Annotated in this window: 42 protein-coding genes and 1 pseudogene; 25 read left to right on the forward strand and 18 right to left on the reverse strand. The window is 65.9% G+C overall.

Annotated features, from left to right (window positions below; translation table 11 throughout):
* Positions 1 to 18 precede the first annotated feature (18 nt).
* Positions 19 to 375, forward strand: coding sequence for a hypothetical protein (locus tag WAW17_RS09845; RefSeq protein WP_422332797.1), 357 nt, complete (start codon positions 19 to 21; stop codon positions 373 to 375).
* Between the two features lie 20 nt (positions 376 to 395).
* Here WAW17_RS09845 and WAW17_RS09850 read toward each other — a convergent pair whose 3' ends face one another.
* Positions 396 to 1,790, reverse strand: a complete 1,395-nt coding sequence (locus WAW17_RS09850; protein ID WP_422332798.1) for an acyl-CoA dehydrogenase family protein — start codon at positions 1,788 to 1,790, stop codon at positions 396 to 398.
* 92 nt (positions 1,791 to 1,882) lie between these two features.
* Between WAW17_RS09850 and WAW17_RS09855 the strand changes: the two genes are divergently transcribed.
* Positions 1,883 to 2,905, forward strand: coding sequence for an NAD-dependent epimerase/dehydratase family protein (locus WAW17_RS09855; protein WP_422332799.1), 1,023 nt, complete (start codon positions 1,883 to 1,885; stop codon positions 2,903 to 2,905).
* Positions 2,906 to 2,926: 21 nt separating this feature from the next.
* On the opposite strand, the gene WAW17_RS09860 is transcribed toward WAW17_RS09855, so the two are convergent.
* The 3 genes from WAW17_RS09860 to WAW17_RS09870 form a co-directional block, all read right to left on the reverse strand.
* On the reverse strand, positions 2,927 to 3,874 hold the full coding sequence (locus WAW17_RS09860) for an alpha/beta hydrolase (RefSeq protein WP_422332800.1): 948 nt from the start codon (positions 3,872 to 3,874) through the stop codon (positions 2,927 to 2,929).
* Complete coding sequence (locus tag WAW17_RS09865; RefSeq protein WP_422332801.1) at positions 3,874 to 4,677, reverse strand: oxygenase MpaB family protein; 804 nt, start codon at positions 4,675 to 4,677, stop codon at positions 3,874 to 3,876. Before WAW17_RS09865 ends, WAW17_RS09860 begins: the two co-directional genes overlap by 1 nt.
* Positions 4,678 to 4,855: 178 nt before the next feature.
* Entirely contained in the window at positions 4,856 to 6,553 is a 1,698-nt protein-coding gene (locus WAW17_RS09870) for a fumarate hydratase (RefSeq protein ID WP_422332802.1), read from the reverse strand.
* Positions 6,554 to 6,688: 135 nt separating this feature from the next.
* Here WAW17_RS09870 and WAW17_RS09875 point away from each other — a divergent pair, with 135 nt between their 5' ends.
* Both WAW17_RS09875 and WAW17_RS09880 read left to right on the forward strand, forming a co-directional pair.
* A complete protein-coding gene (locus tag WAW17_RS09875) occupies positions 6,689 to 8,089 on the forward strand; it encodes a WS/DGAT/MGAT family O-acyltransferase (protein WP_422332803.1) in 1,401 nt (466 codons plus the stop codon).
* A 138-nt stretch (positions 8,090 to 8,227) separates the two neighbouring features.
* Positions 8,228 to 8,995: a CPBP family intramembrane glutamic endopeptidase gene (locus WAW17_RS09880; protein WP_422332804.1), complete on the forward strand. Its 768-nt coding sequence runs from the start codon at positions 8,228 to 8,230 to the stop codon at positions 8,993 to 8,995.
* Position 8,996: 1 nt separating this feature from the next.
* On the opposite strand, the gene WAW17_RS09885 is transcribed toward WAW17_RS09880, so the two are convergent.
* The 3 genes from WAW17_RS09885 to WAW17_RS09895 all read right to left on the reverse strand — a co-directional run bounded on the left by WAW17_RS09885 (position 8,997) and on the right by WAW17_RS09895 (position 11,459).
* Complete coding sequence (locus tag WAW17_RS09885; protein WP_422332805.1) at positions 8,997 to 10,244, reverse strand: esterase/lipase family protein; 1,248 nt, start codon at positions 10,242 to 10,244, stop codon at positions 8,997 to 8,999.
* 247 nt (positions 10,245 to 10,491) lie between these two features.
* Entirely contained in the window at positions 10,492 to 10,617 is a 126-nt protein-coding gene (locus tag WAW17_RS09890) for a hypothetical protein (RefSeq protein WP_422332806.1), read from the reverse strand.
* 335 nt (positions 10,618 to 10,952) lie between these two features.
* Positions 10,953 to 11,459 carry a MarR family winged helix-turn-helix transcriptional regulator gene (locus tag WAW17_RS09895; protein WP_422332807.1) on the reverse strand — a complete coding sequence of 169 codons (507 nt, stop codon included), beginning with the start codon at positions 11,457 to 11,459 and terminating at the stop codon, positions 10,953 to 10,955.
* A 79-nt stretch (positions 11,460 to 11,538) separates the two neighbouring features.
* Here WAW17_RS09895 and WAW17_RS09900 point away from each other — a divergent pair, with 79 nt between their 5' ends.
* The gene (locus tag WAW17_RS09900) at positions 11,539 to 12,426 is read left to right on the forward strand and encodes an alpha/beta fold hydrolase (RefSeq protein ID WP_422332808.1); all 888 of its coding nucleotides are present in this window, start codon (positions 11,539 to 11,541) and stop codon (positions 12,424 to 12,426) included.
* 156 nt (positions 12,427 to 12,582) lie between these two features.
* The gene (locus WAW17_RS09905) at positions 12,583 to 13,104 is read left to right on the forward strand and encodes an OmpA family protein (RefSeq protein WP_422332809.1); all 522 of its coding nucleotides are present in this window, start codon (positions 12,583 to 12,585) and stop codon (positions 13,102 to 13,104) included.
* Between the two features lie 25 nt (positions 13,105 to 13,129).
* Here the strand turns inward: WAW17_RS09905 and WAW17_RS09910 are convergent, their stop codons facing one another.
* Complete coding sequence (locus WAW17_RS09910; RefSeq protein ID WP_422332810.1) at positions 13,130 to 14,260, reverse strand: NADH:flavin oxidoreductase; 1,131 nt, start codon at positions 14,258 to 14,260, stop codon at positions 13,130 to 13,132.
* Between the two features lie 142 nt (positions 14,261 to 14,402).
* Here WAW17_RS09910 and WAW17_RS09915 point away from each other — a divergent pair, with 142 nt between their 5' ends.
* The 4 genes from WAW17_RS09915 (at position 14,403) to WAW17_RS09930 (ending at position 19,519) form a co-directional block, all read left to right on the forward strand.
* Positions 14,403 to 16,034, forward strand: a complete 1,632-nt coding sequence (locus WAW17_RS09915; RefSeq protein WP_422332811.1) for an amidohydrolase — start codon at positions 14,403 to 14,405, stop codon at positions 16,032 to 16,034.
* 276 nt (positions 16,035 to 16,310) lie between these two features.
* Entirely contained in the window at positions 16,311 to 17,210 is a 900-nt protein-coding gene (locus WAW17_RS09920; RefSeq protein ID WP_422332812.1) for a restriction endonuclease, read from the forward strand.
* Between the two features lie 143 nt (positions 17,211 to 17,353).
* Positions 17,354 to 18,562 (forward strand): serine hydrolase domain-containing protein, encoded by a 1,209-nt coding sequence (locus WAW17_RS09925; protein WP_422332813.1) that lies wholly within the window; start codon positions 17,354 to 17,356, stop codon positions 18,560 to 18,562.
* A gap of 222 nt (positions 18,563 to 18,784) precedes the next feature.
* Positions 18,785 to 19,519, forward strand: coding sequence for a DUF1906 domain-containing protein (locus WAW17_RS09930; RefSeq protein ID WP_422332814.1), 735 nt, complete (start codon positions 18,785 to 18,787; stop codon positions 19,517 to 19,519).
* A gap of 9 nt (positions 19,520 to 19,528) precedes the next feature.
* On the opposite strand, the gene WAW17_RS09935 is transcribed toward WAW17_RS09930, so the two are convergent.
* From WAW17_RS09935 to WAW17_RS09955, 5 genes are all read right to left on the reverse strand, one after another.
* Complete coding sequence (locus tag WAW17_RS09935) at positions 19,529 to 20,020, reverse strand: nuclear transport factor 2 family protein (RefSeq protein WP_422332835.1); 492 nt, start codon at positions 20,018 to 20,020, stop codon at positions 19,529 to 19,531.
* A gap of 186 nt (positions 20,021 to 20,206) precedes the next feature.
* A complete protein-coding gene (locus WAW17_RS09940; protein WP_422332815.1) occupies positions 20,207 to 20,683 on the reverse strand; it encodes a hypothetical protein in 477 nt (158 codons plus the stop codon).
* A 56-nt stretch (positions 20,684 to 20,739) separates the two neighbouring features.
* Entirely contained in the window at positions 20,740 to 21,567 is an 828-nt protein-coding gene (locus WAW17_RS09945; RefSeq protein ID WP_422332816.1) for an SDR family oxidoreductase, read from the reverse strand.
* Positions 21,568 to 21,696: 129 nt separating this feature from the next.
* A complete protein-coding gene (locus WAW17_RS09950; protein WP_422332817.1) occupies positions 21,697 to 22,050 on the reverse strand; it encodes a hypothetical protein in 354 nt (117 codons plus the stop codon).
* Between the two features lie 108 nt (positions 22,051 to 22,158).
* Positions 22,159 to 22,920, reverse strand: a complete 762-nt coding sequence (locus tag WAW17_RS09955; RefSeq protein ID WP_422332818.1) for a hypothetical protein — start codon at positions 22,918 to 22,920, stop codon at positions 22,159 to 22,161.
* 351 nt (positions 22,921 to 23,271) lie between these two features.
* Between WAW17_RS09955 and WAW17_RS09960 the strand changes: the two genes are divergently transcribed.
* Entirely contained in the window at positions 23,272 to 24,594 is a 1,323-nt protein-coding gene (locus WAW17_RS09960; protein WP_422332836.1) for a mannosyltransferase, read from the forward strand.
* Here WAW17_RS09960 and WAW17_RS09965 read toward each other — a convergent pair.
* The gene (locus WAW17_RS09965; RefSeq protein WP_422332819.1) at positions 24,545 to 24,826 is read right to left on the reverse strand and encodes a 4a-hydroxytetrahydrobiopterin dehydratase; all 282 of its coding nucleotides are present in this window, start codon (positions 24,824 to 24,826) and stop codon (positions 24,545 to 24,547) included. The genes WAW17_RS09960 and WAW17_RS09965 overlap by 50 nt on opposite strands.
* 82 nt (positions 24,827 to 24,908) lie before the next feature.
* Here WAW17_RS09965 and WAW17_RS09970 point away from each other — a divergent pair, with 82 nt between their 5' ends.
* A complete protein-coding gene (locus WAW17_RS09970; protein WP_422332837.1) occupies positions 24,909 to 25,307 on the forward strand; it encodes a (deoxy)nucleoside triphosphate pyrophosphohydrolase in 399 nt (132 codons plus the stop codon).
* A gap of 9 nt (positions 25,308 to 25,316) precedes the next feature.
* Here the strand turns inward: WAW17_RS09970 and WAW17_RS09975 are convergent, their stop codons facing one another.
* Positions 25,317 to 25,493: a hypothetical protein gene (locus tag WAW17_RS09975; protein WP_422332820.1), complete on the reverse strand. Its 177-nt coding sequence runs from the start codon at positions 25,491 to 25,493 to the stop codon at positions 25,317 to 25,319.
* A gap of 336 nt (positions 25,494 to 25,829) precedes the next feature.
* Here WAW17_RS09975 and typA point away from each other — a divergent pair, with 336 nt between their 5' ends.
* The 7 genes from typA to WAW17_RS10010 all read left to right on the forward strand — a co-directional run bounded on the left by typA (position 25,830) and on the right by WAW17_RS10010 (position 33,641).
* Positions 25,830 to 27,737, forward strand: coding sequence for a translational GTPase TypA (typA, locus tag WAW17_RS09980; RefSeq protein ID WP_422332821.1), 1,908 nt, complete (start codon positions 25,830 to 25,832; stop codon positions 27,735 to 27,737).
* A gap of 157 nt (positions 27,738 to 27,894) precedes the next feature.
* Positions 27,895 to 29,664 (forward strand): ABC transporter family substrate-binding protein, encoded by a 1,770-nt coding sequence (locus tag WAW17_RS09985; protein WP_422332822.1) that lies wholly within the window; start codon positions 27,895 to 27,897, stop codon positions 29,662 to 29,664.
* On the forward strand, positions 29,661 to 30,539 hold the full coding sequence (mshB, locus tag WAW17_RS09990) for an N-acetyl-1-D-myo-inositol-2-amino-2-deoxy-alpha-D-glucopyranoside deacetylase (RefSeq protein ID WP_422332823.1): 879 nt from the start codon (positions 29,661 to 29,663) through the stop codon (positions 30,537 to 30,539). The genes WAW17_RS09985 and mshB overlap by 4 nt, the downstream gene beginning before the upstream one ends.
* 60 nt (positions 30,540 to 30,599) lie before the next feature.
* Positions 30,600 to 30,779 carry a hypothetical protein gene (locus WAW17_RS09995; RefSeq protein ID WP_422332838.1) on the forward strand — a complete coding sequence of 60 codons (180 nt, stop codon included), beginning with the start codon at positions 30,600 to 30,602 and terminating at the stop codon, positions 30,777 to 30,779.
* Between the two features lie 14 nt (positions 30,780 to 30,793).
* Positions 30,794 to 31,303, forward strand: coding sequence for a hypothetical protein (locus WAW17_RS10000; protein ID WP_422332824.1), 510 nt, complete (start codon positions 30,794 to 30,796; stop codon positions 31,301 to 31,303).
* Complete coding sequence (locus WAW17_RS10005) at positions 31,251 to 32,768, forward strand: catalase (protein WP_422332825.1); 1,518 nt, start codon at positions 31,251 to 31,253, stop codon at positions 32,766 to 32,768. The genes WAW17_RS10000 and WAW17_RS10005 overlap by 53 nt, the downstream gene beginning before the upstream one ends.
* A gap of 39 nt (positions 32,769 to 32,807) precedes the next feature.
* On the forward strand, positions 32,808 to 33,641 hold the full coding sequence (locus WAW17_RS10010) for a uroporphyrinogen-III synthase (protein WP_422332826.1): 834 nt from the start codon (positions 32,808 to 32,810) through the stop codon (positions 33,639 to 33,641).
* Between the two features lie 88 nt (positions 33,642 to 33,729).
* Here the strand turns inward: WAW17_RS10010 and WAW17_RS10015 are convergent, their stop codons facing one another.
* Genes WAW17_RS10015 through WAW17_RS10025 form a run of 3 tightly spaced genes read right to left on the reverse strand, consistent with a single transcriptional unit; the run spans position 33,730 to position 36,469 of the window.
* A complete protein-coding gene (locus WAW17_RS10015) occupies positions 33,730 to 34,443 on the reverse strand; it encodes a uracil-DNA glycosylase (protein ID WP_422332827.1) in 714 nt (237 codons plus the stop codon).
* On the reverse strand, positions 34,428 to 35,969 hold the full coding sequence (locus WAW17_RS10020) for a PH domain-containing protein (RefSeq protein ID WP_422332828.1): 1,542 nt from the start codon (positions 35,967 to 35,969) through the stop codon (positions 34,428 to 34,430). Before WAW17_RS10020 ends, WAW17_RS10015 begins: the two co-directional genes overlap by 16 nt.
* Positions 35,966 to 36,469, reverse strand: coding sequence for a PH domain-containing protein (locus WAW17_RS10025; RefSeq protein ID WP_422332829.1), 504 nt, complete (start codon positions 36,467 to 36,469; stop codon positions 35,966 to 35,968). The genes WAW17_RS10020 and WAW17_RS10025 overlap by 4 nt, the downstream gene beginning before the upstream one ends.
* Positions 36,470 to 36,551: 82 nt before the next feature.
* Here WAW17_RS10025 and WAW17_RS10030 point away from each other — a divergent pair, with 82 nt between their 5' ends.
* From WAW17_RS10030 to WAW17_RS10055, 6 genes and pseudogenes are all read left to right on the forward strand, one after another.
* Positions 36,552 to 36,758, forward strand: a complete 207-nt coding sequence (locus WAW17_RS10030) for a hypothetical protein (protein WP_422332830.1) — start codon at positions 36,552 to 36,554, stop codon at positions 36,756 to 36,758.
* 48 nt (positions 36,759 to 36,806) lie between these two features.
* Positions 36,807 to 39,434, forward strand: coding sequence for a bifunctional FO biosynthesis protein CofGH (locus WAW17_RS10035; protein WP_422332831.1), 2,628 nt, complete (start codon positions 36,807 to 36,809; stop codon positions 39,432 to 39,434).
* The gene (locus WAW17_RS10040; RefSeq protein ID WP_422332832.1) at positions 39,431 to 40,207 is read left to right on the forward strand and encodes a hypothetical protein; all 777 of its coding nucleotides are present in this window, start codon (positions 39,431 to 39,433) and stop codon (positions 40,205 to 40,207) included. The genes WAW17_RS10035 and WAW17_RS10040 overlap by 4 nt, the downstream gene beginning before the upstream one ends.
* A 105-nt stretch (positions 40,208 to 40,312) precedes the next feature.
* Positions 40,313 to 40,636: a ferredoxin gene (gene fdxA, locus WAW17_RS10045; protein WP_422332833.1), complete on the forward strand. Its 324-nt coding sequence runs from the start codon at positions 40,313 to 40,315 to the stop codon at positions 40,634 to 40,636.
* A gap of 2 nt (positions 40,637 to 40,638) precedes the next feature.
* Positions 40,639 to 41,739 (forward strand): succinyldiaminopimelate transaminase, encoded by a 1,101-nt coding sequence (gene dapC / locus WAW17_RS10050; RefSeq protein ID WP_422332834.1) that lies wholly within the window; start codon positions 40,639 to 40,641, stop codon positions 41,737 to 41,739.
* Positions 41,740 to 41,754: 15 nt separating this feature from the next.
* Positions 41,755 to 41,994 (forward strand): annotated as a pseudogene (locus WAW17_RS10055) (hypothetical protein); the annotation flags it as partial.

Here is a 41,994-nt window from a genome sequence, read left to right on the forward strand (position 1 = left end):
GGCTATACAGTGCAACTCATGTCTGTCGTGTATAACATCTTCGTCGTCATCCACATGCTCGGTCTGGCTGCCCTGGTGGGTGGTTACTTCGCGGTGCTGAAGGCGCCGAGCGTGACCGAATTGATCGTGTGGGGTGCTCGTATCCAGCTCCTCTCGGGCTTGATCATCGTCGGGATCGGTGAGGGCGCGCTCGACAAGGGCGACGACTACAACCACATCAAGATCGGTGTGAAGCTTCTGGTGTCCCTGGTCGTCGTCGCCTTGGCCGAGATCACGCGCGCCAAGCAGAAGAAGGGTGCAGGCAATCCCAACCTGGTGCACGCGATCGGTGGCCTGGCAATCCTCAACGTGCTGATCGCATCGCTCTGGAATTGAGTTTCCTCAGGCCGCGACCGTCACTTCTTCGGCGGGGCGAGGAATTTCATGGCAAGCCGCTGGGCCGACTCGGGTACCCGGTCCTTGGCGGACATCGCGAGCTGGCCTGCTCTCGTCCGGATCGGGGTGCCGCGGCCGAATCTCCGGTTGAAGATGGTGCCCTCGGCCGGCTGATCGAAGTGGAGCGGCGGGGCGCCGTCCGCGGCTCCGAGCGCCCGGCCGATCACCATCCGCTGAATTTCGCTGGTGCCTTCGAAGATGGTGTACAGCTTGGCGTCCCGATACCACTTCTCGATCGGGTGGTCGCTGATGTAACCCCATCCGCCCATCGTCTGCAGGGCTCGCTCGGTCGTCTTCACCGCGACTTCCGACGCGGCGAGCTTGGCCATGGATCCCTCGCCGTGCCGGAACGGGACACCGACGGCGGCCATCCAGGATGCCCGCCAGGTCAGTAGCCGGGCGGCGTCGATCTCCGTGGCGAGCTGGGCGAGCGGGAACGAGATGCCCTGGTTGTCGATGATGGGGCCACCGAAGGCCTCGCGGCGGTTGGCGTACTCGGTGGCGTATTCGAGGGCGGCACGGGCGATGCCGAGTGCCTGCGCGGCCACCATGGGACGCGTCTGCTCGAAGGTACCGAGCGTGGCGGACTTCCGTCGCGGCGCGCCCGCGGCCACCTCCTCCTGTACCTCACGAGCTTTCTGCATGCGGTTCTGCAGTTTGTGTTCTCCGCCGAGGAGGTGATCGGCAGGCACCCGTACCTGGTGGAATTTCAGTTCCGCAGTATGTGACGCCCGGCAGCCGAGCTTGTCGAGCTTACGGACCAGTTCGATTCCCGGTGACCTGCCGGGTACCACGAACAGGGCCTGCCCGCGATGGCCGAGGTCCGGGTCGACCGTGGCGTTGACGACGTGGACATCCGCGATGCCACCGTTCCCGATCCACATCTTGTGACCCTCGATCACCCAGTCGTTCCCGTCCCGCTTTGCGGTGGTGCGAAGATTGCGGACGTCGCTTCCGCCTTCGGGTTCGGAGATGCACAGTGCCGCCAGCTTGAGATTCCCCGGTTCACCGAAGCACTCCGGCGCCCACCGGAGCATCTGCTCGGGCGTCGCGGCCTGCCCGATCGAGGACAACGCGAGCGCCGGCATGACGATGGCCAGCCCTATCCCCGCACATCCCCAGAACAATTCCTCCATGAACAGGGGCAGGGAGAGACCCGTCGGATCACCGATCAGGTCGCGATAGAACAGCGGACTGTAGAAGCCCTCTTCCGCGGCCTTCTCGAGCACCTCCCAGGGAAACTCCTGTTCGTGGTCGTACTTTGCCGCGACCGGCCGGACGACGTCCTGTGCGAACGCGTGCGTCCGCTCGACGAGGTCCTTCTGTGCATGCGTGAGGTTGAGACTGAAGGTCATGGGCGCCCCTCGCTTACCGCGTGTGCCATCGACCCTCAACGTAACACCGGAATTCGGCCCCGCGAAGGGGTATCGGCGGCCACACTGGGTTGGTGACCACCGACGGAGGCGCCGCGGCCGTGAACGGCATCACGGTGGCCGTCACGGGTCCCACGGGGGAGATCGGCCTCGCCGCGGTGGCCGCCCTGGAGAAGGACCCCGCGGTGGAGCGGATTCTGGGCATGGCGCGGCGACCGTTCGATCCCAGCGACCGAGGATGGCTCAAGACGGAGTACCGGCAGGGCGACATCCTCGATCGCAATGCCGTCGAAGCCTTCGTCGGAGAAGCCGATGTGGTAGTCCACCTTGCGTTTCTGATCATGGGGTCGCGAGAGGAAAGCGGTCGGATCAACCTTGTCGGCACCCGGAACGTGTTCGAGGCAACTGTTGCGGCAGAGCGACCAGGTCGCCTGGTGTACACCTCGTCGGTCGCTGCGTACGGATACCACGCGGACAACCCGAGCCCCCTCACCGAAGACGTGCCCACCCGTGGATCGCCGGAACACTACTACTCCGAACAGAAGGCCGAACTCGAACGAGTTCTGAAGGAGGTCACCGCGGAGTCGTCGCTCGAGGTGTTCGTGCTCCGGCCCTGCATCGTGGCCGGGCCTCATGCGACGGCTCTCGCCGACGCCATGCCCTGGCGCCAGATCGCCGCTCGGCTTCCCGGCGCGGTCTCCACCGTTCTCGGCAGTGTGCCGGGATTGCGGCCGCCGTTTCCGGACCCTGGTGTTCCGTTACAGCTGGTTCACCACGACGATGTGGCGTCGGCGATCGCTCTGGCCGTAACCACGGACGCGCCGCCGGGGGCGTACAACATCGCCGGCGACGGCGTCGTCTCGCTGGCGGATGCAGCCTCGGCGCTCGGCGCGTACCCCGTCCGTATTCCCCTCGTCGTTGCCCGGGCCGCGTCGGCCGTGCTCGGGTGGTTGCCGAAAGTCCCCGCGGCGGCAGAGTGGCTACACACGGGCCGGGCTTCGGTGGTGATGGACACGTCGAAGGCGAAGCGGGAACTCGGCTGGCAGCCTGAGTACACCAGTGCGCAGACGCTGGCGGAGTTGACGAAAGTTCTGTGAATGTTGTGTGACCCCTGCGGATCAGCGACGAGTAGCCGCCTCGGCCAGCGTGCGCCGAACGAATTCACCGGCGTAGGTGGCTGCCGCGGCAGCCTCGGGGATGATCGGGTGGAACGCGTGGAAAACGTGTACCTGACCGGGCCACGCCTGAAGCTCACACGGAACCCCCACTTCGGCGAGGGCTTTCGCAAGGTGTTCGGCGTCCCCGCAAATCGCCTCGGTGTCGCCGCCCTGAATCAGAAACGGCGGCCAGTCCCGCTCGGGTTCGGCGTCGAGGAGTGCGAGCCGCGGATCGGCGAGATCCGCTCCCGGCGCATAGCTCTCGCGCGCACGCTCGGCGAACCGGACCGACAGGAAGGGGTCTCGTCGAATCGCCTCACGCGCGCCCGCGGTCTCGAGTCCGAGGTCGAGCCACGGGGACAGTAGCAGCACCCCTGCCGGTAGGTCGGCACCCCGACGCCGCAGTTCGGGCAGCAGTCCGGTGGCCAGATGACCGCCCGCAGAATCTCCGCCGACCATGACGTCCTTGGCCTCGTACCCCTGCTCGAGGAGCCACAGGTAGCTCTCGGTCGTGTCCTCGGCCGCGGCTGGGAACGGATGCTCGGGGGCCAGCCGATAGTCGGGCAGGAAGACCGGCACACCGGCGGCCGCCGACAGGCGGGACGCCAGCGCGCGATGCGAGCGCGACGACCCGAACACGAAACCGCCGCCGTGCAGGTAGTGAATCGCGTGCCTGGAATCCGCCGCGTTCTCCGCTCGAACCCACAGACCCGGGACCGGTGCGTCCCGCACCCGTTCGAACGTGGTGCCACGTGAGCAGAACAGGCCGCCTAGATCGATGCCGCGACGGATGACGGTGAGAGGGAACCCACGGGTGCGCACATTGTCGGCGACAATTCTCCCGGCGACCGAAAGGCCCAACCGCAGCGCAGTGCTGCGACGGCTGGCGACCTGATTCGCGGAGAACATCAGATCGCCACTCTCTTGTCGGTCGACGCCAGTCGCTTACGGGCGTCGCGTAGGACGAGCCGCTTGGGCAGGTGGCGGAGGGAGCGGGGCAGAATCCGGTAGATCGGTGCACCGATCCCGATCAGAATGTCGAAAGCCTTCTGGCTCCGGTCATTCCATTCGAACCCATAGGTGCGGCGAACCTCGGGCGGTAGCAGACCGACTGTGATCAGACGATTCAGTGGCATCCCCGCCCGGACGAACCACGGGGCACTGCCGCCGGACAGCAGTTGATGTGCAAACACGCGGACCTTCTCGTCGATGACCAGATTGTCGAGCGTGTTCCGCCAGTACTCGTCGAATGCGGCAAGGTCCGCGGGCCACAGCTCCGGCGGAACCTGCAGGGAGGTGCCGTACACGGCGAACTGCTGGTAGAGGTCCTCAGCGGCGTCCTCGTCGAGCGGACCGAGAAAGCGCTCATAGATGTCGCGTCCGCCCTGCCACATGACGGCCGCGATCCACAGCTGCAGCCGGGGATCGAACGCGTTGTAGGACTCCGAACGCACTGGGCCGTGCGCACGGTTCACGAACGAAATGATGCGACGTCGTTCCTCGTCCTCACCGAACGCGATCAGGAAGATGTACGCACTGGTGTTACGGAACCGGGTGATCGGATCCGCGAGGGCTTTGCTGTGATCGACCACGCCGTGCCCCACCGGGGACACCGCCACCTCCATGAGAAATCGTCGAGGCGAACTGAGGAGAAAGACCGCCTCGCCTATCACGTCTTGGAGATCGGGGGTTCGCGCACCGGTGGAAGTCACCGTCGAACTGTAAATCACAGGTCACAAGAAACGCCAGAGCGTTCACAAAATCCCTGCTGGGGAGGTCTGATCTGAGACGGGCATTGGCGAATCGGTACTAACTTATGAATCGGGTGGTGGATACGGAAGGGCCCCGGAGAGGCGTGCTCGCCGGGGCCCTTCGGTATGTCCGGTCAGCTCACAGACCGGGACGCTTGCCCACGGTCAAGGTGACCTCGCCGGTGTGCGCGAAGAAGTCGTTGCCCTTGTCGTCGACCACGATGAACGCGGGGAAGTCCTCGACCTCGATCCTCCACACGGCTTCCATGCCGAGTTCTTCGTACTCGATGACGTCGACCTTCTTGATGCAGTCGAGCGCCAGGCGCGCTGCAGGACCGCCGATGGAGCCCAGGTAGAAACCGCCATGGCTGTTGCAGGCGTCGGTGACCTGCTTGGAGCGGTTGCCCTTCGCGAGCATGACCATCGAACCGCCCGCGGCCTGGAACTGCTCCACGTAGGAGTCCATCCGGCCCGCGGTGGTGGGTCCGAAGGAACCGGACGCCATCCCGTCCGGGGTCTTCGCCGGACCGGCGTAGTACACCGGATGATCCTTCAGGTACCGCGGCATGTCCTCACCGGCGTCGAGCCGCTCCTTGATCTTGGCGTGCGCGATGTCGCGGGCGACGACGAGCGGGCCCGTGAGCGAGAGCCGGGTCTTGACCGGGTGCTTCGACAGCTCCGCGAGGATCTCGGGCATCGGCCGGGTGAGGTCGATCTTGACGGCGGCACCCTTGCCGGTCCCGGACACCCCGGACGTCTCGGCGTCGAGTCGAGCGTCGGTGATCTCGGGAAGGAACCGGCCAGGATTGAACTCGAGCTGCTCGAGGAAGACGCCCTCGGGGGTGATCTTCGCCTTGGCCTGGCGGTCCGCCGAGCACGAGACGGCGATCGCGACGGGCAGAGACGCACCGTGGCGGGGGAGACGGATGACCCGGACGTCGTGGCAGAAATACTTGCCGCCGAATTGCGCGCCGATGCCGATCTTCTGGGTGAGTTCGAAGACTCGCTTCTCGAGCTCGTGGTCACGGAAGCCGCGGCCGGTGACGGCGCCCTCGGTGGGCAGCTCGTCGAGGTAGTGCGCCGATGCGTACTTCGCCGTCTTGAGCGCGAACTCGGCCGACGTGCCGCCGACGACGATCGCGAGGTGATACGGCGGGCAGGCGGCGGTGCCCAGCGAGCGGATCTCGGCCTCGAGGAACTGCATCATCGAGTCCGGGTTCAGGATGGCCTTGGTCTCCTGGTACAGGTACGACTTGTTCGCCGACCCGCCACCCTTGGCCATGAACAGGAACTTGTAGGAGTTCTCGTGGCCCTTCGCGGTGTCCGCGTACAGCTCGATCTGCGCCGGCAGGTTGTTGCCCGTGTTCTTCTCGTCCCACATGGTGAGGGGAGCGTTCTGCGAGTAGCGCAGGTTCAACCTGGTGTACGCGTCGAACACGCCGCGGGCGATCGACTCCTCGTCGTCGCCGGGGGTGAGCACCTGTTGGCCGCGCTTGCCCATGACGATCGCGGTGCCGGTGTCCTGACACATCGGCAGGACACCCGCCGCGGCGATGTTCGCGTTCTTCAGCAGATCCAGGGCAACGAATTTGTCGTTGCCCGAGGCCTCCGGATCATCGAGGATGCTAGCGAGTTGCGTCAGGTGATCGCTGCGGAGGTAGTGCGAGATGTCGTGGAGCGCGGTTTCGGTCAACAGCCGAAGCGCCTCGGGCTCGACGGACAGGAAGGTGCGGCCGCCGGGTCCTTCGACAGTCGACACCCCCTCGGTGGTCAGCAACCGATATCGGGTGCGGTCCGCACCGATCGGCAGCAAGTCCTCGTAGAGGAAGTCGGCCATCATATCTCCTGAACAGAGGGGCAGGTGAAGTTCGCGTATCAGGCTATCGCTGCGCGCGCAATGCTTTGACGAGGGGGCATCGATCGGTATCTCGTCAGCCGGTCCGATCGTCCCTTCCGGGACTAGCATGGACAGATGGAGCGCTTGAGTGGTCTGGACGCAAGCTTCCTGTATCTGGAGACTTCGTCGGCACTGCTCAACGTGTGCGGCCTCATCCTGCTCGAGCGATCCGAGCACGATTTCGACAGTGTGCACTCCGCGCTGGAGCGGTGCGTCGCGGCCGTGCCGGACTTCCGTAAGAAGCTGCAGGACAGCATCCTGAACCTCGACCATCCGGCCTGGATCGAGGACCCCGAATTCGACGTCGAACGCCACATCCATCGGGTCGTGGTGCCCGCGCCCGGTGGTCCTCGAGAGCTGGCTGATCTCTGCGGGCTGATCGCGGGCGGACGGCTCGACCGATCACACCCGTTGTGGGAGATGTGGCTGATCGAGGGCCTGGCGGACGGCAGCAACGCCCTCATGGCCAAGATGCATCACGCCACGGTGGACGGGGTCACGGGCGCGAACATGATGACGCAGATGTTCAGTCTTTCGCCGGACGCACCCCCGCCGGGGACCTCGAGCGGCGTCGGCCCGGGAAATCGCCTGGCGCTGGTCGCAGGAAGCTGGCTCTCTGTTCTCGGCAGACCGGTGAAGCTGGCGAGGGTGATTCCGGAGACGGCAGGGATGCTGGCCGGATGGTTGGGGCGCGCTGTGCGAGGGGAGGCGATGCCGCCGCCCTTCGTCGCACCCCGGACGGGGTTCAATCGCAACATCACCGGTCACCGCAACATCGCCTTCGCGCAACTCGACCTCGCCGCGGTGATCGAGGTCAAGACGGCTTTCGGGCTCAAGATCAACGACGTGGTGCTCGCGATCTGCGCCGGAGCGCTGCGCCGGTACCTCGAGAATCGCCACGAACTGCCCGAGTCGCCGCTGATCTGCGTCGTTCCGATGTCCGTGCACGAGCGGAGCGACCGCCCGGGTACCAACCAGGTGTCGGCCATGTCCGCGTCGCTGGCTACCGACATCACCGATCCGGTCGAACGGTTGCATGTGATCGCGAAGAACTATGAGCGCGGCAAGGCTCACGGAAAGGCCATCAGCCCCACAATCCTGCACGACTGGGCGCAACTCGGCTCGCAATCGCTGCTCGGCGTCGGGGCGCGCGCGTACTCCGGACTCCACCTCGCCGAACACCATCCGGTGGTGCACAACCTGGTGATCTCCAACGTCGCCGGCCCGCCGGCGCCGCTCTACTTCCTCGGAGCCAGGATCATCGGCATGTTTCCCTTCGGGCCGATCATGCACGGCGCCGGGCTGAACATCACCGTCATCTCCGGTGACGGGCGGCTCGATATCGGTCTGATCGGCTGCCCCGAGTTGATACCCGAGCTGTGGTCGCTCGCCGAGGCGATGTCTCCGTCGCTGGACGAGTTACTCGGCGCCGCACGCACGATACATCCGGAGCCACCGTCCGAGGCGCGGGTGTGATGGGTGACAAGTTCATGGTCGGACGGGGTGGCCGATCCGTACACTCGGGCAGGTGCACGAGGTTTGGATGCATGGTCACAAGCTAGGTCGCCGCCGCCCTTTCGGAATCGTGCCGGCGGGATGGGTGTTGTTGCTCGTATGAGTATCGAAGTCGAGTGCGCCGCAGTTGCCGGCGAATCCCCCCACGTGCCTCATCGGTGGCGCATGGTGAATGCGTACGTGGACGTGGCCATCGTCGTGGTGGTGCTCGTGGGTACCAATCTGATCGCACACTTCACCACCGTGTGGGCGAGTATCGCGACGGTACCGCTCGCTGCGGTTGCCCTGCTGGCGCTGATGCGCCGCCGCGGACTCGGATGGGCGGAACTGGGGCTCTCTCCTCGGCACTGGCGAAGCGGCACGATCTACGCGGTGGCCGCCGCGGGACTTGTGATCGCGGTCGTCGCGGTCGGTGCGGCGCTACCGTTCACCCGCACGTTCTTCATGGCGGACCGATACGCCACCATCTCCGGGGCCCTCATCGCCTCGATGATCGTCATCCCATTGCAGACCGTCATTCCGGAGGAACTGGCGTTCCGCGGCGTACTGCACGGCACCCTCGAGCGTGTGTACGGCGTCCGCGGGGTCTTTGCGGCCGGATCGCTTCTGTTCGGGCTGTGGCACATCGCCTCTTCGCTCGGTCTCACCGCGGGCAACAAGGGACTGTCCGGGTTTCTCGGTGGGGGACCCGCCGGTCAGGTGCTCGGGGTGCTCGCTGCGGTCGTGGCCACTGCGGCCGCCGGTTTCGTGTTCACCTGGCTGCGGCGCCGCAGCGGGAGTCTGCTCGCACCGATCGCGCTGCACTGGTCGCTGAACGGGGCGGGAGCGCTCGCGGCAGCCGTCGTATGGCACGTCACGGTGGCGTGATTCAGACGTCCAGCACCTGCGGGGAAGACATCCATTCGAGAAGCCTTTCGTGAACCGCGTCGTGGTTGAGCAATGTGAAGTGGTGCGCCGGCGCAAGATGCATGCCATGCTCCTCCCGGAAACCGATCATCCTGGTCCTGTTCCGCCCGGACGCGCTCGGAACGAGCACCATGCCGTCACCGATGAACCGGCCCAAGGGATGCGTCGGACTGCGGCTGAGGGTCGCCGACACGAAGCAGTACGTCACCCAGTCGAGAAGGGGGACCTCGCTGCACGCTGCGGCGCGCAGGGCGTCCGGATCCCGGTCTCGCCAGTCTTCGTCGACCAGTGACCCCTGGTTGAGATCTCGAATGCCCGCACTGCGCCTGCGTAGCAGTCGCGCGAACGGCCGGGTCTCGGGCAGCCGCGACAATGCGGCACTCGCGTAGTGGACGGCCTGTTCCAGAGGGGCACCCAGATGCGGGGAGCCGAGGCTCACGACGTGGCGTACCCGGTGGACCCACGGGAGACCGTCCACCGAGGCGGTGTGGCAGGCACTGCGCGCGACGAGGCCACCCATGGAGTGGCCGATCAGGGCGATCGACTCGACTTCCACCGGCCAGTTCGCGACGACGGCGTCGACGAGTTCGGCGAGTGAGCGGCCGTTGTCGGAGATGTGACGGCCCGAGTTGTATCGGATCTGCAGTGAGGTGAGGTCGAGGTCGGTCTCGAGACGCGTGCCGTATGTGGGGCGACCCCCCAGGTTCCAGGCGCGCTCGGTCTCGACGAGGCCGTGGAGGAAGAACACGAGGCCTCCCCGAGCCTCGGGGAAGGCGGCGGCGAGGCTCCCGGCATCCGCCGGGACAGGAGCGCCGCCGACGCGAATCGACATCGGCTCCGCGAGCGGGGAGCCTTCGGCCTCGAGTTTGTCGCCGATCAGCCCCTGGATCACGGCGATCGTCTGTGCGCCGCGAGGGGTCCGGGAGGGTGGCGGGTCACCCGCGGGAAGGTCGAGGACGCGCCCGGCAAGTGAACCCACGACCCGGGCGGTGCCGGCGACGCCGGAATATACCGTTGCCGCGATCCCGTCGTGCAGCGCCTTCGTCGGGATGGCGGCAGGCCCGACTCCGAGTTGGATGCCTGTGAAGACTCTTTCGGAAATCGCGCGGTGAATGTGGGCGACCCCCTCCGCGGCACCTCCGACTTCGTCGAAGGCCAGTCGGGTGAGGGCTCGCACTTCGGATCGCCGCTGCACGCCTGGAGTATTCACGGAGCGTGAGTGTACGCGCGGTACCAGTATGTGTACAGAAATATATGGTCGAATCGGCGCCATTCTGCGCATATTGCGAGAGTTATTTTGACGGGCGCGGATAAGTTGATCTTGAAATTCAGTAACCGGTCGCTCGTCCAGTCACCCGATAATGTGAATCGAGAGGAAAGGCCGCAACACCGCGACGGAGGTCACACGTCGGTGGGCGAACTCCGCCGCAGGTGGAAGGCTCTGACCTGCTAACGGGTCAGCCGAGTGCGGCGGCTGCTTCTGTTGCGCCACCCAGGCTGTCAGCCGAACCCGTGAAGAAATCCAGGAACGAGAAGAGGTCGGAGAACGCGGTCATAGCTTCGGACAGGAATGCGAAATCCATATTGTGTACTCCCTGCTCGGTAGTCGGAGATGTTGGCGCTGAGCGGGCGCCTCGACCTTTTTACCGTTATCTAACCGAGATCGCAATTCGGGGCAGCGTGGCACAAAGGAAAAATGAGGCCCTTCGATTTCGAGCGGGCAATCCGAAATTCGAGGTCACTGCGCCTCTTCGACGTGCGGTTACCTTGTACGAAAACCGCGCATCGGTGCGCGACCTTCGGGCACGTCGGTCACCGCCACCGTGGCCCAACGCGTTCACGCCGTTCCTGGTGCACATTGCGGTTCTGTTCGAGAGCCGTCTCTGTCCGCACCGCGTCTTTGCAGGGTTGAGTGAGCTCAGGTATTCCTTCGAGACCAGCCATCGGTTGTGCGGGTCTGTCCCCTTCGGGTGGTCTCGACCGCGGCGATCATCGAGCTCAGAAAGGAATCGATCGTGTCGACCTGCTCCGGGGAGAAGTCTTGCGTAGCAACGACCGCGTGAGAGATCAATGGTCCGAAGAACGACCACCCGAGCTCCTTTGCCGTATCGGATACTTCCACGATGACACGTCGGCGATCCCGCGCATCTCTTCTGCGAGCGACGAGCTCGTTCCGCTCCATGCGATCGACCAGGGCCGTCACGGACGCCGAATTCAGGCCCAGCTGCTGACCGAGCCATCCCGGTGTCGCCCGGTGTCCTGCGCGTTCGGAGTCGAGCAGGCTGATCAGCGCTCGCACGTCGGTGGCATGAAGTCCATGCAGATGTGCAAATTCGGCCCCGAGCAGGTCCAACTGGACGACGAGCGCACGTAGGCGATGCACCAACTCGTGGCCGTGTGGATCGACGTCCTTCGGTTTCGGCATCTGGCCCTCCTTCGGCTCGACAAGGATACCTCGATTAGCTACTGTCTCGATAGTCGAGAGAATATTCGTGGAGGTAACCATGCCCCGACCGTCGATCGATCAGTTCATAGCCTCTGACGCTGGTGCGGCGTTCTATCGCGCGTACGATTCGGTCCTGGCCAAGTGGCCCAACGGAACAACCGCGCGTGAGCTCGACTCCCTTTATGGCACAACACATATCAACGAATGTGGTCCAGACGACGGGCCTGCCGTGCTGTTGCTCCCCGGCGCCGGTGCCACCTCGACGGTGTGGTTCAACACTGCGGCGGCCCTCGGTACGGGTAACAGGCTCTATGCCATCGACCTGATGGGCGACGCCGGGCGCAGCGTCGGTCACGGTCGACCGATCGCATCTGTCGACGACCTCCTCGGCTGGCTTCGAGGAGTCGTGGACGCGCTGGAGTTGGATTCGTTCAGTATCGTCGCTCATTCCTACGGGGCGATGATCGCCCTCGCCTACGCTCTGCGTGCCGAGAGTCGTGTGAAACGGCTGTTCCTGCTCGATCCGAACTCGTGTTTTGCGGGAATGCGTGCGGCTTACCTCGCTCGAGCCGTCCCAATTCTATTACGCCCCAACGAAAGGCGTGAGCGGTCGTTCATTCGGTGGGAAACCGATGGTCTCGCTCTCGACGAGGACTGGTTGTCTCTGCTGGCACAAGGCGCAGCTCATTTCCCGAAATCGAAGACGATCGTCCCCGAACGTCCATCCAAGAGCGCACTGGCAGGATTGGCGGCGGACACTACCGTGATTCTCGCCGGACGCAGCAAGGTTCACGACAGCAGAAAAGTGGAAGCAGCTGTTCGCTCGACCCTTCCCACCGCCCGAACCGTGATTCTCGACTCGGCGACGCACCATGCCTTGCCGATGACCCCGACCATCGAGTTGAATGCGGTACTTGTCGACGGGTTGACGCGAATGTCGGACTGAGGGCGAACCACGCATCGGCCCGACCGGTCTGCGGTTCACGCGCCTCGACAGGATCTTTCGCCGTGCGGGTTTGCGAATGCCGCCTGTGTCGCGGCATCGCGGGGCTATCCTCACCATTGGCAGGGCTTCCGGACAAGACAGACGTAAAGGGGATCCATGATTCGCAAGACGATCGTCAGCGGCGTCGCGATCGCGGCCATTGCGCTCGCCGGAGCGGCCGCATGTACCGACGACAGTTCGGACGAGGGTTCCGGCGCGACCACAACGACCTCGGCGTCCCACGGCGGGAGTGGTGTGATGAGCAGTATGAAGGCCACGGCGTCGTCTGCCCTGAACACTGCGCGTGAGGGCACCCAGAACGCCATCAACTCGGCGATCTCGGCGGTGCCGATCGGCTTCGAATCCGGCACCGCCGAACTCAACGCGATATCCGATGTCACCATCAAAGCCGTCGCAGCGGCGTTGAAAGCCGGTGACAGCTCCGTGGTGATCAAGGCCTACGCCAGCGACTCCGACGAGTCCGCGGCCGACCGGCTTGCCGAGCAGCGCGCGACTGCCGTCGCCAACGCCCTCGCGGACCAGGGTGTGGACAGGGGACGTCTCACGGTCGAGGGTGAGGCGAACCCGCCGGAGGGCGTCAACGTAGACCAGGCGGACATCACGGTCGAGGACAACTGACCGCTTCCAGCTGCCCGCGCAGGAGTCAGTGCAGAACCGTGCGGTGCTCGTCGATGTAAGGGATGAACTCGTCCGTTCTGCCGTCCCGCAACTTGAGTACCCACTCAGGGTCCGACAGGAGAGCGCGCCCCACCGCGACCATGTCGAACTCGCCGTTCTCGTACTGCTCGAGAAGTCGGTCGATACCGACGACGTTCGAGGTGCTGTCCGCGGAGAACGCTGTGGTGAACACCCTGTCGAGTCCCACCGAGCCCACCGTGATCGTCGGAAGGCCGGTCAGCCTCCGGGTCCATCCGGCCAAGCCGAGTTCACCGTCGATTCCGGCGAGCTCCGGGAACGCAGGTTCCCAGTGCCTGCGCGTGGACGGGTGCAGTACATCGACACCGGCCTCGACCAGCGGATCCAGGATCAGCGACAGTTCCGCAGGGGACTGCGCGAGGCGGGCGTCGTAATGGTTCGACTTCCACTGCGAGAAGCGATACACGAGCGCGAAATCGTCGCCGACCGCCTCGCGTATCGCGGCGACCACCTCGACCGGGAAGCGCGTACGGGCCTCCGCCGACCCGCCGTAGCCGTCCGATCGCAGGTTGGTTCGTTCCCAGAGGAACTGGTCGAGCAGGTAACCGTGCGCACCATGCAATTCGACGCCGTCGAATCCGACGTCCTTGGCGTTGACGGCAGCGGCCACCCACGCATCACGCAACGTGTCGAGATCGGCGGACGTGAGTTCCCGGCCGACCGGTGTGCCGTCCAGTGCCCGACCGGACGGACTGGCAGTGATCACCTCGGGGTTCAACCGTGGCGCCGATCCACGCTCCACTCCCAGGTGCCAGAGCTGCGGAATGATCTGTCCGCCCTCGTCGTGCACGGCGTCCACCACCGACTTCCAGCCCTCGAGGCTCTCGTCCCCATAGATGCGGGGTACACGCGTCTGCGGTCCCGCTGCGGGGTCCGGGATGTAGGTGCCCTCGGTGATGATCAATCCGACGCCACCCGCGGCGCGACGTCGGTAGTACGCCACCACGTCATCCCCGGGAATGCCATCGGGTGAGAAGGCTCTGGTCATCGGGGCCATCGCGAAGCGATTCCGGGCACGGATCGATTTGACGGCGAACGGCTCGAACAGGCCGTCTACGGGAAGCGGTGTCGAAGTCATGTCTGCGTGCAACGCATCGGGCGAAGGCGGTATTCCTTCGGTGACCGGCTGCGGAGTTGTAGTCTGAAGTAAGGGTCGACACTCGCTGCCGGCGCGCGGGATCTCGGTTCGGTCCCCGTCCGGTTGGACGGAGGGTGCACTGATGGGCACGAACGACGGAATGGCTGCCGATGTGGTGCTGTTCGGTGACGTGGTCACCATGAACGACGCTGCTCCCCGTGCGCAGGCGGTCGCTGTGAGGGATGGAAGGATCGCCGCCGTCGGTGACGACGCCGCAGTGTTCCCGCTGATAGGTCCGGGAACCATGGCCTTCGACCTTCACCGGGCCTGTATCCTGCCGGGTTTCGTCGAGGCCCACGGGCATCCGCTGAATTCCGCAATACTCCTGGGCCCGTCGGTCGTGGACATCCGGCCCGTGACGGTCGCCGACGCCGGCCAAGTCGTCGCCATCGTGCACCGCGCCCTCGAGGAACGCCCCGGCGGGGCCGTGCTGAGCGGCTGGGATCCACTGCTGCAGAAGGGTTTGCCGACTCCGACCCGTGAATGGCTGAACTCGGTCGCCCCCGATACCGCGCTGGTGATCCTGCACAACACCGGCCACGCCGCCTATTTCAACGATGTTGCCGCACGTGAGGCGGGGCTGACGAAGGATACGCCGGATCCCGAGGGCGGCAGCTTCGGCCGCGGCGAGTCGGGTGAACTCGACGGCTCGGCGTTCGAGGCACCCGCCGTGATGGCGGTGGCGTTGAAGTGGCTCGCGGACGACGCCGCCCGGCTGCCGGAACTTCTTGCAGCGGAGTGCGCGCGCATGAATGCGGCCGGCATCACCACCACCAGTGAAATGTCTTTCGATCCGCGCTTCCGCCGTACGCTCAGGGATTTCGCCCGATCCGGTGCGCTCACCACCAGGCTCCGCCTCTACGAGATGTCGAATCCCGCTCGTGCGAGCGATGTCTCGCCCGGAGTCGGCGACGACCTCGTCCGGCAGGTGGGCATCAAGATTTGGGCCGACGGGTCACCGTGGCTCGGAAACGTCGCACTCGGCTTCCCCTACATCGAGTCGGCGGCCACGCGGGCGCTCGGACTGGTGGGCAGCCGGGGCAGCGCCAACTACACGGCGGACGAGATACTCGAGATCAGTCGTCCATACTTCGAGAACGGCTGGCAGATCTCCTGTCACGCAACCGGGGACGAGACGATCACGATGGTGCTCGACGCGTGGGAGCGCATGCTCGCCGACATCCCTCGCGAGGATCACCGGCTACGGCTCGAGCATGTCGGTGCCATGCGCCCGGATCAGTTCCGGCGGGCCACCGAACTCGGTGTCACCTGCAGTATCTTCGTCGACCACCTCTACTACTGGGGTGACGTTCTCGTTGACGACCTCTTCGGTCCCGAATACGGAGAACGTTGGGCTGCAGCAGGTTCGGCGATCGCAGCCGGTCAGCGGATCTCGTTCCACAACGACGCCCCGGTGACCCCGCTGAGTCCCTTGCGCAACATCACCGACGCCGTCACCCGCCGCACCCGCTCCGGGCGGGTGCTCGCCCCAGACGAACGAATCTCCGCCGAAGAGGCTCTGCGGGCAGAAACGATCAACTCGGCCTGGCATCTCCGCAGCGAGGACGTCATCGGGTCGATCACTCCCGGCATGCACGCCGACCTCGTGGTGCTGTCGGCGAATCCACTGTCCGTAGACCCCTACGAGATCGCCGATCTCGAGGTGCTCGCGACCATCCTGGAAGGTCGAACGGTCTTCGGGAAACTGGAGTGATCCAGGTGCCCGCGGGCCGATGCCATCGCACTCGATCGAGACGTCGGCGGGAGCCTGGATCAGACGCTGTCCTCACCACATCGCTGTCCATCGGCTCGGGAGGATCCGGTGGGATCTTCGGGCCGGGGATGGTGGTCTCGGCTCGCCTGTCCGATCGTCCGCCGGTCCGGTAAGACGATATGCGGGCTCAGCCGGCCGATCGCGTGGTGGCCTGCCTGGCGAAAGGTACATGGTGATGACAGGGGACCGTGTGCGGACGCCGGCGTCTGCTCCGGCATGCTTGGGGCCATGACTGTTCATGTTCCTCAGTACGTCGACCTACTCTGGCCAGCGCTTCAGTCTGCCATAGCTCTCGGTGGTTCGGCGTCCAACGAGGAGCTCGACAGTGCCGTCGTTGAACGAGAAGGGCTTTCGTCGGAGGTGCAGGGCGTGCTCCACGGGGACGGTCCCAGTACCGAGATCGAATACCGGCTGGCGTGGGCCCGCACGTACCTCAAGGGCATGGGGCTGCTGACCAACAGCCGTCGGGGGGTCTGGAGTGTCACGGAGAAGGGCCGCGAGGTTTCCGAGAGTGAAATCCGCCCGCTTCACGCCGAGTTCTCCGCCGAGAACCGCAAGAAGAACGCCGCCCGCAAGTCCGCGAAGGCGGCCTCACGCCGCAGTGGGGAACCGGACGCGAACATCGCCGAGGCGGAGAACGAAGCGGACTGGAAGGACCTGCTGCTCGATACCGTCCTGAAGATGTCGCCGGCGGCCTTCGAACGCCTCACCCAGCGTCTGCTGCGGGAGGCAGGGTTCTCGAGTGCCTCGATCACCGGCCGCGGAGGCGACGGCGACATCGAGGGGCTCGGCGTATACCAGCTGTCGCTGCTGAGCTTCCCGGTGTTCTTTCAGTGCAAACGCTACAGCGGCAGCGTCGGAGCAGGTGCGGTGCGCGACTTCCGCGGCGCCATGGCTGGTCGTGGCGAGAAGGGTCTACTCATCACCACCGGAACCTTCACCGGCGACGCCCGGACGGAGTCGAAACGGGACGGCGCCCCGCCGATCGACCTGATCGACGGGGATCGGCTGTGTGACCTGCTCAAAGAGCATTCGTTGGGCGTGCAGACCACAACGCGGCTGGTCGAGGACGTCGAGGTCCGGGCGGAGTACTTTCACTCCCTCGAACCGAAATGAGTACCCCGCCGAACACACCTCTTCGTTGCAGTCCGGCCACGATGCGGTCACGTCGACCGAAAACACGTATGAAGTGTCTTTTCTCGAGTGTAAACAGGATGTAAATTGCAGGTTTCGGCAGATCTGACCGAAGAAGGTTCGACGTGACCACGACGACGCCCTGGCCGCTCCCGCGCCGCACGGTGCGGCCACCGACGGGAATGCTGGTGGACCAGCGGTTCGGCATGCTCGTGGACCAGTTCTTCGGGCTCTTCCACGACACCCGGCAGGGCGGGGGCGCCCTGTCGGTCTACCTGCACGGCGAACCCGTCGTGGACGTGTGGGCAGGTTGGGCACGCCGCGACACCCGCTGGGAAAGGGACAGCGTCGCCCTCAGCTTCTCCACCGGCAAGGGTGTTGCCTCCACCGTGCTGCATCGCCTGGCCGCGCGCGGGATCATCGACTACGACTCGCCGATCGCGCAGTACTGGCCGGAGTTCGCGGCAGCGGACAAGCACGACGTGACCGTGCGCGAGCTGCTGTCCCACCGGGCGGGGTTGCATCGTGTACGTGGCCTCGTCCCGGGCCAACTGAGCCTGATGGACCATTCTCTGGTCAGTTCCGCGCTGGCCGCCGCCAGGCCGGACGCCCGCAGGCTGAAGGGGTCCGGATATCACGCCGTCACCTTCGGCTCACTGGTCGCCGAGCTCACCTCCCGAGCGGCCGGAACGTCGTTTACCGAGTTGGTACGCACCGAGATCGCGGAGCCGCTCGGCGCGGCCGAATTCTGGTACGAGGTTCCGCTCGAGCAGCGGCACCGCATCGCGAAGACCTTCCCCCGGATCAACCCGTTCGGGGTTCCCTGGGGGGCCACCTCGTTCGCGTTGTCCCGGTTGCCCGCGGTCCGTAACATCGCGGACGCCGGCATGCCGGCCGGGTTCGATGCCCTTGTACGCAACCCGGCGATCCACGATTACGTCATGCCGGGATGGAACGGGGTGTTCAGTGCGCGCGCACTCGCCAGGATGTACGGCGCATTGGCCAACGGCGGTACCGTCGGCGGGGTCGAGTTCCTGCGACCCGACGTCGTGGAGCGGCTGAGCGAGGTTCAGACGACGGGCCGGGATTACGTGCTGGGCATCCCGATGAACTGGCGGCTCGGATACCACGCGGGGATGGTGGCACGGCGCAGGCAGCCCTCGACGACGTTCGGGCACTACGGTTTGGGCGGTTCAGGCGCCTTTGCCGACCCTGAGACCGGACTGTCGATCGCGTTCGTCACCAATCGGATGGGCAATACGTTGACACCCTTCGCCGATCTCCGCCTGCCCAGACTCGGTTCGACCGCGCTCGCGCTCGCCGAGCGGCTGTAGCGGTTCGTCCCGACTTCGAGCAGCCGGGCTCACCCGGCAATGAATTCCCGGAACCAGCGTGTCTCGAGTGGTATGTGGGGCGGATGTAGGCCAAGTGTCTGGCGGGACCCCTGTGAATATGGTGGAATGCAAACGGACCAAGATACCGAGAGAGCTACACCAGGTGTCGAAGACACGCCGCAGCGCGACCGATCGGATATGCGGTGGCTGCGATCGATTGATATGGGGGCCACTGTGCTGATTTCTCGAAGAGACCTGTTTCGGTACGCGGCGGCGGGTTCGGCGGTCGCGGGAATCGCGGCTCTCACCTCCACAACCTTGTCCGTCGCCGTGGCCGATGCGAAGAGCCTGGGCACCCTCATCGACTATTCGGGTGGTGTGCCATCGGCCGACGCCATACTCGAAGCCGGGTATGACGGCGCCATCCGCTACGTGTCCGATCGCAGACCGGGCGCCGAGTGGATGGAGGGCAAGCCGATGCTCGTCGACGAGGCCGAGTCACTGCTCGGTGCGGGACTGTCGGTGGTGTCGTGCTACCAATTCGGCAAGGGGAAGACGGCGGACTGGCGCGGAGGCCTGGAAGCGGGCAAGCGGCACGCCGAGCGCGGACTCGAATTGCACCTTGCCGCGGGCGGACCCGAAGATCGGCCCATCTACGCGTCCATCGACGACAACCCCACCCCCGCCGACTTCGTAACGATGATCGCGCCCTACCTCGCTGGGTGGGAATCCGTTGTGGGCAAGGCGAATACCGGAATCTACGCCAACTCGAAGACGCTCGACCTGGCGATCGTCGCCGGCCTCGGGTCGTGGTTTTGGCAGCACGACTGGGGGACACCGGAGGGCTACGTCCATCCCGCGGCGCACCTGCATCAGTACGAGATCGACGCGCGCAGCATCGACGGTGTCGGTATCGATCTCAACGACATCCTGAAGCCCGACTACGGTCAGTGGTGACGCACGCGGCTACCCGCCCATCCGGCTAAGCCACTCCCGGGCGTCGTCGGGGAGGTTTCCGGCGGCTTCTGCTGCGCGGCACCAGCTTTTGGCTGCGGCAAGAAAGTTCAGCGGGTTGTATGCGTCTTCCTCACGAGACCACAGGTTGTCACCCGCATAGTGCAGGATCGTGATGTTCGCGGCCGAATGCACGGAACCGTCGCCGGGGTCCTCCATGGGGTTGTCGATTTCGCAGATCACCCATCCGCGCTCGTCGTCGATCACGTGCCACGTCGCGGGGAAGCTGGGCATCCGGCTGCCGGGAAACGCTGACATGGTGCGGGTGACCCACCTGCGGATCGCGTCCCGCCCCTCGAATTTGCCGAAAGCGTGCTCGACGTAGCTGGCGTCCTCGGTGAAGAGGTCGGCGAAGCCGCTCCAGTCGCTCAGTTCGACGCAACGCCGCACGGTGTCCTGGTAGTTGGCAAACGCTTTCTCGAGCTCATCGCGGCTCCACGGCATGAGCGCATCCTTTCCGGTGAAACGCGACTCGGCGAATCGGCGATAGACAGATGTCACTACAGTTCACTCCGATCACGAAGGTAACACCATGGACCTGATCCTCGACCTCGTTTACACCGTCGCCTCGTTCCTGTACACGGCCTTCTTCGTGCACGGGTCCTGAGTTCCGGTCCGGGTCCCGCCGGATCAGTCCCTGCGGATCAGGGTGAACGGGCTCGCGAGCACCCGTGACCGGGGGCTGATCGCGAATGTCAGCGCGAGGAGCGTCCGGTCGTCGAGCACCCGGAACTCGTCGCGCACCCACCGCCACGGGACCGGAGCGCCGGAACCGTACGACACCACCAGTGCCGGGCGTCCGTCGAGCCAGGAGGCATCGAGACGCACGCGCATCGGCAGCGTCTCCCGCAGCGAACCGTCGCTCTCCCGCAGCAGGTTGACGCCCTCACCCGCTGCATCGAATCTCTTGCCGTACCAGCCCGGCATGCCGCCGAGAGCGATCGCTCTCGGCGCCACCAGTCGGAGGAAGCGGGGACCGACGAACACCGCTTCGTGCATGCCGGCCGTCGACCGGATATCCCCTCCCTCCAGCGAGCGAAACTGCCTGTGCAGGGCTCGTATCGAGCGGGGTGTTGTCGGGGCCGAGTTCACGGGTTCAGTATGCATCGAAACGCTCCGTACACGCTCTGGTCATGGTCCGATACCAGCGGAATCACCGAGTGTCAGCCGGCCGGCATCAGCGTGCGGATCGTGGCAACCACACCGCCGTCCACGAGAAGGTCGGTGCCGGTGATGAACCCGGCCTGAGGGTCGAGCAGAAACGCGGCGGCCGCGGCGATGTCGTCCGGGGTGCCGAGACGCTTGGCGGGGGACATGTCCACCATCGCCTGCATCGTCTGCCCGGACTCGCCGGCCAATTCCTGCTGGCCCATCGGCGTGGAGATGACACCCGGGCTGATCGAGTTGATCCGCGCGCCGCGCTGACCCCAGGCGCCTGCCGCTGCCTGGACCCGCAGTGCGTTCGCGCGCTTGGCCAGCACATACGCCATCGCCGGAACACCGACGGTGTCGGGTGCCAGGAAGGGCAGCCCCAGCAGTTCCGGCGCCGGGGTCGCGGCGAGCGCCCGTTCCTGCTCGGCAGGCAACCCGCCCGACATGTGCCCGGCCATGCTGGCGATGACCACGCCTGCGCCGCCGGGAGCGATGATCCGCGCGAACTCGTCGAGCACCAGCGCTACGCCCAGTAGATCCACCCGCAGGATCGCCTCAGTCGGCGCCTGTTCCGGGGACAGTCCCGCCGTGTGCGCGACGTGGGTGACCCGTCCGAGCTCGGCGGCCGTGTCGGCGAGGGACACCACCGAGTCGCGGTCGGATACGTCGACTGCCCGGGAGATGACGTCGTGGCCTTCGCCGCGCAGCAGGTCGGCGGCCGAGTCCAGCGTGGCCTCGTCGAAGTCGGCCAGCAATACCCTCCGCCCGCTGCCCACGCGGCGGGCGATCGCCTGCCCCATGCCGCCCACACCGATAACGACCACGACGTCTTTGTCCATTCGCCAGCTCCTTGAAAGTGTTTCGAGACGATCTGGAGTGTAGAGCGGTGGACCGTTTTCCGCGCTGTGCTGCGACCGGTCGCCCGAGATCCTCGAGCAGCTATGAACTCAGGGCCGCCGTCGCGGTACTCAGGACTGGACGTGAGCCGTCGAGTCTCGCGTCAGGTCCGGTTCCTCGGCGATGACAGTGAGGGCTGGATGCGGCTCGAGAGGGGCGTCGTGCCAGCCGCGCCACGACATCAGGGACCACCGCGACAGTCCGGAGAACGCGGATCCGAGGCTGGCGAACGAGCCCGCGCTCAGTGCCGATCCGGCCGAGCCTGCCGATCCGATCGACAACATCGACCCAACGCTGCCGATGGACAGAATCGAATAGGCCGAGCAGATCGACAGAATCGACCCTTCCGACCGGAACGAGAGGATCGACCGACGGGAACGACGTGAACGCAGCGAGTGATCAGGCATATGCGGCATCGAGGGCATTCCTCGGTTTACCACGGCATTCGGCGCGGCAAACGGAAACCTGCGCAAACGAACGAGGGGTTCTCCGGAAACCGGAGAACCCCTCGCTCGTCGGTGGAGCGTGCTGAACTACGCGACCTGGAACATGCCCACGGTCGGTAGGAAACTGCACGTGATCGGCGCGCTGCCTTCAGCCTGAGTGGTGAGACCACCCGAAATGACGGCGACCACGCGGCCGGGACCGGTGTCGGCGATGGTCGACAAGGTTGCCGGGCCGTCCGGGTTGATACGTGCCTCGTCGGTGAGATTCTGGGTGGCGCGGCGCTGGTTGTCCAGGTTGACCCACGTCACGGTCAGCGGATTCGGCTGCTCGGGGGCGGGTGGCTGGGTTCCGAGGGCGGTGAACACGAATGCGGCCTGACCCGCAGCGGGTCCGGGCGGGGGCAGCTCGGCCGGACCGGGAACCGCGAGTGCGGTACCCACGGAATCCTGGCCCTCACCGATGCAGTTCTGACCGATGGTCGGGTACAGGAACTGCGCGATGACCGGCGCATTCTCCTGCGGGATCTCGGGTCCACCGCCCCCGCTGCCATCGAGGAACGTGATGATGCGCTCGAGGGTGGACTTGAGTTCCGGCGGGATGCCCGGCGTCTCGAGGATGTTCCGTGCCTGGTCCAGCAGCTCCTGCTGCGGTCCGTTGGAAATGTCCTGGGTACCGGCGGCGACGCCGATAATCGCGGGTGCAATCGACGCAAGCATCTCCACGGGAACACCCTCGGGCACGGGCGGCGGTGTCGGCTGCGCAAACGCCTGCGCCGGTACTGCGATCGCAGCTGCTGCGGCAACGGCGAGAGCTATCGACGCTCTACGCATACCTCGGGTTCGAAGCACAGTCTCCCCATCCTTGTCATAACAGCGTGGAGGCAAATACTGTCCACGTCTGACGGCTCGGGGGGTCACTCTATGTACAGCGCCCCCGGGTTGTACAGCTCACTGCTATCTGCTTAGTGAGCTGCGGCACCCCGGTGGAGTCTATGGCATACAGACCCCGACGGTGATCCTCCGGTGACCATAGCGTGCGACCGATGTGGTCTGTGTGAATGTTGATGCAACTGTTACCGGCGGCGACAGAGACGGCAGGTTCGGACCGAACGGCCGTCTACTCTGTTCGAGACCGTTCGCGAGATTGCTCGGACCTCGCCACATCTGACGGGAGACCGCCGCACAGTGCCCGACCATCCAGTGCCCGACCATCCAGTGTCCGACGACGCAATGTCCAGCGTCCCGCCGGAGCAGGTGACGCGTACCCGGGGTGGCGCGGCCATGCACGCACTGCTCCGATGGTCGCCTCTCCTTCTCGCGTTGTCCGTACTCGCCCGCATGGCGTGGACACTGTCGAGTCCCAACGGAATGAACCTCGTCGACCTGCACGTCTACGTCGACGGTTCCGCGGCGCTCGCCAAGGGCAGCCTCTACGACTTCACCTACTCCGAGGTGACTCCCGACTTCCCGCTGCCGTTCACCTATCCGCCCTTCGCGGCGCTCGTCTTCTTTCCGCTGCATTTCATCCCGTTTCCCGTATTGGGTGTGTGCTGGCAGTTGCTCACGATCCTCGCCCTGTATGCGTTGGCGCGGATGAGCCTGAGCCTCCTGCTCGGGGACGCGGCCCGGGCGCCCCACTGGCGGGCGGTCGCCGTTCTCTGGACAACGGTGGGCGTGTGGATCGAACCCGTCCGGACAACGCTCGACTACGGCCAGATCAACGTGTTCCTGGCACTACTCGTCATGACCGCGGTACGCAGTTCACGGTGGTGGCTGTCCGGTGCGCTCGTCGGTATCGCCGCAGGCATCAAACTCACACCCGCGATCACGGGCCTCTACTTCCTTCTGCAGCGACGGTGGACAACCGCGCTCTTCTCGGCCGTCGCCTTCGCGGCGACGGTAGGAGTGAGCTATCTGCTGATCGGATCCGAGGCGCGCGAATACTTCAGCCACCTGCTCGGTGACGCCGACCGGATCGGGCCCGTGGGTTCGGTGTGGAACCAATCGCTGCGCGGGGCCCTGAGCCGGTTGCTCGGCTACGACGTCGAGACCGGCGTGTTCTGGCTCGCGGCCGTGGCGGTCACCGTGGTCCTCGCGGCGTTCGCGGCGAGAACCCTGGCCCGCGACGACCGGCTCGGCACCCTCGTGATTGTGGAATTGGTCGGACTGCTCGTCTCACCGATCTCGTGGTCGCACCACTGGGTGTGGGTGATCCCGATGCTCATCTGGATGCTCCACGGACCGTACGGAAAGCTACCGGCCACCCGCATCCTCGCCGGGTACTGGCTCGTCACCACGCTGATCGGCGTCCCCTGGGTTCTCAGCTTCTTCCAGGACTCCATCTGGCTGATCTCCCGTCCCGCGGTGCTCGCATGGCTGGGCGCGGTGGACGTCGCCGGGGCATTCGGTGTGTTCGTGCTCGTGATCTATGCGGGCCGGCGCGCCGCGGACGCCCCCGAGGGGCCGTCGTCTGCTAGATCAGAGCATCGATCCGTGAAGCGAGATCCAGATCCAGCTGCGTGATGCCGCCCGCCGAATGCGTCGACAGCGTGTAGGTGACCCGGCGCCATCGGATGTCGATGTCCGGATGGTGATTCATCGCCTCGGCCTCGTCCGCCACCTTCCCGACGAGGTCGATGGCGTCGGGGAAACTCGGGGACTCGATCGTGCGGACGAGGGAGTCACCTGATCGCCCCCACCCCGGCAGCTCCGCGAGTGCGGCATCGATCAGTCCGTCTGACAGCAACTCGGGCATACCTCATGATGGTGCGGTGCAATCGGAACATGCAAGGTCCGCCGCCGATATCGGTGAAGTTGCTTCGGGCGCCGGCGAAGTTGTGGCGGGCGCCGGCGAAGTTGTGGCGGGCGCCGTAATCGTGGACGGGCGTCTGCTGCTCGCCCAGAGGAACCGTCCACCCGAACTTGCGGGACTGTGGGAATTGCCCGGCGGCAAGGCAGAGGCAGGGGAGACCCCTGCAGCTGCGCTGTGTCGCGAGTTACGGGAAGAGCTGGGTATAGAGGTGTCGGCCGGCGATCGGGTGGGAGGCGACGTGCCACTTCCGGACGGGCGGGTGTTGCGGGCCTACCGGGTGGAACTGGTGTCGGGAACACCCACCGCGCTCGACCACGCGGGGCTGCGGTGGGTGGATGCACTGGAACTGGAATCCGCCGATCTCGTGGAGAACGACAGGGGATGGGTCCCCGACCTCCTGCCGTTCCTCGACGGGAGGCGGTGAGTGCGCACCTCAGGCGGCGCGGGCCTTCTTCAGCCCCTTCTTCAATTCCTTCTTGGTGGCGCCCTCGTTCTCGAGCTTCCTCATGCGCATGATGACGACCGGGCACTTCAGGCATCGAATCTTCTTACGGCAGCATTTCTTCTTCGGTTTCAGACTCGAGACCTCGGTGGCCTTGACCTTGCCCATACGCGGTCGGCCTCCTGCTTCCTCGCCAAACCCGGTTCACCGACACGTTAGCCGAGCCTGAGTTCCGGTCCTGCGCCGCAGACAGCGTGGTGAGACCCGACGTGGCGCAGATCACTTTGTGCTGGTCGGAACGTCTCGATGCCGCCCGCGATGCGCGAGAAGAGGCCTCGAGCGGGTAGTATTCACAGGGCCGTAATGCCAGTACTGGGCAATTGTGCCTCGACGAGGGATTCCGCAGTCGGAATCATTCCGGATCGGGATGACAAGGCGGCCGCCAGAAAGCCGTGCGAGTGAACTTTCGCGTGGCCGAATCAACTCAGCCAGGAGAGCTATCGCGTGACCACTACCAGCTTCCGTAACGTTGCCATCGTCGCACACGTCGACCACGGCAAGACCACCCTCGTCGATGCCATGCTGCGCCAATCCGGGGCATTCGAGGAACGCGCCGAGCTGGTCGATCGTGTCATGGACTCCGGAGACCTCGAACGCGAGAAGGGCATCACCATCCTCGCGAAGAACACCGCTGTTCACAAGCGGAACGAGGACGGCTCGATCACCATCATCAACGTGATCGACACACCCGGCCACGCCGACTTCGGCGGAGAGGTCGAGCGCGGACTGTCCATGGTCGACGGCGTCGTGCTTCTCGTCGACGCATCCGAGGGACCGCTTCCGCAGACCCGCTTCGTGCTGCGCAAGGCGCTCGCCGCCTCGCTGCCCGTCATCCTCGTGGTCAACAAGACCGACCGTCCCGACGCCCGCATCGCCGAGGTCGTCACCGAAGCTCAGGACCTGATCCTCGACCTCGCGTCGGATCTCACCGACGAGGCCGCCGAGGCTGCCGAGCTCGCGCTCGACCTTCCCGTCCTCTACGCCTCCGGCCGTGAAGGCAAGGCCTCCAAGGCGCAGCCCGAGAACGGCCACGCACCCGATGCCGAGAATCTCGACGCACTGTTCGAGGTCCTGATGGAGTGCGTCCCGGCGCCCAAGGGCAACGTGGACGCGCCGCTGCAGGCTCACGTCACCAACCTCGACGCGTCGGCATTCCTCGGCCGCCTCGCGCTGGTCCGCATCCACAACGGCGAGCTGCGCAAGGGACAGACCGTCTCCTGGTGTCGCGAGGTGGACGGCGAGCCCGTGGTCACCAAGGCCAAGATCACCGAACTCCTCACCACCATCGGTGTCGAGCGCGTATCCGGTGAGGTCGCTGTCGCGGGTGACATCTGCGCTGTCGCCGGCTTCCCGGACATCATGATCGGCGATACCCTCGCCGACCTCGACAACCCGGTGCCGCTGCCCCGGATCACCGTCGATCAGCCGGCCATCTCGGTCACGATCGGCACCAACACCTCGCCGCTCGTCGGCCGCGTGCAGGGTCACAAGCTGACGTCGCGCATGGTCAAGGCACGCCTCGATGCGGAACTGATCGGCAACGTCTCGCTCAAGGTGCTCGACATCGGCCGTCCCGACGCCTGGGAGGTGCAGGGTCGTGGTGAGCTGGCGCTGGCCATCCTCGTCGAGCAGATGCGCCGCGAAGGCTTCGAGCTCACCGTCGGCAAGCCGCAGGTGGTCACCCGTCAGGTCGACGGCAAGGTGCACGAGCCCTTCGAGGAGCTCACCATCGACAGCCCCGAGGAGTACCTGGGTGCCATCACCCAGCTACTCGCCAACCGCAAGGGCAAGATGGTGCAGATGGCCAACCACGGTGCCGGCTGGGTGCGCATGGAATTCATCGTTCCCTCGCGCGGCCTCATCGGTTTCCGTACCGACTTCCTCACCGAGACCCGCGGAACCGGCATCGCGAACGCTGTGTTCCACGGCTACGCACCTTGGGCCGGCGAGATCCGGGCCCGCCACACCGGTTCGCTCGTGTCGGACCGCAGCGGAACGGTCACCCCGTTCGCCATGATCCAGCTCGCCGACCGCGGCACCTTCTTCGTGGAGCCGGGCGCCGACACCTACGAGGGCATGGTCGTGGGTATCAACCCCCGCCAGGAAGACCTCGACATCAACGTCACCCGCGAGAAGAAGTTGACCAACATGCGTCAGTCTTCCGCCGACGTGATGGAGACACTGGCCAAGCCGAAGAAGCTCGAACTCGAAGGCGCGATGGAATTCTGTGCCGTCGACGAGTGTGTCGAGGTCACACCGGAGGTCGTGCGGGTGCGCAAGTTGCACCTGTCGGCCAACGACCGTGCCCGTGAGCGTTCGCGCTCCAAGTCGCGTGACAAGGCTGCCATCTGAGCGGCTGAATCCGCACCAAGGAACACAACCGGGCGAATGTCCCTTCGGTCGATTCATCGCGGCCGAAGGTACATTCGCCTGTGGGTTTCCGGAGCCTTTCTGTATCGGAGCCTTCCGGTATCGGAGCCTTCCGGTATCTCTGACGAAAGGCGGCGCGGTGGTAGCTGGAGGTCGATTCGGAACGACGGTGTTGGCGTTGGCTCTGTCGACGTCGGTGCTGGCGTCGTGCACCGCCGATCCGCCCCCGCCCGTCGAGAGCACCGACAGCCCCAAACCGACCGTGTCGGCAACCGAGAAGCAACCCGTTGTCGTCGCCATCGACGATGTGGGCAGCGGATTCAACCCGCACCTGCTGGCGGACCAGTCGCCCGCGAACACCGCGGTGAGTTCACTCGTGCTGCCCAGTCCGTTCCGGCCGGTGGTGGACCCCGAACGGCCGGGTGTGAGCAATTGGGTGCCGGATCCCGCCCTGCTGCTGTCGGCGGACGTGACCTCGCAGGAACCGTTCACCATCACGTATCAGCTGCGGAACGAGGCGCAGTGGTCCGACAGTGCACCCATCGCGGCGGAGGACTTTCGCTATCTGTGGCAGCAGATGATCAGCGCACCCGGAGTGGTCGACCCCGCCGGGTACCGATTGATCGAGGACGTGAAATCGGCGGGCGGTGGCAAGTCGGTCGAGGTGGTCATGCGGGCGGCGTACCCGGCATGGCGTGAACTGTTCACCGACCTGCTGCCTTCGCACCTGATCAAGGATTCGCCGGGAGGGTTCGCCACCGGACTGTCCGAGAACATCCCGGTGTCGGGCGCGTACTTCCACATCAAGTCCATCGACCGGGGCCGCGACGAAATCCTGCTCGAGCGAAACGACCGATTCTGGGACAAGCCGGCCGTACCGGATCAGATCCTGATGCGCCGGGACGGGACACCGGCACAGCTCGCAGATTCCATGCGCAGCAACGACACTCAGGTCGTGCAGATCCACGGGGGCACTGCCACGTCGGCGCAACTCGACGCGATTCCGGCGGTGCGGACCGGTGTGTCGTTCCAGCCGCGCAGCCTCGACCTCACGCTCAACGGCCGGGTGCCCGAACTCGCCGATGTGCGGGTACGGCAGAGCCTGCTCGACCTTCTCGATCCGGACCTGCTCGCCGTGGTCGGGGCCGGAAACGAGGCGTCCGCCGTTCCGGCGCGGTCGCAGGTCTACGCCCCCTCCGACCCCGGATACGTCGCTACCGCACCGGGCCGGCCTGCTCGCGAGCACGTACTCGCCCGCCTCGCCGAACTCGGTTACCTGGTGGAGACGCCGGAGCCCGCCGGCGGTTCGGCGGAATCGGTCCTCCCCACCCGTCTCGTCCGGGAAGGTGTGCCACTGACGCTGGTCATCGGAACACCCGAAGGCGACGGCACCGCCAATGCAGTTGCCAATACCGCGGCGGACGAGTTGCGGGGTGCGGGCGTCGCGGCCAGCGTCGTGTCGCTTCCGGCGGAAGAACTGTACGGCGACGCCCTGACGAACGGTGATGTCGGGGCGATCCTCGGATGGTCGCGTGCCGGCGCCGACCCGGCAACCGCTCTCGCTTCCCGCCACGGTTGCCCGCCGGCCGGCCCGGTGCCGATGAGCGTGGACAAGGATGCCACAGAAGATGTTCCGGTCTCGGAGGCCGAGGCACCCGCCAATCTGTCGGGTGTGTGCGACCCCGGTCTGCAACCCTCCATCGACGCCGCGCTGCGGGGAACAGGTGAGGTGAGGCAGGCACTGTCCGAGGCGGACCGCCGACTGTGGGATCTCGCGGCTGTGCTGCCGATCATGCAGGACCGCACGATCGTGGCTGCGGGACCGGGAGTCGAGGGCGTGTCCCTCACGGGTGCGATACCGGTCGGAATCTTCAGCGACGCGGCGGAGTGGAACAGGACCGATCAATGACTGAGCGGCGACTCCTGCTGGTCCATGCCCATCCCGACGACGAAACCCTCACCACCGGCGGCACCATCGCCCGGTATGCGGCAGAGGGTGCGCGGGTGCAGGTACTGACCTGCACACTCGGCGAGGAAGGCGAGGTGATCGGCGACGAATGGGCGCAACTGGTGGCCGGCGACGCGGACCAGCTCGGTGGATACAGGATCGGTGAACTGACTTCCGCGCTCGCGCATCTGGGTGCGGGCCGCCCCCGATTCCTTTCGGGAGCCGGTCACTTTCGCGACTCGGGTATGGCGGGCACGGCGGCTGCCGTCAACCCGCGGGCCTTCGTCAATGCGGACAGGGAATCGGCGATCGTGGCCATGGTGGCGGTGATCCGGGACCTGCGCCCGCAGGTCGTCATCACCTACGACACCGACGGTGGGTACGGCCATCCCGATCACATCAAGGCGCACGCCATCACCACGGTAGCGGTGGAGGCAGCGGGAACGGCGCGCTATCCGGAGGCGGGTGAGCCGTGGAACGTGGCCAAGCTGTATTGGACCGTGACCGGGAGGGCGGCGCTGGAGTCGGGACTGAGCCGGATCGGCGACCTCCCCGAGGGATGGCGGCTCCCTGAACCCGGTGAGTTGCCGAGCGTTCCGGATATCGAGGTGACCACCGTGGTGGACGTGCAGGGCGTGGTCGCGGCAAAGAGGGCGGCGCTGGCCGCACACGCCACCCAGGTGACGGTCGCGCCGAGCGGCACCGAGTACGCGCTGTCGAACAACATCGCCCAGCCGATTCTGGGCGAGGAACACTTCGTCCTGGTCAGGGGACGCGTCGGTGAGCTGGACGCCGCCGGTCGGGAGCGGGACCTCTTCAGTGGTGTGGATCACTGAGCCGCCTGATACGTGACCACGCACACGTATTACACTGTGGCGCACATCACGAATCGTGTGATGATCACCGGGAGGGCGAAGATGTACAACTGGGATGTTCAGAACGCGATTGTCGCGTTCGTCGACACGCTGAAGCCGTCGTGGCCGGCGCAGCATGAGCTGTACTACAGCACGCTGTACGCCTTCGCCGACATGCAGAGCCATTTGCTGACCCTGCTCGGGTACCCACCGGTTCCCTGATCCACTATTGAGGCATGACCGTCGACGCCGCAGCGAGATCCCGACAGTTCGATGTTCTGGACAGGATGACCCTCGCGTTGCTGGTGTTCGACGGCTTTCTCTGCGCGATCCTCTCGGTGCTCTTCCTGCCCCTGTATCTCGGCGCGACGCCTTTTCCGGTGAGCATCCTCGCGGCGGCGGTCGTCAACCTTGCTCTGGTGATCGCAGCCCGATCGATCACCGGCCGGTCGGGCGCGGCCGCCCTTCCGCTCGCGGGATGGGGACTGGGATTCCTGCTCTGCATGCTCGGCGGCCCCGGTGGTGACGTGCTGCTTCTCGCCTCGGCGTGGACTCTTCTGCTCCTGATCGGCGCCCTGGTACCGGCAGCGGTCTACCTCGGAAGAGTCAGTGTGAAAGACCTCGCCGGAGCAGTTTCGCCAGCCCCCCGCAGGGGTACGCCTCAGCCGCGCATCGTGCTGAAGGAGTACCGCAATGACAGAGCTGAACTTCACCACCGACGACGCCGGCATCCCGGTGGAGAGTGACGAGCATTCGCTCACTATCGGACCTGACGGACCGATCCTTCTCCAAGACCACTACTTGATCGAGAAGATGGCGCAGTTCAATCGGGAGCGTGTCGCGGAGCGGCAACCGCACGCGAAAGGTGGCGGCGCATTCGGAAGGTTCGAGGTCACCGAAGACGTCAGCGCCTACACCAAGGCCGACCTCTTCCAGCCCGGCAGGAAAACCGATCTTCTGATCAGATTCTCTTCCGTCGCAGGCGAACGGGGGAGCCCGGACACATGGCGGGATCCACGGGGATTCGCGATCAAGTTCTATACGCACCAGGGCAACTACGACATGGTCGGTAACAACACGCCGATCTTCTTCGTCAAGGATCCGATGAAGTTCCAGGACTTCATCCGCTCCCAGAAGCGCCGTGCCGACAACAATCTGCGCGACCACGACATGCAGTGGGACTTCTGGACGCTGTCACCCGAATCCGCTCACCAGGTGACCTGGCTGATGGGAGACCGGGGCATTCCCCGGACGTGGCGACACATGAACGGCTACTCCAGCCACACCTATATGTGGGTCAATGCTGCCGGGGAACGATACTGGGTGAAGTACCACTTCAAGACCGATCAGGGAGTCGAGTGCTTCACCCAGCACGAGGGTGATCAGATGGCCGCCATGGACACGGACTACCACACCCGTGATCTCTGGGAGCACATCGAGGGCGGTGACTTCCCGAGTTGGACCCTGAAGATGCAGATCATGCCGTTCGAGGACGCCAAGACCTACCGGTTCAACCCGTTCGACCTCACCAAGGTGTGGCCACACGGCGACTACCCGCTGATCACCGTCGGCAGGATGACCCTGGACCGCAACCCCACCGACTACCACTGCGAGATCGAGCAAGCCGCATTCGAACCCAGCAATCTGGTGCCCGGCATCGGTCCGAGTCCCGACAAGATGCTGCTCGGCCGGTTGTTCTCGTACCCGGACGCTCACCGCCATCGCATCGGTGCCAACTACAAGGAGTTGCCCGTCAACAGGCCCGTCGTACCCGTCCGGTCGTATTCGAAGGACGGCACCATGCGCCACCACAATCCGGGGGACCCGGTGTATGTGCCCAATTCCAAGGGCGGTCCGCATGCCGATCCTTCGCAGGTGGGCGAGACGGCACGGTGGTTCGCGGACGGCGACATGGTGCGAGCAGCGTATTCGCAGCATGCGGAGGACGACGACTGGGGTCAGGCCGGAACGATGGTCCACGAGGTGCTCGACGATGCCGCACGCGACCGTCTCGTCGACAACGTCGTCGGTCATCTCCTGGGCGGGGTGTCCGAACCGATTCTCGTGCGCGCCTTCGAATACTGGCGGAATATCGACAACGAGCTCGGCGGCCGCATCGAGAGCGGGGTGCGGCAGAAGAAGGGCGAGCGAGACCCGAAAGAAGCGCAGCAGGCCGCTCCGGCTCGGGAAACTGCGCAGATGAAGGCCTAGCCGTCCTCTCCGTCATGCCTCGTGCGTCACACTGGGGAGATGTCGCATGAGGAACTGTCGGGTCTGACCGTTGCCGTGACGGCCGAGCGCCGTGCCGCCGAGTTCATCACGCTCCTCGAACGGCACGGCGCCGACGTCACGCACACGCCCGCCATCCACGTCCTGCCGGTGGTGGACGATTCGGAGTTGAGAGCGCGGACGTCCGAGATCATCGCCTCGCCCCCGGACGTGGTGGTGGTGAGCACGGCCGTCGGATTCCGCGGGTGGCTGGAGGCTTCCCGGGTATGGGGGTCGGAGGATGCATTGCTCTCGGCCCTTCGGTCGGCCCGCATCATCACCCGGGGTCCAAAGGCCAAGGGTGCCGTCCGCGGCGTGGGTCTGCGTGAGGAGTGGTCGCCGGGGACGGAGTCGTCCGAGGAAGTGCACGAGCATCTGGTCGCCGAAGGAATCCGTGGCCGACGTGTCGCCGTCCAGTTGCACGGCACCATCACCGAGTGGGAACCCATGACCGACCTGAGTGTGTCGCTCGCCAGGGAAGGTGCCGAGACGACCGCCGTATCGGTGTACCGATGGATCAGGCCGGAGAATCAGGAACCCCTGCGGTCGTTGCTCGACGAGATCGTGCGGGGCGAGGTGGACGCGGTCACCTTCACCAGCGCACCCGCCGTGTCCTCACTGCTGAGCACCGCGAAGGACGTCGGTCGAGTCGACGCGCTGGCCCGCGCATTCTCAGGTCCGGTGGCCGCAGTGTGCGTCGGTTCCGTCACCGCCTCGCCACTCACAGCGCTCGGAGTGCCCACCATGCAGCCGGCCCGTTCGCGGTTGGGCAGCCTCGCCAGATTCGTGATCGAGGAGCTGCCGAAACGGCGGTGAGCCGGCTACGCACACCGGCCGGTTCGGGGGAACGGCACTTTCGGCGCCTTGGATGAGGTGGATGTGCCGTTCGCCCTGTGGGTGTGGGTCAGGGGAGGAGACCCGCGGCCCGGCCGGCGTCGGCGAGTACCGATTCGAGCATGGTAGGGGTCAATCGTCCGGTGAAGGTGTTCTGCTGGCTGACGTGATAGCAGCCGAAGAGGTGCAGCGGGGCGCCGTGCCCGGGGAGTTCGACATGTGCGCCGTGCCCGAATCCGGGACGTGGGGTGGGTACCTCCCACCCGGTGTCCTCGAGCACGGGAAGCAGTGCCTGCCAGCCGAATCCGCCGAGGACGACGACCGAGCGCAGTTGCGGGCGGAGGATCTTCAGTTCGGCGTCGAGCCAACGGCGACAGTTCCGCCGTTCGCCGGTCGTGGGTTTGTTGGCGGGCGGCGCGCAGTGTACGGGGGAGGTGATCCGGGTGCCGAACAGTTCGAGTCCGTCCCCGATGTGCGTGGCCGTCGGCTGATTCGCCAACCCCACGGCATGGAGTGCGGCGTAGAGGAAGTCGCCACTGCGGTCTCCGGTGAACATGCGTCCGGTGCGGTTACCGCCGTGGGCCGCCGGTGCCAGGCCGACGATCAGGAGTGATGCGTCTGGCGGACCGAATCCGGGAACCGGACGGGCCCAATAGGTTTCGTCCCGAAACGCGGCGCGCTTCTCGATCGCGACCCTTTCGCGCCACTCCACCAGGCGCGGGCAGGCGCGGCATTCGATCAGCTCGGCGTCGAGGCTCGCGAGGTCGGTCAGCGGCGAGACCACACGTCACCTCCACCCGGTGTGACCGCCTCCACCAGTGACCAGGCCTGCTCGGCAGGCAGATCGGTCACCAGGTATCTGCCGGTACCTGCCGGGGTCGCGGCGATCACGGTGGCGACTCCGGACCGACGCTGGAAGAAGGTTTGCCGGACGGTCCAGCCGATGATCCCGTCCGCTTCGAGGCTGTGCCGTGCCCGGTCGAGTGAGCCGCTGCGGGTGATGAGCCATCCGGGCAGCACCGCGTGGCCCAATCCGCGGTATCTGTCCCACCCCAGTGCAGCGCCGGCCACGGCGAGAACGGCGACGGCGGCCCACACGGGCCGGAACACCTCGCGGCCCAGGGCGGTGAACAGCAGGGCCGCGACCAGTGCGACTTCGGCGGGAATCAGCGCCCGCGTGAATCGTCGACGCCGTGCCGCGCGGCCGTGCGGGGTGAGAGCGGCCGCCGCTTGACTGCGGTCACCGATCACAGTGGCCATCACTCGCGTGGCTTCCGCCCGCGGCGCCTGTGGAAGCAGCAGTGAGGATTCCCGCTTCTCGGCGCTGACACCGGTCATGATGGCGTCGAGCCGGGCGCCACCGGCGAGCCGGAGCAGCAGGGGTTCCTTCAGGGTCGTGCCGCGCAGGCGTTCCCGGTCGAGCGTGGTCTGGCGGGTTCGGAGGATCCCGTGGCTGACGTGCAGGGTGCGGCCGTCGTCGGTGAGAGTCATGTTTCCGTACGTCAGGAGGTACCGGACGCACGCGAGTGCGCTCGCCGCGATCAGAAGGATCACGACACCGACGCCGACAGCGATGGCGATTCCGACGTGTTCGGCGGACGCGATTCCTTCGGTGACCGTGTTGGAACGGATGATCGCACCGCCGATGCCGTATTGAAAGGCGACGCCGACGACTGCACCGACGGTCACCAGGCCGGTAACCGAGAAGGGCGCGTACCGGACCCATGCCGCGCGCCAGTGGCCGATCTCGGCGACACGGGCATCTCCGGGGCCCGGGGCGTGGGGGGTTTCCTCGGAAGACTCACGGGACAGGAGCGCGGTTCGCAGAGCGGGGACCAGTGTGGACGACAGGGCATTGAGTTCGAACTTCGCGGCATCCGGTTTGGACCCCACCTGCTGACCGGTCCCGATACGGACGATCGACAACCCGAGCAGACGATGCAGCACTCCCGCCTCGACGTCGACGGACCGGATTCGACTGCGCGGCACGGACAGCAGACGTTTACGGAACAGCCCCTGCCGCAACTGTACGTGTACGGGACCGATGCGATAACTCGTTGTGAACCATCGGGTCAGACCGAGAACCACGAACGCACTGACGGCGACCAGTCCCCACAGATGGTTTCCGCTCTCGCTGCCGACGAGGAAGGTGAGGAGCAGGACAGGAAGGAGTTTGACGATCTCGTTGATGGGATGAATCAGCAGCATGCGGTGATCGAGCCGCAGCCAGGGCAACTCCTGTTCGACCGCGACGGCGTCCACGCCCTCGGCGAGTGGCGGAGCGACACCGGGTTCGGGACCGGCACTCATGTGGCGTCACCGACGTGGGTACCGGCGATGTCGGTAAGCCTCGCGACCGTGCGATCGGCGGTGTGCTGGTCGAGAGCGGTGATCTTGACGGCTCCGGCGGAGGACGCGGTCGTCACGGTGACCGTCGCGAGTCCCAGCATGCGGTCGACGGGCCCCCTCTCGGTGTCGACGGTCTGTACGCGGGAGATGGGGGCGATGCGGCGTTCCTGGGTGAACCAGCCGGTTCGGGTGTAGACCGCGGTGTCGCTGATCTCCCACCGGTGAACGCGGTACCGCCATTGCGGTACGACGGTGATGTGGAGCAGTGCGAGAACGAGCGTGATCGCGAAAACGCCGACATGAACCCACGTCGGCCACCAAGTGCCCACGAACGCGGCGACGGCCTGGAGGGCGAACACCGGCAGCCACAGCAGGGTGGCGTTGATCGCCCACAACTGCTTGGCTCTGGGGCTCGGACGCCACAACGGCTCGGCCATGGTGACGGTGGTGGGCACACTCATGACCCTACTTTGGCGGTGCACCGGCATTCTGTCGAGAAGCGACCTATCGTAGGAGGACCGCCGAAGTGAAAGGAGCGCAGACATGACGTCATTCGATGCAGCCGGCTCCCCCGAGGTTCCCGAGGCAGACCGTCTGGAACAGGATTTTGCCGTCACCGACGAGGAGTCGGGAGAGGTGTCGGACGAGGTGCCGGCGGGCGGAACCATTCCGTCGTCATTGGAGGTGAACGAGGCGGACGCGGTGGAACAGAGCCTCGAGGTTCCGGACGACGAGGACTATCCGCGCTGACGAGGTGACCAGTGTCTGCGCCACCTTGGGTGGCAGCGCTCGTCGTCCATGGCGCATGATCGCTGGGTGACCCATTCAGGTGAAGATTCCCACCGGCCCGCGATGCTTCCCATGCCGGGTGTTCCTGCGGCGAGCGCCTCGGGAACATCGGTGCAGGTAGTAGCGCCCTCCGCCACTGCCATGCGGCGGGTGCTGCGGCGCGCGCGGGACGGCGCGACGCTCAACGTGGACGAGGCGACGACCCTGCTGCAGGCGCGCGGCGACGACCTCGCGGATCTGTGTTCTTCCGCGGCGAAGGTGCGCGATGCAGGTCTGCTCGCGGCGGGCCGGCCCAGGGCGGTGACGTATTCACGGAAGGTGTTCATTCCGCTCACCAGGCTGTGCCGCGACAAGTGCCACTACTGCACGTTCGTGACGGTGCCCGGAAAGTTGCGGGCCGAGGGGCGCGGTGCGTACCTGGAACCGGACGAGGTGCTCGAGATCGCTCGTCAAGGCGCCGAATTGGGCTGCAAGGAAGCCCTGTTCACCCTGGGTGATCGGCCCGAGGACCGGTGGCCCGAGGCCAAGCAGTGGCTCGACGAACGTGGCTACGATTCGACCCTGGACTACCTGCGGGCCATGTCGATCCGGGTGCTCGAGGAGACCGGGTTGCTGCCGCATCTGAACCCCGGGGTGATGGGCTGGGAGGAGATCTCCCGGCTCAAGCCGGTGGCGCCCTCGATGGGCATGATGCTCGAGACCACCTCGACGCGGCTGTTCACCGACAAGGGGGAGTGCCACTACGGCAGCCCCGACAAGGACCCGGCAGTGCGGTTGCGCACGCTGACCGACGCCGGACGGTTGAGCGTGCCGTTCACCACCGGGATCCTCGTCGGCATCGGGGAAACGGTGGCCGAACGTGCCGAGTCGATCATGGCGATCCGTAAGTCGCACAAGGCGTTCGGTCACATTCAGGAAGTGATCGTGCAGAACTTTCTGGCCAAGCCGGACACCGCGATGCGCGACACGCCCGACGCGGGACTCGAGGAGTTCCTGGCGACGATCGCCGTGTCGCGACTGCTGCTCGGTCCGTCGATGCGGATCCAGTCACCGCCGAACCTGGTGTCGAACGCCGAATGCCTGGCGTTGCTGGGCGCGGGTGTCGACGACTGGGGCGGTGTCTCGCCGCTGACCCCGGACCACGTCAATCCGGAGCGGCCGTGGCCCAACCTCGACACGCTGGCCGAGATCACGGCGGAAGCGGGCTTCGAACTCACCGAGCGGACCGCGGCGCAACCACAGTACGTGCTGGCGGGCTCGCCGTGGATCGACCCGCGGATCGCCGGACACGTGCAGGCCCTGGCGGATCCGCAGACCGGACTGGCCATGCCGGACGCCAAGCCCGTCGGCCTGCCCTGGCAGGAACCGGACGAGACGTGGGAGTCGACGGGTCGCGTCGACCTGAACACCGAGATCGACACGGAGGGCCGGAACACCGAGACGCGCAGCGACCTGGGCAGTGCCTTCGGCGACTGGGACACCGTGCGCGAGCAGGTCCTGGAACTGAGTGCCCCGGCGCGGGTGGATACCGATGTGGTGGCCGCGCTGCGCAGCGCCGAACGCGATCCGGCCGGTCTGACCGACGACGAGTACGAGGCGCTGGCCACCGCGGAGGGGCCGGGTCTCGAAGCCGTTGTCGCGCTCGCGGACGCGCTCCGCAAGGAGGTCGTCGGCGACGATGTCACCTACGTGGTGAACCGGAACATCAACTTCACCAATATCTGTTACACCGGTTGCCGGTTCTGCGCGTTCGCGCAGCGCAAGGGCGACGCGGATGCCTTCACCCTATCGGCGCAGGAGGTGGCGGACCGGGCATGGGAGGCACACGTCGCGGGTGCCACCGAGGTGTGCATGCAGGGCGGCATCGATCCCGAGTTGCCGGTCACCGGATACGCGGACCTGGTGCGGGCGGTGAAGGCGCGGGTGCCGTCCATGCACGTGCACGCGTTCAGTCCGATGGAGATCGTCAACGGCGCCGCCCGCAGTGGTGAGAGCGTGCGCGACTGGCTGACCGAACTGCGCGAGGCCGGGCTGGACACCATTCCCGGGACCGCGGCGGAAATCCTCGACGACGAGGTGCGGTGGGTGCTCACGAAGGGCAAGCTGCCGACGGCGACGTGGGTCGACGTGGTGACCACCGCCCACGAGGTGGGCCTGCGGTCGAGTTCGACGATGATGTACGGGCACGTGGACAACCCCCGGCACTGGGTGGGGCATCTGAACGTTCTCAAGGGAATTCAGGACAGGACGGGCGGGTTCACCGAGTTCGTGCTGTTGCCGTTCGTGCATCAGAGTGCGCCGTTGTATCTAGCTGGGGCGTCGCGTCCGGGTCCGACGAACCGGGACAATCGCGCAGCGCATGCGCTGGCCCGGATCATGCTTCACGGGCGGATCTCCAACATTCAGACGAGCTGGGTGAAACTCGGCGTCACGGGTACCCAGGCGATGTTGCAGGGTGGTGCGAACGATCTCGGCGGCACGTTGATGGAGGAGACCATATCCCGGATGGCTGGGTCCCAGCACGGCTCGGAGAAGACGGTCGAGGAACTGCGCGCCATCGCCGAGGGCATCGGCCGTCCCGCACGCGAACGCACCACCACACATGCCCGACGCGAGGGAAGGACACCTGCTGCATGAGTGACACGGACCGGCTGGGCGACGACAGGGTCGTCGTCATCCTCGATCGAGCGGCACGCGGTATCAACCCGGTGCTCGATCTCGCATACACGGACCCCTTCGGGATCAAGAGCCGCACCTTCGCGCCGACGGCCGAGGAACGAAACGCGGCGGAGGCTCTGCTGGACGGCATCGCGTGGCTGCTCGACACGATTCATTTCCCCGGGACGGCCTCGTGGGAGGAGGCCACCGACGACCAGCGTGCCCGCTGGTGGGTTACCCGGATCGGCGCGCTGAACACGATCGCGGTGGCGTTTCCGGGCATGTTCGGTGTGCTGTTGAACCGGCTGCCGATTCAGGATCTGCTGGGGTTCGCGAACCAGACGATGGTGCTCGTCGCGGTGGCACGCGAACACGGGGTGACCGGACGCACCGAGCAGGTAGAACTGCTGGCGTCGGTTCTCTGTGGGCGGGAGACCGACGCGGGTCCGGTACTCGCCGCCGGCGGTGCGCACCGGGAAGAGGGGAGCCGCGACTCGACGTGGCGGCCGTTCGCATTGATCGGGGGGCTGTGGCGTACGGCGCGCACGGTCCGCGCACTCACCGACGAACTCGACAAGCGTCCGCAACCGGGCAGGACGCTCTCGTTGCTCGAGAACATCCCGGTGGTGGGGGTCGTGGCCGCATACGTCGGCGAACGCGGCGCGTTGCTGCGGGCCGCGAAGCAGGGCAGTGAGTGGATCGCGTTCCGCACGGCGGTGCCGGCGCCTGTGCCGGTGCGTTCGGTGAGGTAACCCTCACCTCGGAGTCGCGGGCCCGACAGGGAATAATGATTCCGCCCCGGGGTGCAGCGTCCGTACCTCGTGCTTACTCGTGTCAGAAAGGCAGGGAGAGCAACAGTGCCCTACACGATTGCTGAACCGTGCGTCGATGTGCTGGACAAGGCGTGTATCGAGGAATGCCCTGTCGATTGCATCTACGAGGGCGGGCGGATGCTGTACATCCACCCGGACGAGTGTGTGGATTGCGGCGCCTGCGAACCCGTCTGCCCGGTCGAGGCCATCTTCTACGAAGACGACGTCCCGGAACAGTGGAGCGGTTACATCGCCGCCAACGTCGATTTCTTCGACGATCTCGGTTCTCCCGGCGGCGCAGCGAAGTTGGGCAAGGTCGACTACGACCCGCCGTTCGTCAAGGCCCTCCCGCCCATGGGCGAGGACTAGATGTGCCGCGCATCTCGCTAGCCAAGACTCTTCCCGACTTTCCCTGGGATTCCCTCGAGGCAGCCAAGGCGAAGGCCGCCGCTCATCCGGGCGGAATCGTCAATCTGTCGGTGGGGACACCGGTCGATCCGGTCGCCCCGATCATCCAGGACGCCCTGGCCGCCGTTGCGGCCGTTCCGGGGTATCCGACCACTCACGGCACCGAAGAACTTCGGGTCGCCGCAGCCGAGTCGCTGCTCCGTAGGTACGGGATCGGTGGCATCGATCCGCAGGCGATCCTCCCCGCGATCGGGACCAAGGAATTCATTGCGTGGCTGCCCCGGTTGCTCGGCCTGGGAGCCGAGGATCTGGTGGTCATCCCGGAACTGGCGTATCCCACCTACGAGGTGGGTGCGCTTCTCGCCGGTGCACGGATGATCCGGGCAGACGGGCTGAACCGGCTCGGTCCGGAGAGCGCGTCGCTGATCTTCGTCAATTCGCCGTCCAATCCCACCGGCAAGGTGCTCGGACTCGAGCATCTGCGGAAGGTGGTCGACTGGGCACGCCGTCGCGGCGCCATCGTGGTGTCCGACGAGTGCTACCTGGGTTTGACCTGGGAAGTCGAGGCTCTCTCGATCCTCGACGAGCGGGTGAACGACGGTGACCTCACCGGGCTCCTCGCGGTCCATTCGCTGTCCAAGACGTCGAATCTGGCGAGCTACCGGGCGGGTTTCGTGACCGGGGACCCGGCGCTCGTGTCCGAACTTCTCGAGCTGCGCAAGCATGCGGGCATGATGGTGCCGTTGCCGATCCAGTCCGCCATGACCGCGGCGCTGCGCGACGACGAGCACGAGAAACTTCAGCGTGAGCGTTACCGCAAGCGTCGAGACATTCTCCTCGCGGCCGTTCGTGGCGCGGGGTTCACCGTCGACAACTCCGAGGCGGGGCTGTACTTGTGGGCCACCCGCGGCGAGGCCTGCCGCGATACCGTCGAGTGGTTCGCCGACCGCGGAATCCTCGTGGCGCCGGGGGAGTTCTACGGTCCCCGCGGCTCCGCGCATGTGCGGATCGCGCTCACCGCGACCGATGAACGGATCGACGCCGCGGCCCAGCGGTTGAGTTGAGAGGCGGGTCGCGCCGTGACCCTCGACGACGTTGCCGACGAGTTGTACGGTCTCGACCCCGGCGAGTTCGTCGAGGCACGCAAGGCTCGGGTGGCGGCGGCAAAGCAGGACGGGGATCGCGACCTCGCCACCGCGATCGGGAAGCTGCGCAAACCCACCACGGTCGGCTGGCTCGTCAACCTCCTCGCTCGGCAACTACCCCACGAGATCGACTCTCTTCTGGCGCTCGGTGAGGCGTTGCGGGATGCGCAACGC

It is taken from the genome of Rhodococcus sp. (in: high G+C Gram-positive bacteria), from assembly GCF_049286785.1.
In the GTDB taxonomy this organism is placed as follows: Bacteria; Actinomycetota; Actinomycetes; order Mycobacteriales; family Mycobacteriaceae; genus Rhodococcus_F.

Bases quoted from the DNA above. Each gene is read 5' to 3' on its own strand.
- WAW17_RS09850 (WP_422332798.1), bottom strand. From the start codon at position 1,790: ATGACCTTCAGTCTCAACCTCACGCATGCACAGAAGGACCTCGTCGAG.
- WAW17_RS09860 (WP_422332800.1), bottom strand. From the start codon at position 3,874: ATGTTCTCCGCGAATCAGGTCGCCAGCCGTCGCAGCACTGCGCTGCGG.
- WAW17_RS09930 (WP_422332814.1), top strand. From the start codon at position 18,785: ATGGGGGCCACTGTGCTGATTTCTCGAAGAGACCTGTTTCGGTACGCG.
- WAW17_RS09965 (WP_422332819.1), bottom strand. From the start codon at position 24,826: ATGCCCGAGTTGCTGTCAGACGGACTGATCGATGCCGCACTCGCGGAG.
- WAW17_RS09910 (WP_422332810.1), bottom strand. From the start codon at position 14,260: ATGACTTCGACACCGCTTCCCGTAGACGGCCTGTTCGAGCCGTTCGCC.
- WAW17_RS10025 (WP_422332829.1), bottom strand. From the start codon at position 36,469: ATGAGTGTGCCCACCACCGTCACCATGGCCGAGCCGTTGTGGCGTCCG.
- WAW17_RS09890 (WP_422332806.1), bottom strand. From the start codon at position 10,617: ATGGATTTCGCATTCCTGTCCGAAGCTATGACCGCGTTCTCCGACCTC.
- WAW17_RS09900 (WP_422332808.1), top strand. From the start codon at position 11,539: ATGCCCCGACCGTCGATCGATCAGTTCATAGCCTCTGACGCTGGTGCG.
- WAW17_RS09950 (WP_422332817.1), bottom strand. From the start codon at position 22,050: ATGCCCTCGATGCCGCATATGCCTGATCACTCGCTGCGTTCACGTCGT.
- WAW17_RS10005 (WP_422332825.1), top strand. From the start codon at position 31,251: ATGACAGAGCTGAACTTCACCACCGACGACGCCGGCATCCCGGTGGAG.
- WAW17_RS10040 (WP_422332832.1), top strand. From the start codon at position 39,431: ATGAGTGACACGGACCGGCTGGGCGACGACAGGGTCGTCGTCATCCTC.
- WAW17_RS10035 (WP_422332831.1), top strand. From the start codon at position 36,807: ATGGCGCATGATCGCTGGGTGACCCATTCAGGTGAAGATTCCCACCGG.
- WAW17_RS10020 (WP_422332828.1), bottom strand. From the start codon at position 35,969: ATGAGTGCCGGTCCCGAACCCGGTGTCGCTCCGCCACTCGCCGAGGGC.
- WAW17_RS09975 (WP_422332820.1), bottom strand. From the start codon at position 25,493: ATGGGCAAGGTCAAGGCCACCGAGGTCTCGAGTCTGAAACCGAAGAAG.
- WAW17_RS09920 (WP_422332812.1), top strand. From the start codon at position 16,311: ATGCTTGGGGCCATGACTGTTCATGTTCCTCAGTACGTCGACCTACTC.
- WAW17_RS10000 (WP_422332824.1), top strand. From the start codon at position 30,794: ATGACCGTCGACGCCGCAGCGAGATCCCGACAGTTCGATGTTCTGGAC.
- WAW17_RS09940 (WP_422332815.1), bottom strand. From the start codon at position 20,683: ATGCATACTGAACCCGTGAACTCGGCCCCGACAACACCCCGCTCGATA.
- WAW17_RS09880 (WP_422332804.1), top strand. From the start codon at position 8,228: ATGAGTATCGAAGTCGAGTGCGCCGCAGTTGCCGGCGAATCCCCCCAC.
- WAW17_RS09935 (WP_422332835.1), bottom strand. From the start codon at position 20,020: ATGCCGTGGAGCCGCGATGAGCTCGAGAAAGCGTTTGCCAACTACCAG.
- WAW17_RS09945 (WP_422332816.1), bottom strand. From the start codon at position 21,567: ATGGACAAAGACGTCGTGGTCGTTATCGGTGTGGGCGGCATGGGGCAG.
- WAW17_RS09895 (WP_422332807.1), bottom strand. From the start codon at position 11,459: ATGCCGAAACCGAAGGACGTCGATCCACACGGCCACGAGTTGGTGCAT.
- WAW17_RS09995 (WP_422332838.1), top strand. From the start codon at position 30,600: ATGATCACCGGGAGGGCGAAGATGTACAACTGGGATGTTCAGAACGCG.
- WAW17_RS10010 (WP_422332826.1), top strand. From the start codon at position 32,808: ATGTCGCATGAGGAACTGTCGGGTCTGACCGTTGCCGTGACGGCCGAG.
- WAW17_RS09905 (WP_422332809.1), top strand. From the start codon at position 12,583: ATGATTCGCAAGACGATCGTCAGCGGCGTCGCGATCGCGGCCATTGCG.
- WAW17_RS09875 (WP_422332803.1), top strand. From the start codon at position 6,689: ATGGAGCGCTTGAGTGGTCTGGACGCAAGCTTCCTGTATCTGGAGACT.
- WAW17_RS09845 (WP_422332797.1), top strand. From the start codon at position 19: ATGTCTGTCGTGTATAACATCTTCGTCGTCATCCACATGCTCGGTCTG.
- WAW17_RS09870 (WP_422332802.1), bottom strand. From the start codon at position 6,553: ATGGCCGACTTCCTCTACGAGGACTTGCTGCCGATCGGTGCGGACCGC.
- WAW17_RS09915 (WP_422332811.1), top strand. From the start codon at position 14,403: ATGGGCACGAACGACGGAATGGCTGCCGATGTGGTGCTGTTCGGTGAC.
- WAW17_RS10030 (WP_422332830.1), top strand. From the start codon at position 36,552: ATGACGTCATTCGATGCAGCCGGCTCCCCCGAGGTTCCCGAGGCAGAC.
- mshB (WP_422332823.1), top strand. From the start codon at position 29,661: ATGACTGAGCGGCGACTCCTGCTGGTCCATGCCCATCCCGACGACGAA.